Origin of the sequence: Streptomyces sp. NPDC021096 (assembly GCF_040641275.1) — a bacterium.
Taxonomy (GTDB): Bacteria; Actinomycetota; Actinomycetes; order Streptomycetales; family Streptomycetaceae; genus Streptomyces.
Genome location: NZ_JBFADG010000023.1, coordinates 1 through 57274, shown reverse-complemented (window position 1 = coordinate 57274; position 57274 = coordinate 1). Strand labels below are relative to the sequence as shown.

General features: G+C 73.5%; 48 protein-coding genes, 1 pseudogene and 2 riboswitches. Of the genes and pseudogenes, 28 read left to right on the top strand and 21 right to left on the bottom strand.

What is annotated here, in order from left to right; translation table 11 throughout:
* Positions 1–26 precede the first annotated feature (26 nt).
* On the top strand, positions 27–821 hold the full coding sequence (locus AB0G59_RS23950; protein ID WP_360915074.1) for a cobalt-precorrin-6A reductase: 795 nt from the start codon (positions 27–29) through the stop codon (positions 819–821).
* 198 nt (positions 822–1019) lie between these two features.
* Here AB0G59_RS23950 and AB0G59_RS23945 read toward each other — a convergent pair whose 3' ends face one another.
* From AB0G59_RS23945 to AB0G59_RS23935, 3 genes are read right to left on the bottom strand one after another with little or no spacing between them, the layout of a single operon-like run.
* Positions 1020–2531, bottom strand: a complete 1512-nt coding sequence (locus AB0G59_RS23945; RefSeq protein WP_360915071.1) for a precorrin-2 C(20)-methyltransferase — start codon at positions 2529–2531, stop codon at positions 1020–1022.
* Positions 2528–3181, bottom strand: coding sequence for a precorrin-8X methylmutase (locus AB0G59_RS23940; protein ID WP_360915068.1), 654 nt, complete (start codon positions 3179–3181; stop codon positions 2528–2530). Before AB0G59_RS23940 ends, AB0G59_RS23945 begins: the two co-directional genes overlap by 4 nt.
* Positions 3178–4650, bottom strand: a complete 1473-nt coding sequence (locus AB0G59_RS23935; protein WP_360915065.1) for a cobalamin biosynthesis protein CobG — start codon at positions 4648–4650, stop codon at positions 3178–3180. Before AB0G59_RS23935 ends, AB0G59_RS23940 begins: the two co-directional genes overlap by 4 nt.
* A 118-nt stretch (positions 4651–4768) precedes the next feature.
* A riboswitch (cobalamin riboswitch) is annotated at positions 4769–4842 on the top strand.
* Positions 4843–4954: 112 nt separating this feature from the next.
* On the opposite strand from AB0G59_RS23935, the gene cobN reads away from it, so the two are divergent.
* The 9 genes from cobN to AB0G59_RS23890 all read left to right on the top strand — a co-directional run bounded on the left by cobN (position 4955) and on the right by AB0G59_RS23890 (position 16193).
* Complete coding sequence (gene cobN / locus AB0G59_RS23930; protein WP_360915062.1) at positions 4955–8608, top strand: cobaltochelatase subunit CobN; 3654 nt, start codon at positions 4955–4957, stop codon at positions 8606–8608.
* 57 nt (positions 8609–8665) lie between these two features.
* Entirely contained in the window at positions 8666–9346 is a 681-nt protein-coding gene (locus AB0G59_RS23925) for a Crp/Fnr family transcriptional regulator (protein ID WP_360915059.1), read from the top strand.
* Between the two features lie 153 nt (positions 9347–9499).
* The gene (locus AB0G59_RS23920; RefSeq protein WP_360915056.1) at positions 9500–10360 is read left to right on the top strand and encodes a hypothetical protein; all 861 of its coding nucleotides are present in this window, start codon (positions 9500–9502) and stop codon (positions 10358–10360) included.
* The gene (locus AB0G59_RS23915) at positions 10357–12456 is read left to right on the top strand and encodes a hypothetical protein (RefSeq protein WP_360915053.1); all 2100 of its coding nucleotides are present in this window, start codon (positions 10357–10359) and stop codon (positions 12454–12456) included. The genes AB0G59_RS23920 and AB0G59_RS23915 overlap by 4 nt, the downstream gene beginning before the upstream one ends.
* Positions 12453–13292 carry a hypothetical protein gene (locus AB0G59_RS23910; RefSeq protein ID WP_360915050.1) on the top strand — a complete coding sequence of 280 codons (840 nt, stop codon included), beginning with the start codon at positions 12453–12455 and terminating at the stop codon, positions 13290–13292. Before AB0G59_RS23915 ends, AB0G59_RS23910 begins: the two co-directional genes overlap by 4 nt.
* A gap of 15 nt (positions 13293–13307) precedes the next feature.
* Positions 13308–13505, top strand: coding sequence for a hypothetical protein (locus AB0G59_RS23905; protein WP_360915047.1), 198 nt, complete (start codon positions 13308–13310; stop codon positions 13503–13505).
* A gap of 71 nt (positions 13506–13576) precedes the next feature.
* Positions 13577–14161: a restriction endonuclease gene (locus AB0G59_RS23900; RefSeq protein ID WP_360915044.1), complete on the top strand. Its 585-nt coding sequence runs from the start codon at positions 13577–13579 to the stop codon at positions 14159–14161.
* 47 nt (positions 14162–14208) lie between these two features.
* Positions 14209–15465, top strand: coding sequence for a VWA domain-containing protein (locus AB0G59_RS23895; protein WP_360915041.1), 1257 nt, complete (start codon positions 14209–14211; stop codon positions 15463–15465).
* Positions 15465–16193 (top strand): hypothetical protein, encoded by a 729-nt coding sequence (locus tag AB0G59_RS23890; RefSeq protein WP_360915038.1) that lies wholly within the window; start codon positions 15465–15467, stop codon positions 16191–16193. Before AB0G59_RS23895 ends, AB0G59_RS23890 begins: the two co-directional genes overlap by 1 nt.
* 53 nt (positions 16194–16246) lie before the next feature.
* Here AB0G59_RS23890 and AB0G59_RS23885 read toward each other — a convergent pair whose 3' ends face one another.
* Entirely contained in the window at positions 16247–17200 is a 954-nt protein-coding gene (locus AB0G59_RS23885; protein ID WP_360915035.1) for a trypsin-like serine protease, read from the bottom strand.
* Positions 17201–17397: 197 nt separating this feature from the next.
* On the opposite strand from AB0G59_RS23885, the gene AB0G59_RS23880 reads away from it, so the two are divergent.
* The 5 genes from AB0G59_RS23880 (at position 17398) to AB0G59_RS23860 (ending at position 21757) form a co-directional block, all read left to right on the top strand.
* On the top strand, positions 17398–17784 hold the full coding sequence (locus tag AB0G59_RS23880; RefSeq protein ID WP_360915032.1) for a hypothetical protein: 387 nt from the start codon (positions 17398–17400) through the stop codon (positions 17782–17784).
* Between the two features lie 279 nt (positions 17785–18063).
* Positions 18064–18546, top strand: coding sequence for a helix-turn-helix transcriptional regulator (locus tag AB0G59_RS23875; protein WP_360915029.1), 483 nt, complete (start codon positions 18064–18066; stop codon positions 18544–18546).
* Positions 18543–19208: a hypothetical protein gene (locus tag AB0G59_RS23870; RefSeq protein ID WP_360915026.1), complete on the top strand. Its 666-nt coding sequence runs from the start codon at positions 18543–18545 to the stop codon at positions 19206–19208. The genes AB0G59_RS23875 and AB0G59_RS23870 overlap by 4 nt, the downstream gene beginning before the upstream one ends.
* Positions 19201–20412: an MAB_1171c family putative transporter gene (locus AB0G59_RS23865; protein ID WP_360915023.1), complete on the top strand. Its 1212-nt coding sequence runs from the start codon at positions 19201–19203 to the stop codon at positions 20410–20412. The genes AB0G59_RS23870 and AB0G59_RS23865 overlap by 8 nt, the downstream gene beginning before the upstream one ends.
* Positions 20413–20578: 166 nt before the next feature.
* Positions 20579–21757, top strand: a complete 1179-nt coding sequence (locus AB0G59_RS23860) for a cytochrome P450 (RefSeq protein ID WP_360915020.1) — start codon at positions 20579–20581, stop codon at positions 21755–21757.
* Between the two features lie 120 nt (positions 21758–21877).
* On the opposite strand, the gene AB0G59_RS23855 is transcribed toward AB0G59_RS23860, so the two are convergent.
* Positions 21878–22468 carry a YIP1 family protein gene (locus tag AB0G59_RS23855; protein WP_071965774.1) on the bottom strand — a complete coding sequence of 197 codons (591 nt, stop codon included), beginning with the start codon at positions 22466–22468 and terminating at the stop codon, positions 21878–21880.
* Between the two features lie 73 nt (positions 22469–22541).
* Positions 22542–24101: an APC family permease gene (locus tag AB0G59_RS23850; RefSeq protein WP_360915016.1), complete on the bottom strand. Its 1560-nt coding sequence runs from the start codon at positions 24099–24101 to the stop codon at positions 22542–22544.
* A 166-nt stretch (positions 24102–24267) separates the two neighbouring features.
* Between AB0G59_RS23850 and AB0G59_RS23845 the strand changes: the two genes are divergently transcribed.
* Together AB0G59_RS23845 and AB0G59_RS23840 are read left to right on the top strand one after the other, a co-directional pair.
* On the top strand, positions 24268–25515 hold the full coding sequence (locus AB0G59_RS23845; protein WP_360915013.1) for an FAD-dependent monooxygenase: 1248 nt from the start codon (positions 24268–24270) through the stop codon (positions 25513–25515).
* A riboswitch (cobalamin riboswitch) is annotated at positions 25477–25693 on the top strand. It overlaps the preceding gene by 39 nt.
* 29 nt (positions 25694–25722) lie before the next feature.
* The gene (locus AB0G59_RS23840) at positions 25723–26874 is read left to right on the top strand and encodes a HoxN/HupN/NixA family nickel/cobalt transporter (RefSeq protein ID WP_360915010.1); all 1152 of its coding nucleotides are present in this window, start codon (positions 25723–25725) and stop codon (positions 26872–26874) included.
* A 27-nt stretch (positions 26875–26901) separates the two neighbouring features.
* Here the strand turns inward: AB0G59_RS23840 and AB0G59_RS23835 are convergent, their stop codons facing one another.
* The 3 genes from AB0G59_RS23835 to AB0G59_RS23825 all read right to left on the bottom strand — a co-directional run bounded on the left by AB0G59_RS23835 (position 26902) and on the right by AB0G59_RS23825 (position 29096).
* Entirely contained in the window at positions 26902–27102 is a 201-nt protein-coding gene (locus AB0G59_RS23835) for a hypothetical protein (RefSeq protein ID WP_360915007.1), read from the bottom strand.
* Between the two features lie 142 nt (positions 27103–27244).
* The gene (locus AB0G59_RS23830; RefSeq protein WP_360915004.1) at positions 27245–28366 is read right to left on the bottom strand and encodes a HAMP domain-containing sensor histidine kinase; all 1122 of its coding nucleotides are present in this window, start codon (positions 28364–28366) and stop codon (positions 27245–27247) included.
* A complete protein-coding gene (locus tag AB0G59_RS23825) occupies positions 28359–29096 on the bottom strand; it encodes a response regulator transcription factor (protein WP_360915001.1) in 738 nt (245 codons plus the stop codon). The genes AB0G59_RS23830 and AB0G59_RS23825 overlap by 8 nt, the downstream gene beginning before the upstream one ends.
* Before the next feature lie 180 nt (positions 29097–29276).
* Between AB0G59_RS23825 and AB0G59_RS23820 the strand changes: the two genes are divergently transcribed.
* From AB0G59_RS23820 to AB0G59_RS23810, 3 genes are all read left to right on the top strand, one after another.
* On the top strand, positions 29277–31676 hold the full coding sequence (locus AB0G59_RS23820) for an excinuclease ABC subunit UvrA (protein ID WP_360914998.1): 2400 nt from the start codon (positions 29277–29279) through the stop codon (positions 31674–31676).
* Positions 31677–31764: 88 nt separating this feature from the next.
* On the top strand, positions 31765–32952 hold the full coding sequence (locus AB0G59_RS23815) for an FAD-dependent monooxygenase (protein ID WP_360914995.1): 1188 nt from the start codon (positions 31765–31767) through the stop codon (positions 32950–32952).
* 35 nt (positions 32953–32987) lie between these two features.
* Positions 32988–33851, top strand: coding sequence for a DNA-formamidopyrimidine glycosylase family protein (locus AB0G59_RS23810; protein ID WP_360914992.1), 864 nt, complete (start codon positions 32988–32990; stop codon positions 33849–33851).
* Between the two features lie 7 nt (positions 33852–33858).
* On the opposite strand, the gene AB0G59_RS23805 is transcribed toward AB0G59_RS23810, so the two are convergent.
* The 4 genes from AB0G59_RS23805 to AB0G59_RS23790 all read right to left on the bottom strand — a co-directional run bounded on the left by AB0G59_RS23805 (position 33859) and on the right by AB0G59_RS23790 (position 39745).
* A complete protein-coding gene (locus AB0G59_RS23805) occupies positions 33859–35118 on the bottom strand; it encodes a hypothetical protein (RefSeq protein WP_360914989.1) in 1260 nt (419 codons plus the stop codon).
* Between the two features lie 40 nt (positions 35119–35158).
* Positions 35159–35536 (bottom strand): hypothetical protein, encoded by a 378-nt coding sequence (locus AB0G59_RS23800; protein ID WP_360914986.1) that lies wholly within the window; start codon positions 35534–35536, stop codon positions 35159–35161.
* A 314-nt stretch (positions 35537–35850) separates the two neighbouring features.
* Positions 35851–37293 (bottom strand): amino acid permease, encoded by a 1443-nt coding sequence (locus tag AB0G59_RS23795; protein ID WP_360914983.1) that lies wholly within the window; start codon positions 37291–37293, stop codon positions 35851–35853.
* A 97-nt stretch (positions 37294–37390) separates the two neighbouring features.
* Positions 37391–39745 carry a GH92 family glycosyl hydrolase gene (locus tag AB0G59_RS23790; RefSeq protein WP_360914980.1) on the bottom strand — a complete coding sequence of 785 codons (2355 nt, stop codon included), beginning with the start codon at positions 39743–39745 and terminating at the stop codon, positions 37391–37393.
* A 194-nt stretch (positions 39746–39939) separates the two neighbouring features.
* Between AB0G59_RS23790 and AB0G59_RS23785 the strand changes: the two genes are divergently transcribed.
* Together AB0G59_RS23785 and AB0G59_RS23780 are read left to right on the top strand one after the other, a co-directional pair.
* Positions 39940–41127: a serine hydrolase domain-containing protein gene (locus tag AB0G59_RS23785; RefSeq protein WP_360914977.1), complete on the top strand. Its 1188-nt coding sequence runs from the start codon at positions 39940–39942 to the stop codon at positions 41125–41127.
* Between the two features lie 86 nt (positions 41128–41213).
* Entirely contained in the window at positions 41214–41921 is a 708-nt protein-coding gene (locus tag AB0G59_RS23780; protein WP_360914974.1) for a (2Fe-2S)-binding protein, read from the top strand.
* Here the strand turns inward: AB0G59_RS23780 and AB0G59_RS23775 are convergent.
* Entirely contained in the window at positions 41900–42508 is a 609-nt protein-coding gene (locus tag AB0G59_RS23775) for a PAS domain-containing protein (protein ID WP_360915156.1), read from the bottom strand. The two genes, AB0G59_RS23780 and AB0G59_RS23775, sit on opposite strands and share 22 nt — an antisense overlap.
* 176 nt (positions 42509–42684) lie before the next feature.
* On the opposite strand from AB0G59_RS23775, the gene AB0G59_RS23770 reads away from it, so the two are divergent.
* The 5 genes from AB0G59_RS23770 (at position 42685) to AB0G59_RS23750 (ending at position 49995) form a co-directional block, all read left to right on the top strand.
* Entirely contained in the window at positions 42685–45882 is a 3198-nt protein-coding gene (locus AB0G59_RS23770) for a cytochrome P450 (RefSeq protein WP_360914971.1), read from the top strand.
* A 117-nt stretch (positions 45883–45999) separates the two neighbouring features.
* The gene (locus tag AB0G59_RS23765) at positions 46000–47016 is read left to right on the top strand and encodes a phosphatidylinositol-specific phospholipase C domain-containing protein (protein ID WP_360914968.1); all 1017 of its coding nucleotides are present in this window, start codon (positions 46000–46002) and stop codon (positions 47014–47016) included.
* A gap of 36 nt (positions 47017–47052) precedes the next feature.
* A complete protein-coding gene (locus AB0G59_RS23760; RefSeq protein ID WP_360914965.1) occupies positions 47053–47622 on the top strand; it encodes a hypothetical protein in 570 nt (189 codons plus the stop codon).
* On the top strand, positions 47615–48802 hold the full coding sequence (locus tag AB0G59_RS23755; protein ID WP_360914962.1) for an MAB_1171c family putative transporter: 1188 nt from the start codon (positions 47615–47617) through the stop codon (positions 48800–48802). Before AB0G59_RS23760 ends, AB0G59_RS23755 begins: the two co-directional genes overlap by 8 nt.
* Positions 48799–49995, top strand: coding sequence for a cytochrome P450 (locus AB0G59_RS23750; RefSeq protein WP_360914959.1), 1197 nt, complete (start codon positions 48799–48801; stop codon positions 49993–49995). The genes AB0G59_RS23755 and AB0G59_RS23750 overlap by 4 nt, the downstream gene beginning before the upstream one ends.
* Here AB0G59_RS23750 and AB0G59_RS23745 read toward each other — a convergent pair.
* The 5 genes from AB0G59_RS23745 to egtA are packed head-to-tail and all read right to left on the bottom strand — an operon-like array spanning position 49992 to position 54638.
* On the bottom strand, positions 49992–50204 hold the full coding sequence (locus AB0G59_RS23745; RefSeq protein WP_360914957.1) for a dodecin: 213 nt from the start codon (positions 50202–50204) through the stop codon (positions 49992–49994). The two genes, AB0G59_RS23750 and AB0G59_RS23745, sit on opposite strands and share 4 nt — an antisense overlap.
* 54 nt (positions 50205–50258) lie before the next feature.
* Entirely contained in the window at positions 50259–51227 is a 969-nt protein-coding gene (gene egtD, locus AB0G59_RS23740; RefSeq protein WP_360914954.1) for an L-histidine N(alpha)-methyltransferase, read from the bottom strand.
* Entirely contained in the window at positions 51224–52033 is an 810-nt protein-coding gene (egtC, locus tag AB0G59_RS23735) for an ergothioneine biosynthesis protein EgtC (RefSeq protein WP_360914951.1), read from the bottom strand. The genes egtD and egtC overlap by 4 nt, the downstream gene beginning before the upstream one ends.
* Positions 52033–53361, bottom strand: a complete 1329-nt coding sequence (egtB, locus tag AB0G59_RS23730) for an ergothioneine biosynthesis protein EgtB (RefSeq protein ID WP_360914948.1) — start codon at positions 53359–53361, stop codon at positions 52033–52035. Before egtB ends, egtC begins: the two co-directional genes overlap by 1 nt.
* Complete coding sequence (egtA, locus tag AB0G59_RS23725) at positions 53358–54638, bottom strand: ergothioneine biosynthesis glutamate--cysteine ligase EgtA (RefSeq protein ID WP_360914944.1); 1281 nt, start codon at positions 54636–54638, stop codon at positions 53358–53360. Before egtA ends, egtB begins: the two co-directional genes overlap by 4 nt.
* 312 nt (positions 54639–54950) lie before the next feature.
* Here egtA and AB0G59_RS23720 point away from each other — a divergent pair, with 312 nt between their 5' ends.
* Positions 54951–56249 carry a cytochrome P450 gene (locus AB0G59_RS23720; protein WP_360914941.1) on the top strand — a complete coding sequence of 433 codons (1299 nt, stop codon included), beginning with the start codon at positions 54951–54953 and terminating at the stop codon, positions 56247–56249.
* Here the strand turns inward: AB0G59_RS23720 and AB0G59_RS23715 are convergent.
* Both AB0G59_RS23715 and AB0G59_RS23710 read right to left on the bottom strand, forming a co-directional pair.
* Positions 56227–56982 carry a hypothetical protein gene (locus AB0G59_RS23715; RefSeq protein ID WP_360914938.1) on the bottom strand — a complete coding sequence of 252 codons (756 nt, stop codon included), beginning with the start codon at positions 56980–56982 and terminating at the stop codon, positions 56227–56229. The two genes, AB0G59_RS23720 and AB0G59_RS23715, sit on opposite strands and share 23 nt — an antisense overlap.
* Before the next feature lie 30 nt (positions 56983–57012).
* Positions 57013–57274: pseudogene (locus tag AB0G59_RS23710) on the bottom strand (hypothetical protein); the annotation flags it as partial.

Sequence of the window (57274 nt, the reverse complement as noted above, 5' to 3'; positions counted from 1 at the left end):
GCCCGCGGGTCCGGGCGGCACCGCACATGAAAGGGCATCCGGTGAGCTCCAGCTCCGTGCGCCACATCCTGATCCTCGGCGGCACGACCGAGGCCCGCCGCCTGGCGGAGACGCTGGCCGCCGATCCCGCGCTGCGCGTCACCAGCTCGCTCGCCGGGCGCGTCGCCGAGCCGCGGCTGCCCCGGGGGCAGGTGCGCATCGGAGGGTTCGGCGGGCCCGAGGGACTGGCCCGGTGGCTGCGCGAGCAGCAGGTGGACGCACTCATCGACGCCACCCATCCTTTCGCCGGCACGATCAGTTTCAACGCGGCACAGGCTGCCGCCGACGTCCATGTTCCCCTGCTCGCCGTCCGCCGCCCCGGCTGGGTCGCGGGCCCGGGCGACGACTGGCATGCGGTCGACTCGCTCGCCGAAGCCGCGGACGCCCTGCCCGCGCTGGGCGAGCGGGTGTTCCTGACCACGGGCCGGATGCACCTGGCCGCCTTCGCGCACCTTGAGGGTATGTGGTTTCTCATCCGCTCCGTGGACGCGCCCGAACCACCGATGCCGGCCCGCGCGGAGGTGCTGCTGGACCGGGGCCCCTTCACGGTCGAGGGCGAGCGGGAGCTGCTGCGACGGCACCGCATCGACGTCCTCGTCACCAAGGACAGCGGAGCGGCGGCCACCTCGGCGAAGCTGGTGGCCGCGCGCGAGGCGGGCGTGCCGGTGGTCGTCGTCCGGCGGCCGCCTGTGCCGGACGGTGTGCCGGTGGCGCCTGACCCGGCGGGGGCCGTGGAGTGGCTGAGCCAGTTGGGCACCGCCGGTCGCGCAGCCGGGGGCTGAGCGCCGTCGCGGCGGGGGAGAAGAGGCCCCGGTCCCGCCCTTTCACCGTTTCCGGGGCTCCGCCCCGGACCCCGCCCGTCGGGCTGGACAAATCCAGCCCGTCCGGCGTCTGAGGACACCGCGCGCGGCAGCGCGGTCGGGGGCTGGGGGCGAAGCCCCCAGGAAACGGCGAAAGGGCGGGACCGGGGCAACCCCCTATCAGCGCTCCGGGTACCGCCGCGGCGTCCAGACGATCTCCTCGCCGTCGCCCTCTCCGCGCCGTACCGCGCGGGTCTGGGTCGAGCCCACGATGAGGATGGTGCGCATGTCGACCTGGTCCGGGTCGAGTTCGCCGAGGCGGACGATGCGGACGCTCTCCTCCGGGCCGCCCACGTCGCGGCCAAGGACCACCGGGGTGTCCGGGGTGCGGTACTCCAGCAGGAGTTCGCGCGCCTTGCCGACCTGCCAGACGCGGCTGCGCGAGCCGGGGTTGTACAGCGCCAGGACCAGGTCCGCGGCGGCCGCGGAGCGCAGCCGTTCCGCGATGACCTCCCAGGGCTTGAGACGGTCGGAGAGGGAGACGACCGCGTAGTCGTGGCCCAGCGGGGCACCGGCGCGGGAGGCGGCGGCGTGTGCGGCCGTCATGCCGGGGACCACCCGGACCGGGATCCGGCGGTACGGGTCCTCGGAAGCGACCTCCAGCACGGCGGTGGCCATGGCGAAGACGCCGGGGTCGCCGGAGGAGACGACGGCGACCCGCCGGCCCTGGCGCGCGAGGTCCAGCGCGAACTCGGCGCGCTCGGACTCCACCTTGTTGTCGGAGGCGTGGCGGGCCTGGCCGGGCCGCGCGGGGACGCGGTCGACGTAGGTGCTGTAGCCCACGACGTCCTGGGCCGCCGCCAGCGCGCCGCGCGCCTCCGGCGTCAGCCACAGCGGGCCCGCCGGGCCGAGCCCGACCACCACGACCTCGCCCTCCGCCCCGGCGGGGGGCGCCGCGTCGACGCGGCTGGGCAGCACGGCCACCGAGAAGTACGGCACCGACTCCGGGTCCACGTCCGCCAGCCGGCCCGTGCGCTCGCCGCTCATCGTCGCGCGCTCGACGTACCGCGCCTCCGCCAGCCGGCCCGAACGCTCCAGCGCACCGCGCACCGCGGGGAAGGTCCGGCCCAGCTTCATCACCACGGCCGAGTCGGTCGAGGCCAGGCGGGCCGTCAGCTCCTCCTCCGGCAGGGTGCCCGGCAGGATCGTCAGCACCTCCTCGCCCTCCACCAGCGGCGTACCCAGCCGGGCGGCCGCCGCGCTGAACGAGGTGACCCCGGGGATCACCTCCGTCGGGTAACGGTCGGCCAGCCGCTTGTGCATGTGCATGTACGAGCTGTAGAAGAGCGGGTCGCCCTCGGCGAGCACCGCCACCGTGCGCCCGGCGTCCAGGTGCGCGGCCAGCCGGGCCGCGGCCTCCTCGTAGAACTCCTCCATCGCACCCCGGTAGCCGCCGGGGTGGTCCGTGGTCTCCGTGGTGACCGGGTAGACCAGCTGCTCCTCGATGTGGCCGGGGCGCAGATGGCGTTCGGCGATGGAGCGCGCGATGCTGCGGCCGTGCCGGGCGCTGTGATAGGCGACGACGTCGGCCGAGGTGATGACCTCGACGGCCCGTACGGTCATCAGCGACGGGTCGCCGGGGCCGAGCCCCACTCCGTACAGCCGGCCCGTCGTCAAAGGCTGCTCGCTCACTCTTCCTCGCTCGCTATCGCGTTGATCGCGGCCGCGGCCATCGCACTGCCGCCCCGCCGGCCCCGCACCACCAGATACTCCAGCCCCAGCGGGCTGTCGGCCAGCGCGTCCTTCGACTCGGCCGCGCCGATGAAGCCGACCGGGATGCCGATGACGGCGGCCGGGCGCGGTGCGCCCTCCGCCACCATCTCCAGCAGGCGGAACAGCGCGGTCGGCGCGTTGCCGACCGCCACCACGGCGCCGTCCAGCTTCTCGCGCCACAGCTCCAGCGCCGCCGCGCTGCGCGTCGTGCCCATGCGCGCCGCCAGCTCCGGGACCGCCGGGTCGGCGAGGGTGCACAGCACCTCGTTGTCGGCGGGCAGCCGCTTGCGGGTGACGCCGCTGGCGACCATGTTCGCGTCGCACAGGATCGGCGCCCCGGCGCGCAGCGCCTCGCGGGCCCGGGCCACGACCTGCGGGGAGTACGCCAGGTCCCGTACGAGATCGGTCATCCCGCAGGCGTGGATCATGCGCACCGCGACCTGGCTGACGTCCGGCGGCAGTCCGCCGAGGTCGGCCTCGGCGCGGATGGTCGCGAAGGACTGGCGGTAGATGGACGCGCCGTCCTTGTCGTAGTCGAACACTGTGCCCTCGTCGCCTTCGTCGTTCATGGTGTACGGGTGGTGCGTATGGTGCCGGTGGTCCGTGCCGTGGCCACCGCTTCGGCCAGCTCTTCCGCTGCCGCCGCTCGTGTCGTGCCGTCCCGCTCCCCGTCCCGCACGGTGACGCGGTAGCCGTCGGCCGTCGCCAGCACGTCGACCCACCGGCCGTCGGCCGGGTGGCCGCAGCGCCGTTCGCACCCGGACCAGTACACCGGCAGCGTCCCGGCCCCGCCAGGGCGCGCGCCGGTGAGAGCGGCGGTCGCGTCGGCCCGCACGTCCGCCAGCGACTTCGCGCACCCGGGACGGCCCGCGCAGGCGCCCGCGCCGTGCCAGGGGGAGTCGGCGGAGGTGATGAGTCCGGCGTCGGCGAGGACCGCGGCCGCCGCCGCGGCCGCCCGGGCCGACAGGCCCGGGACGACGATGCCGCGCCAGGGTGTCACACGCAGCTCGCCGTCGCCGTCCCGGTCGGCGGTACGGGCCACGAGCCGCCACTGGCCGGCGGTCATGCGCCCCAGCGGCGCGGCCACCGACAGCGCCCACCGCCCGTCGGGGCCGTGGACCGCGCCCGGCGCGGTCGGGGCCCCCAGCGGCAGGACGACGTGGGGAACGAGCACACAGTCGATGCCGGCCGCGGTCAGCCGGCGCGCCAAACCCTCCGGGCGCGGGCGCAGTTCGGGGGCGAGGTCGCGCACGCGCCAGGCCCTGTGGCCGCTCTCGCGCAGCGCCGCGAGGAATTCCCGTGCCGCCAGGACGGCCGCGCGCGGGGCGTCGTCGGCGGCGACGCGCAGGCCGGGGCCGTCGGTGGCGAAGCACAGCAGGGCCGTGCGCGCGTCCTCTGCGATCAATGTCACATCGGGGGCGAGCGCCACGATGTCGCCGCGCCCGTCGTCCAGGCCGAAGAGGAAACGTCCCGACAAAGCCGACAAGTCGCCTGAGGTGTCTGTGGCGTCGGTGGTGCTGGTGGCGTCGGTGGTGCTTGTTTCGTTCGTGGCGCCTGTTCCGTCTGCGCCCTCTGCGCCGCCGCCGGCGCACAACAGCGCGTCCAGGGCCCGTGCCCAGGCCTGGACGTCCGTCCGCGCGCCCCCGGGGCTCCGCCCGTCCAGCCCGCACAGCGGTGACGCGACCACGTTGCGCACCCGGTCGTGCAGGTCCGAGGGCAGCAGCCCCGCCCCGCGCAGCCGCCCGCCCAGCTCGCCGCCGGCCCCCGGGGCCAGGCCGCGCAACTGGACGTTGCCCCGCGAGGTGATGTCGAGACGGCCGTCCCCGAGCTCCTGCGCCGCCAGCGCCAGCGCCTCCGCCTGACGGGCCGTCAATAGACCCGCCGGTACGCGGATGCGGGCCAGCCCACCGTCGTCCGCGGCGTGCAGCCGCAGCGCACCGGGACACGCGTCGCCGCGATCGCGCACGGTCGCGCCGGTTCGGCACGTCTCGTCCCGGTCCGCGGGAGATGTGGGGGGCACAGGCATGGCGGCGAGCATACCGACGCCCCCACCCGGTGCACCGTCCCCGTACCCGATCACCAGCGCTTACTATGCTCACCAGGTGGGCAGTCTCCTTGGGATTCCGGCCCGCCATACGCCAGCGACGGCGCCAGGGGAGGAAGCCGGTGAGACTCCGGCACGGTCCCGCCACTGTGAGCGCGGCAGCGATGCCGCGCGAGTCAGGAACTCCCGCCGTCCTCCAACCGCCCGGGGCGCGGACCCCGAGGAAGGCCTGCCGCCGCATGCGCACATTCCGGCCCCGCGCACCCCGGGCGACCCTCGAAGCACTCGGGAGCGCCGCGTGATCCTTCTCCTGTCGACGTCCGACACCGACCTGCTCAGCGCCCGCGCGGCAGCCGCCGGCCCGGTCCCGTACCGGCTCGCCAACCCCGCCCGGCTCGCACTCGACGACCTCCCCTCGCTCCTGGAGGGCACCGAACTGGTCGTCGTACGGCTCCTCGGCGGCATCCGCGCCTGGCAGGAGGGGCTCGACCTGCTGCTCGCCCAGGACCGCCCCGTGGTCGTCCTCACCGGCGAACAGGCTCCCGACGCCCAGCTGATGGAGGCCTCCACCGTCCCCATCGGCATCGCCGCCGAGGCCCACGCCTACCTCGCCCACGGCGGCCCCGCCAACCTCGAACAGCTGGCCCGGTTCCTCTCCGACACCGTGCTCCTCACCGGCCACGGCTTCGAGCCGCCGGCCGCCGCCCCCGCCTGGGGCGAGCTGGAGCGCACCCCGCGCGCCGCGAACGCCGACGGCCCGTGCATCGCGGTGCTCTACTACCGCGCCCACCACATGAGCGGCAACACCGCCTTCGTCGACGCCCTCTGCGGCGCGATCGAGGACGCCGGCGGCCGCCCCCTGCCGCTGTACGTCGCCTCGCTGCGCTCCCCGGAGCCCGAGCTGATCGAGGCCCTCGGCGCGGCCGACACCGTCGTCACCACCGTCCTCGCCGCCGGCGGCACCCGCCCGGCCGAGGCCTCGGCGGGCGGCGACGACGAGTCCTGGGACGCCGGCGCCCTCGCCGGCCTCGACGTGCCGATCCTGCAGGCCCTGTGCCTGACCGGCCCGCGCAGCGCGTGGGAGGAGAACGACGAGGGGCTCTCCCCGCTCGACGCCGCCACCCAGGTCGCCGTGCCCGAGTTCGACGGCCGCATCATCACCGTCCCGTTCTCCTTCAAGGAGGTCGACGAGGACGGCCTGCCCGCCTACGTCGCCGACCCCGAGCGCGCCGCCCGCGTCGCCGGCATCGCCGTGCGCCACGCCCGGCTGCGCCACATCCCCGCCGCCGACAAGCGGATCGCGCTGGTCCTGTCCGCGTACCCCACCAAGCACTCCCGCATCGGCAACGCGGTCGGCCTGGACACCCCGGCCTCCGCCGTCGAACTCCTGCGCCGCCTGCGGACGGAGGGCTACGACTTCGGCGACGAGCCCGTCCCCGGCCTTGCGTCCGGCGACGGCGACGAGCTGATCTACGCCCTCATCGAGGCCGGCGGCCACGACCAGGACTGGCTCACCGAGGAGCAGCTCGCCCGCAACCCCGTCCGCATCCCCGCCGCCGACTACAAGCGCTGGTACGCGCAGCTGCCCGCCGAGCTGCGCGAGGCCGTCGAGCAGCACTGGGGCCCGGCGCCCGGCGAGATGTTCCTCGACCGCAGCCGCAACCCCGAGGGCGACATCGTCCTCGCGGCCCTGCGCCGCGGCAACCTCCTCATCCTCATCCAGCCGCCGCGCGGCTTCGGCGAGAACCCCATCGCCATCTACCACGACCCCGACCTGCCGCCCTCCCACCACTACCTGGCCGCCTACCGCTGGATCGCGGCCGCGCGCGAGGACGGCGGCTTCGGCGCCGACGCGATGGTCCACCTCGGCAAGCACGGCAACCTCGAGTGGCTGCCCGGCAAGAACGCCGGCCTGTCCGCCGCCTGCGGCCCCGACGCCGCCCTCGGCGACCTGCCGCTGGTCTACCCCTTCCTCGTCAACGACCCCGGCGAGGGCACCCAGGCCAAGCGCCGCGCCCACGCCACGCTCGTCGACCACCTCGTGCCGCCCATGGCCCGCGCCGAGTCCTACGGCGACATCACGCGCCTGGAGCAGCACCTCGACGAGTACGCGCAGATCTCCGCGATGGACCCGGCCAAGCTCCCGGCGATCCGCGCCCAGATCTGGACCCTCATCCAGGCCGCCAAGCTCGACCACGACCTCGGTCTGGAGGAGCGCCCGGACGACGACGGCTTCGACGACTTCCTCCTGCACGTCGACGGCTGGCTGTGCGAGGTCAAGGACGCCCAGATCCGCGACGGCCTGCACGTGCTGGGCGGCGCGCCCACCGGCGAGGCGCGCGTGAACCTCGTCCTGTCGATCCTGCGCGCCCGCCAGATCTGGGGCGGCAAGTCCGCCCTGCCGGGCCTGCGCGAGGCCCTCGGCCTCGACGAGTCGGCGGCGACGCGCAAGACGGCGGACGAGGCGGAGGCCGAGGCAAGGGCTTTGGTCCAGGCCATGGAGGATGCGAACTGGGACCCGGCGGCGGTGCCCACGGTTGTGGGCAATCGTCCCGCAGGGCGGGACGGGTGGGCACAACCCACGACGCCGGGCACCGACCCCGTGGCCGCGATCCTGACGTTCGCCGCGACGGAGGTGGTCCCCCGCCTGGCCGCGACCACGGACGAGCTCGACCACGCGGTAAAGGCGTTGGCGGGCGGCTTCGTCCCGGCAGGCCCCTCCGGCTCCCCCCTCCGCGGCCTGGTCAACGTCCTGCCGACGGGCCGCAACTTCTACTCCGTCGACCCCAAGGCCGTCCCCAGCCGCCTCGCCTGGGAGACCGGCCAGGCCCTGGCCGACTCCCTCCTGGAGCGCTACCGCACCGACAACGGCGACTGGCCGGAGTCGGTGGGCCTGTCCCTGTGGGGCACGAGCGCGATGCGCACGGCGGGCGACGACGTGGCGGAGGCGCTGGCCCTGCTGGGCGTCCGCCCGGTCTGGGACGAGGCGTCGCGCCGGGTGACGGGCCTCGAGCCCATCTCCCTCGACGAGCTCGGCCGCCCCCGCATCGACGTCACCCTCCGCATCAGCGGCTTCTTCCGCGACGCGTTCCCGCACGTGATCGGCCTGCTGGACGACGCGGTGCGGCTGGCGGCGTCGTTGGACGAGCCGGCCGACCGCAACCACGTCCGCGCCCACGCCCAGGCCGACCTCGCCGCCCACGGCGACGAACGCCGCGCCACCACCCGTATCTTCGGCTCCCGCCCGGGTACGTACGGCGCCGGCCTGCTCCAGCTCATCGACAGCCGCGACTGGCGCACCGACGCCGACCTCGCGGAGGTCTACACCGTCTGGGGCGGCTACGCCTACGGCCGGGGCCTGGAGGGCCGCCCGGCCCGCGCGGAGATGGAGACGGCGTACAAGCGCATCGCGGTCGCGGCGAAGAACACCGACACCCGCGAGCACGACATCGCTGACTCCGACGACTACTTCCAGTACCACGGAGGCATGGTCGCCACGGTCAAGGCCCTGCGCGGCAAGGCCCCCGAGGCGTACATCGGCGACTCCACCCGCCCCGAGACGATCCGCACCCGCACCCTGGTCGAGGAGACCTCCCGCGTCTTCCGCGCCCGCGTGATCAACCCCCGCTGGATCGAGGCCATGCGCCGCCACGGCTACAAGGGCGCCTTCGAGCTCGCGGCCACCGTGGACTACCTCTTCGGCTACGACGCCACCACCGGCGTCGTCCCCGACTGGATGTACGACAAGCTCGCCCAGACCTACGTCCTCGACCCGGAGAACCGCGCCTTCCTCCAGGACGCCAACCCCTGGGCCCTGCACGGCATCTCCGAGCGCCTCCTGGAGGCCGAGAGCCGCGGCATGTGGGCCAAGCCGGACGCGGAGACGCTGGACGCGCTGCGCCAGGTCTTCCTGGAGACGGAGGGCGAGCTGGAGGGCGGGGACGACGCCTGACGGGCGAACTGCGGTTCGCGCCCTGAGCGACCGCGTCCCGGCCTAGAGTGCAGTCCCATGAACGGGGGATTACACGGGCCGGGGCGCACCCTCGGGGTGACGCTTGAACAGATGATCGGCGAGTCGCTGTGGAACGCCCTGGTGGCCAAGGGACGTCCGCGCGAACACCGGTCGGGGGACGTGCTGCTGTGGCAGGGAGACCGCGGTACGCACGTCCTCGTGCTCTGCGGCGGAGTCGTCAAGGTCTCCCGCGTCGAACGGGACGGCCGGGTGCGGGTGCTGGCCTTCCGCGGCGGCGGAGACGTGGTCGGCGAGGCGGCGGTCATCGAGGAGGACGAGACCCGGCTGGCGTCGGTCGAAGCGATCTCCCACTGCAGGGTCTCGGTGGTGTCCAAGCGGGAGTTCCTGGACTTCCGCGACCTGCACGAGCTGACCGAGACGCTGCACCGGCACACCGCGATGCGCTGGCGAGAGGCCACGAGGGTCGGCGACGGCGACTCCCGCACCCGGCTGGCCGTGGCACTCCTCGCCCTGGCGTCGGCCGCCTGCCCCGAGGGCCCGCCGACCGCGGTGGAAGTGGCCGTCACGAGGCTGGACCTCGCCCAGTACCTGGGCGTCTCCCGCAACACCGTGAGCACCACGCTCCAGTCGCTCGGCGAACGGACCGTGACGGCCGAGCGCAAGAGCATCGTCATCCGCGACATCGCGGCCCTCCGCTCGATCGCAGACGCCGGCTGACGGCAGGATCATGCCGCCCGTGTGACGCTCGTCACGGGCGATGTGCACCGCGGGTGCACAAGCGACCGGGCGCCCTCGCGAGGATCGACGGCATCAGGCCCGGCACGGCGAGCGCGCCGGGGCCGACCCGTCTTCTCCGCAGGGGAGTTCCGCATGCCTTCAGCCGACATGCCGTCCGCCGGACCCGCGCCCTGGAGCGTGAGCCGCGATCTGCCGCCCTACCGGGGCATCCTCGCCGTGGACGCGAAGGACTTCACCGGCAGGCCCGCCGTCGATCACGTCGAACTGACCTCGATCATCCCGCAGTTGCTGGAACACGCGCTCGACCGTGCCGGTCTGCGGCAGCTCTGGGAGGAGCAGAGGTTCGCCAACAACACGGGCGACGGTTTCGTCTTCGGCTTCGACCCGGTGGCCCTGCCCCGGGTCATCCACCCCTTCCTGGGCGAACTCCAGGAAGTACTGACCGACTACAACATCCACGCCACCGGCACGCGCCGGCTCCGCCTGCGGGCCAGCCTCCACGTGGGCCCCCTGCCCGACGGCGGCTCGCCCGGCGACGGCAACGGCACCCCGCGGAACGATACCCACCGGCTGCTGGACTCCCGCCCCGTGCGGGCCATCCTCGCGGCGTCCAGCGAGAGCATCACCCAGGTCGCCGCGATCCTCTCCCAGCGGGTCTTCGAGGACGCGGTGCTCTCGGGCTACACCCGCCGCCATCCCGACCACTTCATCGAGGTGGCGGCGAGCGTCGAGGGCAAGTCCTTCCAGCAGCTCGCTTGGCTGTACGTCCCCGCCCCCTCGGGCAACCTGTACGACCGCCGGATCCTCGGCGACCACGATCCCGCGGCGGCGGAGCCTGCCGCCGTACCCGAGCCGGCCCCCGCCCCTGCTGCCGAACCACCCCGTGCCGCTGCTCCCGCCGCGACCACCAACTACGGCTTCCTCTCCCACGCGAACACGGTGCGCGGTGGCCAGCACCAGCACGTCCACGGCCAGGACGGCACCGGGCGATGAACGCGGAGCCGAGCGGCCCGGCGCAGCCCACGCTCCCCCCGGACTTCCGCCAGGCTTTCGAGGAAATGGGCGGGCCGCCCGTCATCTGGAATTACGGCCTCGTCAGCATCGCGGGTACGGTCGACGGCGGCCAGCACATGGGTGGCTCAGCGGCCGCCCGCGGTGAGACCGTCGAGAGCCGCGAAGGCGACATCGCCGCCGAGCAGACCCTCGCGGCCATGAGCGGCTTCGCCGAACCGAGCTGGTTCACCGAAGCCCTTCAAAAGACCCACAGCCGCGTGGCCTTCCTCGTAGGCGCGCCAGGCAGTGGGCGCCGGACCGCCGCGCTCAACCTGCTGCATCGGCACACCGGAAGCTTCGCGCTGCGCGCCGTCGACTCCGACGTCGACCTGGCGGCCTGGACGGCGACCAGTGCCACGGCCCGCGGCTACCTGGTCGACGGCCTGCTGGAGAGCCGGGTGCTCGCCCTGGACATGCTGGGCCTGGACAGTCTGCGTACCCGCCTCCATGACGCGGATGCCTGCATGGTCGTCGTCGTCAAGGAAACCCCGCGCGTCGTCGCCCATCTTCGGGACCTGCTCCACCGAGCTCCCGTACTGGTGTCACCGCCGTCACCGCGCGCGGTCCTGGACGCCAAGCTCGCCACCGTCTTCCCCGACGCGCGACGGCGCTGCTCCCTCCTCGCCACCCTGCCGCCGGGCTTCCTCGACGACACCCTGCAGCGGGCCCTGACCCCGGCCCAGGTCGTGGAGATCGCCGGCGAGGTCGTCCGGGTTGCGCACGGCGAAGTGGAGCCGGATGCCATCGGCGAGCACCTGAGCCTGCACGCGACCGGCCGGGCGCCCCAACTGCTCGAACGGGTACAGGGGAACGCGGAGGACCTCGCTCTCCTCCTGGCCACCTGCATCTTCGAACACTTCGACCACACCGTCGTCGAGGAGGAGGCACGACGCCTGCTGGCGGTCGCGGACGGACGCCTCGACGCGACCGCGTCCCGGCCGGAGGAGGGTGACGTTCCGGCCGGCAACCCCGGCTTCGTCTTCCACCGCTCCCGCCACGAGCGGATGACCGCCATCGAGGCCTACGTCGCGGGCCGGGAGGTGCACACCACCTCCACGCACAGCTATTTCAGCGAACCGGTGGCCTTCACCCGGCACCTCCAGGGCCGGGCCGTGCTCGACCACGTCTGGCGAGAACACCGCGACGCCGGTGAACTGCTCGTGGAATGGCTCCGGCAGACGCCCGACGCCCAGCGCCGCGCGGACCGCGCCGGATTCATCCTCGGCCAGTTCGCCCAGTGGAGCTCCGGTCAGCGCGCGCTCGCCCCCATCGAGGAGCTGGCCGCGTCGGACCGCCCGGGTGACTGGCGGATGGCGGCACGCGCCTTCGGCGCCGCTTCCGCCGATCCCGTACTCGCCACCGCCGTCAAGAACCGGCTTCGGGGCTGGGCCCGGGCGGCCACCGTCTCCTACCGTTGCATCGCGGCGCTGACTTGCGCCACCGAGTTCGGCCTGGCCCGCCCCGAGGCGGCGCTGAGCCTCCTGCACACCACCGTGGTGTCGCGGGACGACGGCTCCACCGCGGTCGAGTCCGCCGTCCGCAGGGCCCTGCTCTCCCTGTTCGCGGAAGGCACGGTCCGGCCCCGCGTCATCGACACCCTCGTCCAGTGGACGTCCGAGGGCGGGGCGGCGAGGCGTACGGCGTGTGCCGCGGTCGCCCAGTTGCTGAGGGGCGCGGCCTCCGCCGGAGAAGCGGGGGAGTGGTGGAGCGGCCACCTGCTCGCGAGGCCCGGCGCATCCGGAAGCTCCCCTACGGAGCCACCCGGCCTGGTGCTGATCCGCCACGCCCTCATGGAGCAGACGACCTACGACGCGACCCGCGCCGCCCTCCTGGAGTGGCAGCGCCGCTCGGCCGGAGACCCCCGCCGGGCGCAGGCCCTCGAACACCTCGTCGACCGACTGGCATCGCACCTGCACGGCGGCGTCTTCCGCCTGTTCACCGACCTGGAACGCACCGCAACCGCACCCGGCGCCGAACGTGCGGCGCGTGCCCTGGCCGAGTGGCGCAAGGACATTCCGCAGAAAGGCCGAGCATGACCACGACCACCTACTACGCCCCGCCCCCACTCCCCGGCAGCGGTCTGTGGGTCACCTGCCAGGGCGGGCCCTTCCGGCAACTCCTGCGGTTCCGTACCTCTCCCCGGCCCGACACCGCCCTGGTACTGATCGACCGCGAACACAACGCCCTGTGCGAGCCCGGCACGCGAGCGTCGCTGATGCGAGCCGCCCTGGGCGGCTACGCCGAGGCCCACCTCGTCGACACGGCCCGCCGCAGCGGAGTGTGGCACGTGCCCCTCGGCCCCCGGCCCACCGCTCTCGAGGTCACCTGGTGGGCCGAGGACCCGAGGCTCGTCGTCCTCAACCGGCACCGGCTGGCCGACCCCTGGGCGTCGGTCAGCGCACACCTGGACGGGCTGCTCGACGCGGCTACGGCCCGCTACCGCGCCGCCGGGCGGGAACTGACCGCGCAGGAATTCATCCCGCACCTTTCCCAGCCGCAGCACCTGCCGCACCTCGGCCTGTCCTGCCGTCTCGAGACCGCCCCGCCCGAGGCCGAAGACTTCGGCCCGGCCATCGGTTCCCCGCCCCGACTGTGGTCGCCGCAACGCCGCGAGGAGTACGAGTTCTACCTCCAGGCCGTCCGCACCGGCCCGGACGCGCTCGCCGCACTGTGGCTGCTCCACCACCCCGACGAGGTGCGCCAGGTCCTGGAGTGGGTGACGGACCATCCGCGCGAGGTCATGGGGCATGCGGACGAGGGGGACGTCACCCGCACCCTCTTCGAGAGCCTTCCCCACGAGATGAAGGAGCAGCTGGCGAAGGCCAACGCCGAATTCATCCACGCCACTGTGCAACCCGATGCCGAGTTCTGAACCGGAGAGGACGTCATGCGCGAGGAGTGGTACTACCGTCGCGGTCACTGGGTCCGGAAGCCCAACCGCAGCCGGAGCGACGGCAACAGCCCGTGGATCGCCCTGGCCGTCGTCGCGGTGCTCGTCTGGGGAATGCTGAACAGCTGCCTGAACGACGACGCCTCCGACGAGCCCGCCCCGAAGCCCCCCGCATCCTCCACGGCACTCCGGTGACCCGCCGCGCACCACGGAGGCGGCTTCGGCCACGTACCTCCGGCGAGACCACGGCAGCCCTGATCGCGCTCGTGGCCGTCGTGCTCGTCCTCCGGAGCCTGCTGCGCCTTCTCGCCGGACTCGGACCGTACCTCTGGCCGGCCCTCCTGGCCGTGGCCGGCTGCGGGTCGGCCGCGGGCGTGGCCCGCGCGGCCCGGCGTCGCGCCGAGCGCAGGGAGGGGGCGCGACGTCTACAGCAGCTGCGGTTGCCGCTGCACGAAGTGGACGCCCTGTCACCGGACCGGTTCGAGCTGGCCATACGGGATTTGATGATCCGTGACGGCATCAGGGCACGGCACGTCGGCCGCCGGGGCGACCAGGCGGCCGACGTGATCGGGCGGGCCCCGGACGGGAAGGTGATCGTCGCCCAGTGCAAGCACACCATGTTCGGAGGCAGGGTCGGATCGCACGTGATGTACGAGGTCAACGGCACTGCCACGCCCGTGCACGGCGCGGATGTCGCCGTCGTCGTGACCAACGGCGGCTTCACGCGCGACGCCCGCCTCTGGGGCGACCGCAACGGCGTGCACTGGGTCGACCGGGACCGCCTGCGTGCCTGGGCGGAGGAGGGGAGGACCTTGCACCAGGTGCTGGGGCTGGGACGTACCGGACCCTGACGTACCGTTTTTTGGGCCGGGCCTCGGTCCGTCACTAGGATCCTCGGATGATCATCACAAAACGGCTGGCGGCGGGCGCGTGCGCCCTGCTCGCCGCCCTGGCCGGGGGCATCGTGCCGGCGAGCGCCGCCGACGGGCCTCCGAAGAATTCGCCCAAGGTCGAGCTGGTGCTGGACGTCAGCGGCTCGATGCGGGCCCGGGACGTGGACGGCGAGTCGCGGATGGCGGCCGCGCAGCAGGCGTTCAACGAGGTCATCGACGCGGTGCCGGACGGGGTGCGGCTCGGTATCCGGACGCTCGGGGCCGACTACGCGGGGGACGACAAGGAGACCGGCTGCCGCGACAGCAAGCAGCTCTACCGCGTCGGCAAGGTGGACCGGACCGAGGCCAAGGCCGCCGTGGCGACGCTGCGGCCGACCGGGTGGACGCCGATCGGGTACGCGCTGCGGGGCGCGGACCAGGATCTGGGGACGGACGGCGGGACGCGCCGCATCGTTCTGATCACCGACGGCGAGGACTCCTGCGGCCTGCCCGATCCCTGTGACGTGGCGCGCGAACTCGCCGCCAAGGGCACGCACTTGACCGTCGACACCCTGGGCCTGACTCAGGACGACAAGACGCGCGAGCAGCTCAGCTGCATCGCCGAGGCCACCGGCGGCACGTACACCACCGTGCGGCACCGCAAGGAGCTCTCGGGCCGCATCAAGCAGCTCGTGCGCCGGGCCGAGACGCCCGTCGAGACGCCCAGGCCCACCCAGGGCGCGAGCGAGTGCGCGAAGGCGCCCGAGATCGGTGCCGGCGTCTGGACCGACCGGGAGACGTTCGCCGAGCACCGTTGGTACCGCGTCAAGGTCAAGCCGGGGCAGGAGCTGCGCGCCTCGGTGAGCGTGGGCGCCGACCGTGCCGTCGACCGTGACTACGGGGTGCTGGTGCGCGCCGTGGGCGGGGGCGGACAGGAACTCGTCCGCGGGTCGGACGCCTCCAGCGGGCGTACGGACGTGATGGCGTCGGGGCTTCGCCTTCCGGTGTGGAAGGCGAAGAAGGACGACAAGGAGCCCAGGGACGTATGCCTGGAGGTCTCCAACTCCTTCTCCGCGCCCCCTTCCGTCAAGCGGGATCCGGGCCTGCCCGTCGAGCTCGCCGTCGATCTGGTGGACGCCCCCGACAACCCCTCCGACCTCGCCGCCTTCGGCCTCGGCCGGGGCTGGGTGCTGCTGGTCGTACTGGGCGTGACCGGGTTGCTCGCGGGGCTCCTGTGGGGCTGGCTGGCCCGCTGGCGCGTCGCGGTGTGGAGGGAGAACTGATGCGTGCACAGCGAATGCGCCGGACCGTGACGGCCGGACTGCTCGCCGGGGCGGCCCTGTTCGTCCCGGCCTCCGCCGCCACCGCCGACGACGGTGACGCGCCCACCGAGGCCGGCACCGCCTTCCGCACCGCCGTGGCGATCGAGCAGGGCCGCAAGGCCACCGCCGACGCGTCCACCGGCGACTACCTCTACTGGCAGTTCCCGGCCGGTGCCGGGCAGAAGGCCACGGCCAAGGCCACGGTGACCCTGCCCGAGACGTCCGCGCGGCACGGCTCCGCCACCTGGCAGCTCGACGTCTTCGACGGGCTGCGCCGGCGCCAGGCCTGTACGTCCGGCGAGCAGACCAAGCGGGCCTCGCAGCAGGACGCATCGGTGACCCTGACCTGCACCCTGCGGACCGTACGCCCGTGGTCGGAGCGGTGGGCCAACGACCCGCTGCCCGGCGCGTACTACATCCGGCTGACCGTCGTCGACGCCCCCGAGAAGGACCTGGGGCTGCCGGTGAAGGCCGAGGTCGAGGCGACCGCCGAGGACATGGGCGGGGAGCGCGCCGAAGGCGGCGAGCTGGGCGCGCCGCTGCACGCGGCGGCCGTCGCCGAGCCGGAGGGCGGCTGGAACGGCAGCTGGTTCACGTCCCGCTGGGCGTGGACCGTGGGCGGTGCCGTCCTCGGCGCGCTCGCGGCGATCGGCGGCTACACCCTCACCCGCCACCCCCGCCGCCGCTAGCCGGCGGGAGCACGGCGGCACCCCCGGGCCCCGGGGGTGCCGCCGTCGTGCGTTCAGGGGGCCGCGGGCGGATCGCCTTCGACGGCCCGCAGGTACAGCTCCAGCAGGTCCTCGTTGAAGTACGAGCTGTAGGAGATGTCCGGGGTGTCGCCGCCGGTGTGGTAGCCGCCGATGACGCCGATCAGTGCGTACCCGCCGGGCCCGCGCACCAGGAACGGGCCGCCCGAGGTGCCGCCGATGTAGCCCGCGCAGGCGATCTCCAGGAAGTCGCCCGGCGCGGCCGGATCCGTACTGGTGTAGCGGTGCGTGGAGGAGCTGCAGTCGAGCGGCTTGGGGTGGGTGGCGTCGCTGCCGCCCGGATAGCCGATCAGCCGTACGTCCTCGTGCCTGTAGCCCGGGCGGATCGCCAGGTCGAAGCCGCCGACGGCGCGCTGGACCTTCGTGCCGTCCGCGCGCGGCCCGAGCCGGACGACCGTGTAGTCCCAGCGTGCGCCGCCGTCCGTGCCCAGGTCGTAGTACCGCTGGTCGATGTAGATGAGCTCGACCGGGAAGACGCCGTGCGGCTTGAGGCCGTCGTGGTACTGCGGGACGAACGACAGCCGCTTCTTCGGGTCGGGCGAGCGCAGGCAGTGGGCGGCGCCGACGACGAGATCGCGGTGCGGGCTGCGGATCACGGTGCCGCCGCAGAAGCGGCCCTGGTTCTGGCCGTCGGTCCAGAAGAACGTGCCCACTTGGGGGAGGCCGTCGAAGGGGTGGCTCGGCGGTACGGGCTCGTCGGCGGCCGCCGGCGCGGCGGTCCGCCGGGCGTCGGCGGCGGGGCGCGCGGCCCGCATGCGCTCGGGGGTCCAGTAGGCATCGCTGGAGACGGCGGCCGAGGCGGCCGGGCCGGCCGAGGGGGTCGAGGCGGCCATGGCGGCGGGCGTCGGCAAGGCGGCGGCCGCCACCGTCAGCAAGGTGACGAGGACGGCGGTGGGGCCCCGGCGTATGGCGAAGGGTCTGCGACGCATGAACGATTCCTCCCGGTGCGGAACGGCACGTACGAGGTGAGCGTGTCATCGTCCTACGAGCGGCCGGGGTACGGCGAGTGGCCGACGCGACAGGATTCACCACAACGCCGGACAGTGCTGTCAGAGGCGGCCGGTAGCCTGTGCGCAACAGTGAGTTGGGTTGTCCGGGCTGTCCGGCCCGCAGGGTGGGGAGTGGGATGATGGTCGATCCGGTTTCTCTCGACGCGATCACGACCGCGGTGACGGCGGCCGCCGGCTCCGTCGGCACGGAAGCGGGACGTCAGGTCTGGGGTTCGCTCGTCGACTTCACGCGGCGCGCCTTCGGACGAAGCCGGGAGGACGACGCCGCGGCCGCGCCGCTGCCGCTCGACCCCGGCAATGAGCAGGAGGTCCAGGCGCTGGCCGCCCTGCTGTTCGGCCGCATATTCCAGGACGAGACGCTGACGGCGGAGTACCGCCGGTGGGAGGAGCTGGCGAGGACGACGAACGTGTCCGTCACCCACACCACCGTCACCAACACGGTGTCCGGCAACGCCAGCGTCGGCACGCTCTACCAGGGTCACACCATCTCCGTGAAGCCCTGACGAGCGGAAGCTTCTCCCGCAACGACCACGGCGGCCCCGGCACCACAGAAGCCGGGGCCGCCGTATCAAGTGCGCCCCGTCGTACCCACCGTGGACGAGCGGTCTGCGGTCCGGACCTTCTCAACTCCCGGTTAAGTCCTTCACCGGCTCGTAACCACGGGCGGACTAGTGCTCGGCATTCATCCCGTGACAGGATGCCTCTCGCGGCTGGAAAGCACTTAACTGGCCGTGAAAGACCTAGAAGCCGTGTCGCGAAGAAGGCTCGAAGGAACGGGGCAGATGGCAGCCGGGGGGGACAGGACGGCCGGTGACGCGGGCAGCCCGCTCGCGCAGCGGCTCAACTACCTGTTCGCGAACATGCACCCGCCCGGCGCCCCCTACACCAACGGGCATGTGGCCGAGGAGATCAGCCAGGGGGAGGAGTACGGCGACGTCAGCCTCACCGAGCAGTATCTGTCGATGCTGCGCAACGGCAAGCGCGCCAACCCCAGCCCCGACGTCCTGCGGGCACTGGCGAAGTTCTTCGCCGTGCCGGTGGGCTATCTGATGGGCGACCTGTCCGCCTCACAGGCGGAACGGGTGGAGGAGGAGGTCCGCTTCCTCGTCGCCATGAGGGATCAGCGCGTCCGGGCGATCGCCCTGCGTTCGGTGGGTCTGCCGCCGGAGGTGCAGGACAGCCTGACCACGATCATCTCGCAGTTCCGGCAGCAGATGAACCTTCCGTCCGACCCGCCCGACGCGGGTGGTGAGGAGCGCCCGTGACCGTCATCGCGGAGGACCGGCTCTTCACTTACTGGCGGCGTAGCGAGGACGAGGACGGTGCAAGCATGCGGGTGGGGCGCATACGCCGGCGCTGCAAGCAGCTCATCGCTGAGCTCGCGCTGCCCGCGACCACCGATCTGCAGGGCCTGTGCGACGCCGTCGCCCGGCGCGTCGGCCGGCCCATCCACCTGGTGCCGATGAGCCTGGACGGCGTCGTCTCGGGCATGACGGCCACCACCGACGACGCGTACTGGGTCGTCTACGAACAGAAGACCTCGCCCTGGCACCAGGTCCACATCGTGCTGCACGAGATCGGCCACCTGCTGCTGGGGCACGACCAGGACCCCGCCGTCACCGAGGACGCCCTCAAGGTGTGGACGCCGTCGGTCGACGTGGCCACCGCCATGCGGCGCATGGGCCTGACCATGGGCCTGGCGCGCCACCACTGCTACGACAACCTCACCGAGCGCGAGACGGAGATCCTGGGCACCCTCCTCATGGCGAAGGTGGTGCCCCCTCCGCCGGGCCAGGAACTGCCCCTGGAGGGCCACGCCGCCGAGCTCGCCGCATCGCTCGGCCCGGCCCTGCAGCACGTACGCCGCGGGCTGCGCCGCGAAGAAGGCGCGGCCGACGGGACGGCGGGGGGCGAGGCCGGTGTTTGACGTCCTCTACCTGGCGTTCAGCGCCGTCGCCTGGGCCATCGTCGGCTACAAGGCCCGTGCCTGGTTCCGCGACCGCGGCAACACGGACCTGGGGCTGACCGCCCTGATGACCTCCGGCGTCCCGATCGTCTTCCTGTTCTCCGCGCCCAGCGTCTACCGCGCCTTCGACCGCCTGACCGGCGTGGCGAACCTGGCGATGGTCTTCCTGTACTCGGCCGTCGTGCTGTTCGCGTCGGGCGCGAGCGTGCTGCTGCTGCGCTGGACCAGCAGGGGCGACGAGGCGGCCCACGCCCGCGCGGCCGCCCGGTCCCGGTGGGCCGTGGGCGTGCTCGCGGTCACCTGGGCCACGGCGATCGTCTGCTTCGCCGTCGGACGGCCCGACGACGTGGAGCACCCCCGCGACTTCAGCACCGCCTACGCCGACGCCCCCGGCGTGGTGGCCTTCCTGGTGCTGTACCTGGCCATCTTCGGCACCAGCCTGGCCGGCCTGGGCACCCTGTGCCCGCGCTACGCCGCCCAGCTGGGCCGCTCCTGGCTCGCCAAGGGGCTGCGGACGCTGGCCGCCGGCTGCTGGCTGGGCCTGGTGTACTGCGCCTGCAAGCTGGCCGGCTTCGTCCTGACCTGGGCCGGCCATGACGTGTACTGGCTCTCCAACGGGGTGGCGCCGATGAGCGCTTCGGTGGCCGCGCTGCTGGTCCTGCTGGGGTTCTCGCTGCCCGCCGTCGGTCCCCGGGCGGCCGCCTGGCGCCGGCTGCGCCGGCTCGGCCCGCTGTGGCGCGAGGTCACCGCACACGCCCCGGAGGTCACCATCGGGGAGTCCCGCTGGACGAACCGCTGGCCCTTCGCGGACCTGGAGTGGCGGGCCAACCGGCAGATGGCGGAGATCCGCGACATCCAGCGCGGCGTCCGGCGCCATGTCGAGCCCGCCGCCCTGGAGATCGCCCGGCGCAAGGCCGAGGAGGCCTCCCTCGACGAGCACCGGCTCGCCGCCGTGGTGGAGGCCGCGGCCCTGCGCCGGGGCCTGGCCAACCAGCAGACCGGACACGTGCCGACGCCCCACGCCGACAGCGTGGTGATGACCGTCAGCGCCGATCCGGCCGAGGAACACGAGCACTTGGCGCGCGTCGCCGACGTCTACCACGATCCGATGGTGGACGCCGTGCTCGCCGAGTTGAGAGAGGCGAGCGCGGCACGCCGTCCCTGACGGCGCGCGACCCATGGACGAGGCGGCCCTGGACGGGGGTCAAGGCCGCCTGCGACACAGGCCGGCGCCGGATCCGTACGGATCGACGATCCGTACGGATCCGGCGCCGCCAGTGCCGACGATCCGCCCGGAACCGGACCTCAGGTCCCCTCTAGAGTCGGGTGACATGCAGCCCATCGATGTCAACGCGCTGATCGACGACCCGTACGGCACGTACGACAAGCTCCGCGAGGCCGGGCCCGTGCACCGCGTCACCGGCCCGGACGGCAAGCCGGCCTGGCTGGTGACCCGTTACGAGGACGTCCGCAAGGGCCTCGCCGACCCGCGGCTCTCCCTCGACAAGCGCAACGCCCTTCCCGGCAACTACAGCGGCTTCTCGCTGCCCCCGGCGCTGGACGCCAATCTGCTGAACATGGACCCGCCCGACCACACCCGGGTGCGCCGCCTGGTGGTGAAGGCGTTCACGCCCGGCCGGGTGGACAGGCTCCGCGCGCCGGTGCGCCGGGTCGCCGACGAACTCCTGGACGCCGTCGAGGCCGACGGGCGGACGGATCTGCTCGCCACCTATGCGGGGCCGCTGCCGATCATCGTCATCTGCGATCTGCTCGGCATCCCGCAGCGCGACCGGCGCGACTTCCGGGTCTGGACCGACGCCCTGATCACCCCGGACCGTGAGCGGCCGCACCTGATGAAGGAAGCCGTCGCCAGCATGATGCGCTTCTTCACCGGGCTCATCGAGAGCAAGCGGGCCGAGCCCGCCGACGATCTGCTCTCGGACCTGATCGCCGTGGAGGACGGCGGGGACACGCTGTCCCGGGACGAGCTGACCTCGCTGGCCTTCCTCATCCTCTTCGCCGGCTACGAGAACACCGTCCACCTCATCGCCAACGCCGTCCTCGCCCTGCTGGACCACCCCGCGCACCTGCGCGAGCTGCGAAAGAATCCGGACGGTCTCGAGGCGGCCGTGGAGGAGCTCAGCCGGTGGGACGGGCCGGCTCCGCTGGCGATCCGCCGCTTCCCGCTGGAGGACATGGAGATCGGCGGAGTGACGGTACCGGCCGGCGAGACCGTGCTGCTGTCCGTGGCCTCCGCCAACCGCGACCCGCGTCACTTCCCCCATGCGGACCGCCTGGACCTGCGGCGGGAGCGGTCGGGCCAGCTGGCGCTGGGCCATGGCATCCACTACTGCCTGGGCGCGCCGCTGGCCCGGCTGGAGATGGAGACGGCGCTCGCCGCGCTGCTGGAGCGCTTCGAAAACCTGGAACTCGATGTTCCGAGAGAGTCGCTGAGGTGGCGTCCCACCATCAGGGCGCGTGGCCTGATTTCGCTCCCGGTCCGCTGGTAATCGACAAGCCGAACAGGTTTTTGATGCATAACCCATCCTTGATGAGGTAGAACTGTCCTCGAGCCCGCCCGGTGTGCATCCCCCGTCGCACCGGGCGGGCCTTCGGCGTTCCGGCCCACCTCACCCGCTGCCGGGCGGGAACTTCAGCAGGACCACCGCCGCCAGCATCTGGACGCTCACGGACGCCGCGGCCCGATGGGTCGGCAGATGGTGCTGTCCGCGGATCAGCAGGGTGGCCAGGGCGCAGCCGAACGCCGCGGTCACCGAGGCGGCGGCGCGCACCGGCATCGAGCTCGCCGGCAGCCAGGTGTCGAGCGCCAGCCGGGGCAGGTCGCTGGCCCAGAAGATGACGACGAACAGGCTCGCGGTGGGCGCGAACCTGCCGTTGCCGCCCAGACGGCGGGCGATGGCGTGGGTGGCGGCGCCCAGCAGCAGGCTGGCCAGCATCATCACCGCGGAGCCGATGGCCATCGCCTCCAGCGCCAGCACGGGACTGACCCCCCACTGCCCCCAGAAGGAGTCCTTGGCCAGCGTCCCGAGCGCCCCGCACAGCAGGGAGACGAACGCGGCCGCCCCCCACACGCTCCGGTCCCGCGCCTCGTCGAGGACTTCGACGGGCCGGTACCAGAGCCCGAATATCAGGCGGTGCCACAGCAGCTTGCGCGGCTTGGCGGTGGGAACGGGCGGGGGCGGGGCAGTGGTCACGGGCATGGGTGCCGTTTTATCACCGTTCGGCCGGACCACCGGAGTCCGGTCCAGGGGTCCGGGGACGGCGGACGCCCCGTCAGGCCGGGGTGGGCTCCTTGGTGTCGGGGTCGGCATCGGGATCGCCTCCGGGGCCCGTGCCGGGTACCGCGGCGTCGTGGTGGGCATCGGGGTCGGGGGCGTTCAGGAATTCCTCGCTGATCTCCCGCGGCCCGAACGGCCAGACCTTCTCGTACCTCGCCCAGAGCACGAAAGCCACACAGCCCGCCGCGACCCAGGCCAGCGACCACTCGATCGGGTGCCGTCCGGGGGAGTTCTCGTCCGCGTAGCCGTAGATGACCAGCCAGCCCGTCAGGGCCACCAGGCTCGGCAGCGGATACAGCCACACCCGGTACGGCCTGCGCAGCCCCGGCTGGCGCCGCCGCAGCACGGTCAGCGCCAGCACCTGGGCCAGGGCCTGCACGATCACCATCACGGCGGTCAGCAGGGAGATGAGCGTCGCCAGATCCGTATGACGACCGATCAGGAAGCCGACGGCGGTCAGCAGGCCCATCGTCGCCAGCCCCAGCACCGGGAAGCCATGACGCGGATGGAGCTTGGCGTACGGGCGGAAGAAGACCTTCTCGCAGGCGGCGTCGTACGGCGCCCGCGAGCCGCCCAGCAGGCCGGTGAAGACCGAGGCGACGGCCGTGACGAGGATCAGCACCGTGACGGTGTTCGCGGCGCCCTTGCCCCAGGCCTCCTCCAGCACGGCGGAGGCGACGGACGAGTGGGCCGTCGAGGCGGGGTCGAGCATCTGCCGCCAGTCGATCACGCCCAGCGTGCCGATCTGCAGCAGGAGGTAGATGCCCATGATGCCGAGGATCGAGTAGACGATCGCGCGCGGCATCGTGCGCCCCGGGTTCTTGATCTCCGCGCCCAGGTAGGCGACGGTGTTGTAGCCCATGTAGTCGTAGATGCCGATGGTCAGGCCCGCGGCGAAGCCGATCCAGAACTGATGGCTGCTCAGCTCGAAGGCGTCGCCCGGGTAGGTGAAGGCCCGGTCGGGGCTGAAGTGGGTGAAGGCGGCCACGATGACGAGCGCGACCGAGGCGAGCATGACGCACCACAGCACGGCCGTGATCCGTGCGATGTGGTCGACGCGCCGCCACAGCATCGTGATGATGAGGGCGATGACGGCCAACCCCGTGAGGTCGCCCGCCGTCTGCCCCATGCCCGGCCACAGATAGCCCAGGTACTGCACGAAGCCGATGATCCCCGTGGACATGCCGATGGGGATGAAGAGCATCGCCGTCCAGACGAACAGGAACGGCACCAGCTTGCCCGTCCGGTACTGGAACGCCTGCCGCAGATACACGTAGCTGCCGCCGGCTCTGGGCATCGCGGCCCCCAGCTCCGCCCAGATCAGGCCGTCCGCCAGGGCCAGGACCGCGCCGGCGACGAAGCCGATGACGGCCTGCGGCCCGCCGAAGGAGGCCACCATCAGCGGGATCGTCACGAAGGGCCCGATGCCGCACATCTGGCTCATGTTGATGGTCGTGGCCTGGAACAGTCCGATACGGCGCACGAAACCGTCCCGCTGCCCCGGCACCGCCGCCTTTTCGGGCCCGCGTTCCGCGCCTGTTGCCGAATCCGTCATGGCGTCAGCCCCTTCGCCCCGTGATTAGGTCCACTGCACTCGTACACCGGCCCGCCGGACGCGTCCATCACCTGCGGAGTGTCGGCGACTCTGGTGCCGCGGACGACGGACAGTCAAGATCTGTGCACGAAGCGCATCAACGCATCACCCGAGAAGAGACGTGAGGATGACAGTGCACGGAGGAAGAGTGGCCGTGGTGGGCGGCAGCATCGCGGGCTGCGCCGCCGCGCTCGCGGCGGCCCGCGCCGGCGCCGACGAGGTCGTGGTCTACGAGCGGACGCCCGGCGGGCTCCAGGACCGGGGCGTGGGCCTCGCCGTCCGCGACGAGCGCTACCGCGAACTGGAGGCGGCCGGCTACGTCGACGCCGCCATGCCCTGGGTGCGGCTGACCACCCGCACCTGGCTCACCCGGGACGGCGGCGACCGCGCCGGCCGCCGGCTGGGGGAGCTGCCGTTCCCGTTCCGCTCGTACAACTGGGGCTCGCTGTGGCGGGAGTTACGGGCCCGCGTCCCCGCGTCCGTCGACTACCGGCAGGGCGCCACCGTCGAGCAGGTCGTCCCCGAGCCCGACGGGGTCGGGCTGCGCCTGGCCGACGGGCGCGAGGAGCGCTTCGACCTGGTCGTCGGCGCGGACGGCTACCGCTCGGCCGTACGGGCGGCCACCCGAGCCGCCACCGTGCCCGTCTACGCCGGCTATCTGGCCTGGCGCGGCACCGTGCCCGCCGATGCGCTGCCCGGCCCGCGCACCGCATGGGCCGAGGACGAGGCGGCGACCGTCACCTTCCCCGGCGGCCACATGATCGCCTACCGCATTCCCGGCGCCCACGGCGTCGGCACCTTCGCCAACTGGGTCTTCTACACCGCCCCGCCGCCCTCCGCCGCCCCCGCGCTGCGGGAGGCGACGAGCCTGCCGCCCGGCACGGTGACCGACGAGCTGATGGCACACCACGCGGCGGTGGTCGAGCGGCACTTCCCGCCGTACTGGCAGGAGTTCGTCCGCCTCACGCCCAGGGAGCGGACCTTCGTCCAGCCCCTCTACGACCTCGCCGTGCCGCACTACGGCGAGGGCCGGCTCGTCCTCGCCGGCGACGCGGCCGCCGTCACCCGCCCCCACACCGGCAGCGGCGCGGTCAAGGCCCTCCAGGACGCCACGGTGCTGGAACGCGCTCTGCGCTCGGCCACGAGCTGGGACGAGGCGGTACGGGCCTACGACGCCGAGCGCTCGGCCGCGGGCCTGGCCGTCGTCGAGCTCGCCCGCCGGCTGGGCCGGGCACAGGTGGAGGCCACGCCCGACTGGGCGGCCATGGACCAGGGCGCGCTCGAACAGTGGTGGCGCGAGGCGGCCGACGGGGAGCGGGTCTTCGGAGGCCAGGAGTTAAAGTGGCCCGGCCGTGGTGTTCGGGAAGACCGGTGACGGACCCTCGTGGTCCCATTCCGGAGCGGCCCTCGCCACTGTGATCGGGGAGTGACCGTCCCATTCCGCGCGCCCACGGGCGCGCGGAGCCACTGGCCGCAGCCGGCTGCCGGGAAGGCGGGGGCGGGCGCGAACGGACCCGTAAGCCAGGAGACCGGCCACGGCATCTCGAAATGATCCACGAGGTGCTGGAGCGTTCACCCCACGATGACTGCGTTTCCCGAGTTCCCCGACTCCCCCGATTCCCCCGCCGGCCCCGCGCCCGCCTTCCGCTGGCGCCGCCAGGACACCCTGCGCACCGCGGGCCTGCTGGCCGTCATAGCCGCCCTGCACGTCGTCGCCTTCGGCGTGCTCTTCCTGATGGTCGTGCCGAACCACTACACCGTCGACTCCAAGGTCTTCGGCGTCGGCCTCGGCGTCACCGCCTACACCCTCGGCATGCGGCACGCCTTCGACGCCGACCACATAGCCGCCATCGACAACACCACCCGCAAGCTGATGGCCGACGGCAAACGCCCGGTCTCCGTCGGCTTCTGGTTCGCCCTCGGCCACTCCAGCGTCGTCGTCCTGATGGCCCTGCTGGTGGCCGGCGGCACCCAGCTGGCCGGGACGCTGATGAACGAGGAGTCCACCACCCACCAGACGCTCGGCGTCATCGGCACGACCGTCTCCGGCGGCTTCCTCTACCTGATCGCCGCCCTCAACCTCGTCGCCCTCGCCGGCATCCTGCGCATCTTCCGCGCCATGCGCGAGGGCCGTTACGACGAGACCGAGCTGGAGAAGCACCTCGACTCGCGCGGCTTCATGAACCGCGTCCTCGGCCGCTTCACCCGCTCCATCACCCGCCCCGGGCAGATGTACCCGCTGGGCTTCCTCTTCGGCCTCGGCTTCGACACGGCCACCGAGGTCACGCTGATGGTCATGGCCGGCAGCGGCGCCGCCGCCGGGCTGCCCTGGTACGCGATCCTGTGCCTGCCGCTGCTGTTCGCCGCCGGCATGAGCCTGTTCGACACGCTCGACGGCACCTTCATGAACTTCGCCTACCAGTGGGCGTTCTCCAACCCCGTCCGCAAGGTCTACTACAACCTCACCATCACCGGGCTGTCCATCGCGGTCGCCTTCCTCATCGGCACCATCGAACTGGTCGGCGTCCTGCACGAGAAGCTCGGCCTCGACGACGCGGTGACCGGCTGGATCGCCGGACTCGACCTGGACAACGTCGGGTTCGTCATCGTCGGGCTGTTCGTGGTGGTGTGGGCCGTCGCGCTCGCCTACTGGCGCCTGGCCAAGGTCGAACAGCGCTGGGCGGCCCGTACGGTCACGGCCCCGGCCACGCCCGCCGCCGTCACCGACCCGTGAGCCGGGCGCGCCCGGACGGCCTGCGGGTCAGGGGCGCGCACACCCCTTGCCCGCGCACTCCTTGCGCGCGCTGATGACGGGCCGGCCGTTGCCCGCGGACTCCTCCCGCACCACCACCCGGGTCGGCCCGCCGCACGTCAGACATGTCCGTGAGGAGGGGTCCCGCTCCCGGTCGATCGCCGCGGCGATCCTGTGCAAAGGGCCCGCGGCGGTATCGGTGTCGGACATGGGCCATCCCGTTCGCTTCACGGTCGTCGCACTGCCAGAGGGCTGCATCGTGACGCACACCCCCTGATCACGTCAGCGCCTTGGGCTCCGATCACCCTCCACGGGGTGCGGCGGCGCCCGCGCTGACGCCGTCGGCCCGCCCCTACGGGCGGGCCGACGGCAGCGTCACCTCGAAGCGGCAGCCGCCCGGGACGTTGCGGACCGTCGCCCGGCCCGCATGCGCCTCGACGATGCCGCGGACGATCGCCAGCCCCAGGCCCGCGCCGCCGTGCCCGTGGGCCTCGGGGGTACGCGCCGCCGAACCGCGCCAGCCCGTGTCGAAGACACGCGGCAGGTCCTCCTCCGGGATGCCCCCGCACTCGTCGGTCACCGACACCACGACCGTGCCGGCCGCCCGCCGCGCGGCGACCGCCACCGTGCCGTCGGCGGGGGTGCGGCGGATGGCGTTGACCAGCAGGTTCCCCAGGACCCGGGTCATCTCCTTGCCGTCGACCTCGACCGGGACGGCGTCGACCTCCCCGCCCACCAGACGCACGCCGTGCTCGCGCGCCAGCGGCCCGGCGCCGGCCAGCGCGTCGCCGACCAGGTCGTACACCGACATGCGGCTCGGCTGCAGCGGCAGCGCCCCCGCGTGGATGCGCGAGAGCTCGAAGAGGTCGCCGACCAGGGCGTTGAGCCGGTCCACCTCGGTGCGGATCTGACGGAAGTAGCGCCCGGGGTCCTCGGCCACGCCGTCCTCCAGCGCCTCCGACATCGCGCGCAGCCCCGCCAGCGGGGTCCGCAGGTCGTGCGAGATCCAGGCGACCAGCTCGCGCCGGGACGCGTCGAGGGCGCGTTCGCGCTCCCGCGACGCCGCGAGCCTGGCACTGGTCGCCGCCAGCTCCCGGCCCAGCTCGGCCAGTTCCGCCGTGGCCCCGCCGTCCGGGGCGGCGAAGCCGCCCTCGTCGAAGGAACGGGCCGCCCGGGTCAGGGCGGCGCTGCGCGCCACCACCCAGCGGCCCAGGAGCAGCGCCGTGGCGAGGGAGACCACGGCGGCCATCGCGCACACCGTCGTCACGACGGTCAGGTCGTGCGAGGACAGGAACATCGCCCACGCGACGGCCAGCGTCCCGGCCAGCATCGCGGTCACCGGGACCGCGGCCACCACGGTCAGGGACACCGCGACCGACCGGTGGCGCAGGGCCCGCAGCGCGAGGGCCCCCAACAGCCCGGCGGCGACCGCGCCGAGCAGGGCGTAGAGGGCGATGAGCGCGACGTCACGCACGGCCGGGCCCCCCGTCCGGCCCCGGGGCGGCGAAGCGGTAACCGACGCCCCAGACCGTCTGGATCAGCCTCGGCCGCGCCGGGTCGTCCTCGACCTTGCCGCGCAGCCGCCGCACATGGACGGTCACGGTGGACAGGTCGCCGAACTCCCAGCCCCACACTTCCCGCATCAGCTCCTCACGGGCGCAGGCCCGGCCGGGGTGGCGCAGCAGGAACGCCAGGAGGTCGAACTCGCGGACCGTGAGGGCGATTTCGGCGCCCTCCTTGGTGACGCGCCGGTCCACGGGGTCCAGCGTCAGGCCCCCCGCGCGCAGCGGCGGCGTACCCGCCGGGCCGGGCGCACCCGCGGCGTGGGCGCGGCGCAGGACCGACCGCACCCGCAGGACGAGCTCGCGGGGGCTGAAGGGCTTGGTGACGTAGTCGTCCGCACCGACCTCGAGGCCGAGGATGCGGTCCTCCTCCTCGCCACGGGCCGTCAGCATGATCACGGGGAGGGCGCCGTGGTCGCGGCGCAGCGCGTGGCACACCGCGAAGCCGTCCATGCCGCCGGGGAGCATGAGGTCGAGGACGACGAGATCGGGGCGGACGACGGCGGCCGCCGCCAGGGCGGCGGGGCCGTCCGCCGCGCGGGCGGTGGTGAAGCCGGCGCGGGTGAGGTAGCCCGCCACGATCTCGGCGACGGTGGGGTCGTCGTCCACGACGAGGACGTGGGCGGGTGGCGTGTCGTGCATGCCCCCAGGGTGGCACCCCGGAGGGCCTTTCCCCGATCCCGCCCTTTCACCGTTTCTTGTCCTCAATCGCCGGACGGGCTCGATTTTCCGCCGGTTCCGGGCAACAAATTCAGCCCGTCCGGCGATTGAGGACCGGGGTCTGGGCCGGAGCCCCAGTTACGGGAAGGGGCGGGGTGGGGAATGATCAACCCCATGCACGACCCCTACGTCCGCGTGCGCGGCGCCCGCGAGCACAACCTCAAGGCCGTCGACGTCGACATCCCCCGCGACGCCCTCGTCGTCTTCACCGGAGTCTCCGGCTCCGGCAAGTCCTCCCTCGCCTTCGGCACCGTCTACGCCGAGGCCCAGCGCCGCTACTTCGAGTCCGTCGCCCCCTACGCGCGCCGCCTCATCCACCAGGTCGGCGCCCCCAAGGTGGACGAGGTCAGCGGGCTGCCGCCCGCCGTGGCGCTGGAGCAGCGGCGGTCCGCGCCGACCTCGCGCTCCTCCGTCGGCACCGTCACCACACTCTCCAACTCGCTGCGCATGCTCTACTCCCGCGCCGGCACCTACCCCGAAGGGGCCGCACGGCTGGACTCCGACGCCTTCTCGCCCAACACCGCCACCGGGGCCTGCCCGGAGTGCCACGGCCAGGGGCGCGTCCACCGGGTCACCGAGGACTCGCTGGTCCCCGACCCGTCGCTGTCCATCCGCGAGGGAGCCGTCGCCGCCTGGCCGGGCGCGTGGCAGGGCAAGAACCTGCGGGACATCCTCGACACGCTCGGGTACGACATCGACCGGCCCTGGCGGGAGCTGCCGCGGGCGGACCGCGAGTGGATCCTCTTCACCGACGAGCAGCCCGTCGTCACCGTGCACCCCGTACGGGACGCCGAGCGCATCCAACGCCCCTACAAGGGCACGTACATGAGCGCCCGCCGCTACGTGCTGCACACCTACGCGGACTCCAAGAGCGCCGCCCTGCGGGCCCGTGCCGAGCGGCACCTGGTCAGCGGGGCGTGCCCGGTGTGCGACGGGCGGCGGCTGCGGCCCGAGGCGCTGGCCGTCACGTTCGCCGGGCGGGACATCGCCGCGCTCGCCGCGCTGCCGCTGGACGCCCTGGCGCGGACGCTGCGCCCCGTGCGGGACGGCGAGGGGGTCGCCGCGGCGCTCGCCCGGGACCTGGTCGCCCGCATCGAGGTGCTCACCGAGCTCGGCCTGGGCTACCTCAGCATCGACCGCCCCACCCCGACCCTGTCGGCCGGCGAGCTGCAGCGGCTGCGGCTCGCCACCCAGCTGCGGTCCGGCCTCTTCGGCGTCGTCTACGTCCTGGACGAGCCTTCAGCCGGTCTCCATCCGGCCGACAGCGCCGCCCTGCTGACGGTCCTGGACCGGCTCAAGGCGGCCGGGAACTCGCTGTTCGTCGTCGAGCACCACATGGACGTCGTCCGCCGCGCCGACTGGATCGTGGATGTGGGGCCCGCGGCGGGCGAGCACGGCGGGCGGGTGCTCTACAGCGGGCCGGTGGACGGGCTGGCCGAGGTGGCCGCCTCCGCGACGCGCCGGTTCGTCTTCCCCGACGGGGCCGGGCCCCGGGCCCGTACGCCCCGCGAGCCCTCGGGCGTCCTGGCGCTGCGTGGTGTCACCCGGCACAACCTCCGCGACCTCGACGTGGACGTCCCGCTCGGGGTCTTCACCGCCGTCACCGGGGTCTCCGGCTCGGGCAAGTCGACGCTGGTGGGGGAGGCGCTGGCGGAGACCGTCGCCGCGCACCTGGAGGGACGGCAGCCGGAGGTGAAGGCCGAGGGGCTCGCGGCCGTCGACCGGCTCGTGCGCGTCGACCAGAAGCCGATCGGCCGTACGCCGCGCTCCAACCTGGCCACCTACACCGGCCTGTTCGACGCCGTGCGCAAGGTCTTCGCCGCGACCGACGAGGCCCGCGCCCGGGGCTACGGTGCCGGCCGCTTCTCCTTCAACGTGGTCGCCGGGCGCTGCGAGGTCTGCCAGGGCGAGGGGTTCGTCGCCGTCGAGCTGTTGTTCCTGCCCGGTACGTACGCCCCTTGCACCGCCTGCGGGGGAGCGCGCTACAACCCCGAGACGCTGGAGATCGCCTACCGGGGTGCGAGCATCGCCGACGTCCTCGACATGACCGTCGACGCGGCCGCCGCCTTCCTCGCCGACGTGCCCGCCGCACGGCGCGGCCTGCGCACACTGCAAGACGTGGGCCTGGGCTACCTGCGGCTGGGGCAGCCCGCCACCGAGCTGTCCGGCGGGGAGGCGCAGCGCATCAAGCTCGCCACCGAGCTGCAGCGCACCCACCGCGGACACACCCTGTACGTGCTGGACGAGCCCACGACCGGGCTGCACCCGGCCGACACCGAGGTGCTGCTGCGCCAGCTGCACGGTCTGGTCGAGGCGGGCAACACCGTGGTGGTCGTCGAGCACGACATGGCCGTCGTGGCGGGCGCGGACCGGGTCCTGGACCTGGGGCCGGGCGGCGGCGCGGAGGGCGGCCGGGTGGTCGCCGCGGGCACGCCGCAGGAGGTGGCGCGGTCAAAGGCGAGCGTGACGGCGCCCTATCTGGCCGAGGCCCTGCGGGCGTAGCCACGCGCTCTGGACGGAGTGCACCCCTTCTGGTTACGTCATGGTCACGTGTTCGACCGGGATCGACGTGTGGGGGCGGAGCAAGACCATGGCCCATGTCCTGATCATCGGCGGCGGCATCGCCGGACCCGTGACCGCGATGGCCCTGCACAGGGCCGGCATCGACGCGACCGTCTACGAGGCGTTCCCGGCCGGCGCGGACGACGCCGGCGCCTTCCTCACCCTCTTCGCCAACGGGCTCGCCGCCCTGCGGGCCATCGACGCCGACGGGCCCGTGCGCGAGGCCTCCCGCGGCGCGGAGACGGTGGAGTTCATCAGCGACACCGGCCGGCTGCTGGGCCGGCGGCCCCTGGCGGGCTCCTGGGACCCGGGGCTCGGCCCGCGCACCCTCCGGCGCTCCGTGCTCTGCCGCACCCTGCGCACCGAGGCCGCCCGCCGGGGCGTGCGCGTCGAGCACGGCAAGCGCCTCGTCGACCTCACCGTCCGCCCCGGCGGCACGGTCGTGGCCCGCTTCGCGGACGGCACCCGCGCCGAGGGCACCGCGGTCGTCGGCGCCGACGGCCTGCGCTCGCGCACCCGCGCCCTCCTCGATCCGGCCGCGCCCCCGCCCCGGCACACGGGCCAGCTCACCGTCTGCGGCCGCACCCGCGCCGCGCACGCCCCCGTCCCGGACCGCACGTACCGCATGTACTACGGGCAGCGGGCCTTCTTCGGCTGCACGAGGGCACCGGACGGGACCACCTACTGGTTCGCCAACATGCCCGGCGCCGAGCTCCCGCGGGCCGTCCTCGCCGCCACCACCCCCGCCCAGTGGCGCCGCCGCGTCGCCGAGGCCTTCGCCGACGACCGCACGCCCGCCGCCGCGATCGCCGCCGCCACCGGCGACGACATCGTCGGCATCAACGCCTACGACATCCCCACCACACCCGTATGGCACGACGCCCACACCGTCCTCGTCGGCGACGCCGCCCACGCCACCGCCCCCAACGCCGCCCAGGGCGCGTCCCTGGCCATCGAGGACGGCGTCGTCCTCGCCCGCTGCCTGCGCGACCTGCCCGGCAACGAGCCGGCGTTCGAGGCGTACGAGGGGCTGCGGCGCGAGCGCGTCGAGCGGGTCGTGGCCCTGAGCGGTGCCATGGCCGGGCGCGCCCCCGGTACGGAGCAGGAGCGGCGGGCCCGCGACGCGGAGGTCGAGCGCCGCATGGCCGAGGACCCCCGCGCGCGCATGGACTGGCTCACCGGCTACCGCATCGACTGGGCCGCCCCCGTCCACTGAGTTGCCGCTCCCGCCCGCTCCGGCAGACTTGGACCATGCCGGAACTGCCGGAGGTCGAGGCCCTCACCGAGTTCCTGGCCGAACGCCTCGTCGGCCGCAGGATCGAGCGCGTGCTGCCCGCCGCGGTGAGCGTCCTCAAGACCTACGACCCGCCGCTGAGCGACCTGGAGGGGCGCGCGGTCACGGCCGTGCGACGGCACGGCAAGTTCCTCGACGTGGTCACCGACGACGGCCCCCACCTGGTCTTCCACCTCGCCCGCGCGGGCTGGACGCGCTGGCACGACAGCCTTCCCGAAACACCCCCGCGCCCGGGCAAGAGCCCTCTCGCGCTTCGGGTGAGGCTGGCCGGCGGCGACGGCTTCGACCTCACCGAGGCCGGCACCCAGAAGCGGCTCGCGGTGTACTGCGCCCGTGACCCCTCCGACGTGCCGGGCATCGCCCGCCTGGGCCCCGACCCCCTCGCACCGGAGTTCACCCTCGAGGCGTTCGCCGCCCTGCTGCGCGGCGAGCGCCGGCAGCTCAAGGGCGTCCTGCGCGACCAGAGCGTCATCGCCGGCATCGGCAACGCCTACTCCGACGAGATCCTGCACGCCGCGCGCATGTCGCCGTTCAAGCTCGCGGCGAGCCTGACGGACGAGGAGACCGCCGCCCTCCACCAGGCCCTGGGCACCACCTTGCGGGAGGCCGTCGAGCGCTCGCGCGGGCACGCCGCCGCCGAGCTGAAGGCCGAGAAGAAGAGCGGCATGCGGGTCCACGGCCGTACCGGGCAGCCCTGCCCGGTCTGCGGCGACACCATCCGCGAGGTCTCCTTCAGCGACTCCTCCCTGCAGTACTGCCCCACCTGCCAGACGGGCGGCAAGCCGCTGGCCGACCGGCGGTTGTCGCGGCTGCTGAAGTAGGCCGCTCTCACACCAGGGCCAGGGCCGTCAGCGCGGCCGACACCAGCGCGGTGACCGCGGCGGACCGGCCGAGGCCGACGCGGCGCGCGGAGCGGGCCGCTTCGGCCAGCAACTGGGCCACGATCGCGAAGGCCGTGGCCGCGGCGAGCCCGAATCCGCGCATGCCGGCCGCCTCGGCCCGGTCCACCTGCCGGTGCTGCTCGGCCAGCATCGTGCGCCACTGGCGCGGTTCCGTCCGCAGCGCCGCCGACGTGGCTCCGTCGACGCGGTCGGCCGGTTCCGCGGGCCGGCCCATGTAGTGCGCCGTACGGGCCATGAGGCCGGCGGCCTTCGTCTCGGCCACGGCCACGGCCTGCTCGTGCGCGGCGTCCTGGGAGCCCCCGGCCTTAAGGGCGGCCGACAGGCGTGCGGATGCCTGGAGGTCCGCCGCGAGCGCGGTCTGCAGGCTCGCGGTGAGGAACGCCGTCCGCTGGCCGCTCACCTCGACGGCCGTGGAGATCCCGGCGGCCCGGCGCGCCGCCTCGGCCTGGGCGCGCTGCTCGTCGCAGGCCGCCACCATCTGGCCGAAGGGCAGCGCCAGGAGGAGCGCGGCCAGGAACAGCCGGAAGCGTGCGACGCGCCGGTCGTCGCCGGGCGGGGCGGTGGCCGGCTGCGGGAGGAGTTCGGGCCTGCGCAGCACCCGGGGGGCCGGTGGCGGCGCGGGCGGGCGACGCCAACGCACGGGCCGCAGGACGTTCGCGGCCGCCGCGGCCAGGAGGAGGACCGTGACCGCCACCCACACCGAGATCCGCCCCCACAGGGCCCACCGGTCCCCCTCGCGCAGCGTGGCGTCCGGGTCGATGGCGTACAGCGCGGGCGAGCGCTTCTGCAGGTCGGCCAGCCGGCGCGGGACGTCGTAGCCGAGCTCGCGGTGGACGTAGGCGTCGTCGCCGAGGGACCCGGCGGTGGCGCGGGAGGCGAGCGCGCTCTGGGCGGCGAGGGCGTACTCGGACGCGGCCAGCCGCCCCCGGTCCTCCAGGGGCCGCAGGGCGTCGGCCCGTATTCGCGCGGCCGCCGCCCGGAACGCGCCCGGCGCCTCGTCGCCGTAGACGTGGCGGACGTCCTCCCGCACCGCCGCCTGGCGCTTGAGCTCCTCCCGCACCGCGTCCTGATAGGCACCGCCGGCCCCGCTGAACTGCCAGGTGGCCGACAGCGTGGCCAGGGCCACCACGACCAGCACCGCGATCTGCAGCCGGATCCGTACGCTGAACCGGCTCCCGCCGGTCACGAGCGAGCCGACGTCGCATGACGGGCCGTCACGGGGCCTGTCACGGGGCTCCGCCGACCTGCCGCACGTAGCTCGACCCGTCGAGGATCAGGTTCTCGAAGCTGTAGCCGTAGAGATCGTCCAGCCGCTCGATCCGATACGTCACCTGCCGCCAGGGCCCGCCCGGGATGGAGAAGGTCATGAGGGAGCCCTGGACGACGACGGGGCCGCGCATCACGAGGCCGCTGCTGTACTGCAGGGTGCAGTTCCCCTCGGCGGAGAAGGTGATCCTCTTGATCCGGCCGGGCTTGGTGTCACCGACCCATTCCCCCACGAGCCGGGCCGGGACCGAACCCACGACCGTCACGGGCGGGGCGGAGGGGGTGGGAACGACCCGGGTGGACGGCAGCGGCGCGGAGGTGGAGGGGATGACGCTCAATGAGGCCGAGGAAAGAGAGGGAACGGGTGTGGGGTCATCGGATTCCGTCGAACCGTTGTCGCCGCCGCACGCTGTCAGAACGGCCAGGGAAAACGCCACCGCCGCCCACTTGGGTATCACCGACCGCATCATGCGCCCCCGTCGGTTGCCTGCCGCCGCCCTCACGGCGGGGCGGCGAGCCTGTTTCCCCGAAGGTAGCGCGGCAACGGAACGAAAAGAACGGGCCATGACCGGAAAGTCATATCTTTTCAGATAGGTGGACAGGTCGGCCAAAAAAGGTAAGCCCTCTGTCAATTCCGGCGGTGGGAAAGCCGCTAATCCCGGGGAATTCCGCGCTCGTCCGCCTTCGCCAGCTCCGAGTGGCGGTAGGAGTAGGCGAAGTACACCACCAGCCCCAGCGCGAACCACACGGCGAACCGCACCCACGTCTGCCACGCCAGATAGGTGATCAGCCAGATCGACGCCGCGACCCCGATCGCCGGCACCACCGGCACCCCCGGGCAGCGGAAGCTGCGCGGCAGGTCCGGCCGCCGGTAGCGCAGCACGATGACGGCGGTGCACACCACCGCGAAGGCCAGCAGGATGCCGATGTTGGTCAGCTCCGCCGCCTCGCCGATCGGGACGAACCCCGCGATCAGCGCCGAGGCGACGCCCACGATCCACGTCACCCGCGTCGGCACGTGCCGCGTCGGGTGCGTGTGGGCGAACCACTTCGGCAGCAGCCCGTCCCGGCTCATGGCGAACCACACCCGGGTCACACCGAGCATGAACGTGAACATCACGGTGAGGATCCCGATGATCGCGCCGACGGCGATGACGTCCGCGATCCCGCTCAGCCCCACCGCCTTGAAGGCCGTCGAGAAGCCGCTCTCCTTGTCGATCTCGTGGTAGGGCTGCATGCCGGTCAGAACCAGGCAGGCCAGTACGTAGAGCACCATCGAGATGGCCAGCGAGTACATGATCGCCTTCGGCATGTGACGCTGCGCGTCCTTCGACTCCTCCGCCGCCGTGGACATCGCGTCGTAGCCGAACACCGCGAAGAAGACCGTGGCCGCTCCCGTGAACGCCCCGCTGACGCCGAAGGGGAAGAAGGGGGTGTAGTTGGAGCTCTCGATGTGGAAGAACCCCACGATGATCACCAGCAGCACGACCAGGACCTTCAGGCCCACCACGATCGTCTCGAACCGGGCGGCGTTCTTGATGCCCATGGTCAGCAGATAGGCGATCAGCAGGCACAGCACCGCCGCGAACAGATCCACCCGGTGCCCGTCGCCGGTGCCCGGCGCGCCCAGCATCCAGTCGGGCAGCTGGGTGTTCGTCTCCGCGAGCAGGAAGTTGATGTAGCCGGAGATGCCGATGGCCACGACCGCGACGATGGCCGTGTACTCCAGCAGCAGGTCCCAGCCGATGAACCAGCCGCCGATCTCGCCGAGCACCGCGTAGCCGTACGTATAGGCGGATCCGGCGCGCGGGATCAGGCCCGCGAACTCGGCGTACGAGAACGCCGCCGCCGCGCTCGCCACGCCCGCGATCAGGAACGAGACCAGGACGGCCGGGCCCGCCACGCCGTTGGCGATCGTGCCCGCGAGGCTGAAGATGCCGGCGCCGATGATGCCGCCGACGCCGATCGCGGTGAGCTGCCACAGCCCCAGGGTGCGGGTCAGATGCTCCCCGTGGGCCTCGGTCTCCTCCGCCTCCTCGATCGTCTCGATCGGTTTGCGGCGCAGTACGCCCTGACCAACCCGGAGCCCGGCCATGCGTTGTCCTCTCGTCGATCCTTCAGGGCGGGATCGCGGTCATCATGGCCGAGCCGGGGCGGCGACGGAAGGCGCCGCCCCGCAGGGGCGGCGGGGATCAGCCGATGGCGGGCGGCACGGCCCGGGCGGTCGTCCCCCAGCCGGAGGGCTTCGTCCCGACGGTGAAGTCCAGCCGCTCGCCCCGGCGGATCGCGTCCGTCGTCAGATACGTGCGGTCGTACGCGGCACCGTCCAGCCGCACCGTGCGCACGTACCGGTTCTCCCGCGAGGTGCCCGGGGCGCTGACGGTGAAGCGGCCCCGGGGGTACCAGCGCCGGTCCAGGCGCAGGTCGACCCGGTCGAAGACCGGTGTGCTCAGCCCCCACACGTCCGCGCCCGGCTGCACCGGGTACACCCCGATGGCCGACAGCACCATCCACGCCGACATCGTGCCCAGGTCGTCGTTGCCGGTCATCCCGTCCGGACTGTCGGTGAACAGGGTCAGCGCGGCGTGCACCACGTCCGTCGTCTTCCACGGGCGGCCGGTGGACAGATAGGTGTACGGGGCGATGAGGTCCGGCTCGTTCTGCGGGTTGTACTTGTCGGCGTTGTAGTAGTCGTACGGGCCGTTGACCCACACCTGGCGGGCGGTGCGCGCCGGGTCGGTGAGCAGGCGGTCGTAGGCGAAGAAGGAGTCGAGCCGCTTGTCGGCCGCGTCCTTGCCGCCGATCAGCCGCACCAGTCCGGGCAGGTCCTGCGGCACCAGCCACTGGTACTGCCAGGCCGTGCCCTCGTGGAAGCCGGGGCTCTTCGCCGGGTCGGCGGACCCGGTGAAGGCGCCGGAGGCGTCACGGGGCCGGAAGAAGCCGGTGGCCGGGTCGTAGAGCTTGCGGTAGTTCAGCGACCGCTTCGCATAGCGGTCGGCGTCCGCGCGGTGGCCCAGCTCGCGGGCCATCCGGGCGAGCACCCCGTCGGCGAGCGCGTACTCCAAGGTGGCCGAGGCGCCCTCGTGCAGGTCGGAGTCGCCGGGCTTGCTCTTGGGGCGGTCGGGCAGATGGGGCACGTAACCGTCGCGCAGATAGCGGTCGTTGCCCTCCCGGCCCACGGCCGGGGAGGCGGCGGGCGGCATTCCGTCCGCGTTCTTCCTCAGGACCCGGTAGGCCTCCTCCTCGTGCCCGGCGAGCAGCCCGTGCTGGAAGGCGTTGGTCAGGTAGGGGGTGACCGGGTCACCGGTCATGATGTTGGTCTCGACCGGGCCGTAGCCCCACTTGGGCAGCCAGCCGCCCTCCGCGTCGATCCGCAGCACGGACAGCGCCATGTCCCTGGACTCGCGCGGCGCGAGCAGGGCCAGCAGCTGGGCCTGGGTGCGATAGGTGTCCCACAACGACCAGTTCTGGTAGTACGTGAAGCCCCTGGCCTGATGGGCCTTGTGGTCCCAGCCGGTGTAGCGGCCGTCGACGTCGCTGCCGATGTTGGGCGCGAGGAAGGCGCGGTAGAGCGAGGAGTAGAAGGTCCGGCGCAGCGTCGCGCCGCCGCCCTGGACCCGTACGTCGCGCAGCCGCCGTTCCCAGGCGTCGTGCGCCGCGAGGGCCGTGCGGTCGAAGCCGTCCTCCTCGGCGCGCAGATTGCGCTGCGCACCCGCCGCGTCGACGTAGCTGATGGCCGTGGTGGCCTCGACGTCCCGGTCGTCGGTGGCGTCGAAGCGGACCCAGGCCCCGTTGCGGCTGCGCGAGGTGGAGGCCCGCGAGCCGTCGGCCAGCGCGTCGCCGTTCCACGTTCCGTAGCCGGTGAAGGGGCGGTCGAAGCGGGTGAGGGTGTGCACGGTGTACGGGCGGGTGTCCTGGCAGAAGCCGCGCCCGGTGATGGTGGTGCGGACCGTGCGGCTGTCGACGATCTCGACGCTGGTGGAGACCGTCTTGTGCAGCGACTGGCCCGTGTTGAACAGGACGTTGGCCTTCTGCGTGGCCGGGAAGGTGTAGCGCTGGCGGCCCGTGTGCGCGGTCGCGGTGAGCTCCGCCGTGATGCCGCCGTAGGAGCCCAGCCTGACGCGGTAGTAGCCGGGGCGGGCCCGCTCGTCGCGGTGGCTGAACTCGGCGGCGTACCGGGCGTTGTCCGTCTGCTGCACGTCGCCCGTCGTGGGCAGCACCGGCAGGTCGCCGCCGATGCGGCAGCCGACGCCGGACAGGTGCACGGTGCTGAAGCCGCGGATGTGGTGGTCCTGGTAGTCGTAGCCCGTGCTGTGGCCGGTGTCGGGGGAGAGCTGCACCATGCCGAAGGGCACGGCGGCCCCGGGGAAGGTGTTGCCCTCGTTCCGGGTGCCGATGAAGGGGTTGACGAGGCCGGTGAGCTCCTCGTCCGGGGCCGTCGCCGCGGCCGGCCCCGGGGGGACGAGGGCGGTGGAGCCCAGCAACGCCACGAGGGCGAGAGCCATCACGCCGGTGCGGCGCAGCAGTGGGTGTACGGCCCGGGTCATCCGACCACGCCCCTCGAGCGACATCGATGTCAGCTGAGGCTCGCCCGGCAGGTGACGGTGAGTCAAGGACCCACCGGGCGCCGGGCGCGCCATCACCTACTCGGGTGAGCGGCCGGCCGGATCCGTTTCGCGTCCGCCGGAGAAGGGCAGGCCCGGGCAGGCGGGGTGCATCGGGTCGTCAGGGGGCGGGGACCATGGCAGACGCCGGGGCCGGGCGTGCGCGCGGGCGGGGACGCGCCGACGGCCGGCGTACGCTGCGGGCCGCCCTGGCGGCGCTCGTCACCGCCCTCACGGTGGCCGTGGCCGCACCCTCCGCGACCCCCGCCGGGGAAGGCACGGGACACGAGCGCACCCGGGCCGCCATGGAGGCCGCCGTCCGTGACGGCATCCCCGGAGTGCTGGCGCGGGCCCATGACGGGCAGGGCCCGTGGGAGGGCTCGGCCGGGGTCTCAGACCTCACCACACGCCGCCCGTACCTGCCCGGGGACCACTTCCGGACCGCCAGCATCGCCAAGACGTTCGTCGCGACCGTCCTGCTCCAGCTGGAGGCGGAGGGCCGGATCGCGATGACCGACACGGTCGACGCGCGACTGCCCGGCGTGGTGCGCGGGCACGGCCACGACGGCCGGAGGATCACCATCGCCCAGTTGCTCAACCACACCAGCGGAGTCTTCAACTACCTCGACGACGCCACCGTCCGCGAGAAGGCCTACGGCAAGGCCTTCCTCGAGCACCGCCACGACACCTGGAGCGGCGAACAGCTGGTCCGGCTCGCCATGAAGCACGCCCCCACCTTCGAGCCGGGCGCCGGCTGGTCCTACTCCAACACCGAGTACACCCTCGCCGCGATGATCGTCGAACGGGTCACGGGCCGTCCGTACGCGACCGAGCTGCGCCGGCGCATCACCGAACCGCTCGGCCTGCACTCCACCACCCTGCCCGGCGCCGACGGCAGGCTCCCCAGGCCGAGCGGGCGGGCCTACACCCGCTTCCACGACGACCCGGGCACCACGCACGACGTCACCGAGTTCAACGCCTCCCTGCTGTGGGCCGTCGGCGACATGATCTCCACCACCGCCGACCTCGACCGCTTCCTGGGCGCGCTGCTCGGCGGCCGGCTGCTCCCGCCGGCGCAGCTGACGCGGATGACGACCACGGTCCCCATGGGCAACGAACCGGACATCGCCACCGGACTGGGGCTGTTCCGGTACAGGCTGCCGTGCGGGGTGGAGGTGTGGGGCCACGACGGCCTCTTCTACGGCACGCAGAGCATCGCCTACGCCACCCGGGACGCGGGGCACCGGCTGGTCCTCGACTTCAACGGCGACTGGCTCGCCGGGACCAGGGCCGCGGGGGACGTGCTGCGGGCGGAGTTCTGCTGACGGACACCGCCCGGGCATACTGGTCGCTTTCGACCCCCTGCCCCGCCCTGCGGGGCGGACGACCGACCGAAGGAACCGACCGGCCCATGCGCCTTCGCGAACTCGCCGACGTCGGACCGTTCTTCGCCCTGCGCACCGGCGACGACCCCGAAGGCCCCGGCTATCTGCCCCTGGGCGAAGAGGCCGTGCGGCTGCGCGTGGAGACCGTCGCCGAGCGGCTGGGGACGGCGGACCGCCGCGTGGCCGCCTCCATCGCCTTCCAGGGCATCGCGGGCCGGCTGACGTCCATCGCGCTCGGCTCGGCCGTGCTGACCGGGCGGGTCCCCGACCTGGCCGGCGGCGGTCTGCGGTGGCACCCCGCCCGCAGCGCCCCCGACGACCTCCTGCTCCCCGCACCGGCCGCCCTCGCGCCGGCCGCGGACCCGGCCGGGCAGGCCGAACGGATCTCGGCCGCCGTGCTGCACGGCCTGCTGGTTCCCCTGCACCACGCCACCCGTGCCACGACGCCCGTCTCGGCCCGGCTGCTGTGGGGCAACGCCGCGTCCTCCCTGGCCGGTTCCCTGCGCGTCCTGCACATCTGGTGCCTGGAGCACAACCGCCCGCAGGACGCCGAGCACGCGCTCGTCCTCACCCGGGCCCTGTTCCAGGACCCGCTGCTGTGCGACACCGGCACCCTGCGCCGCACCCGCGGCGGCCCGGTCTTCGAGCGGCGCACCTGCTGCCTGTACTACCGGGTGCCCGGCGGCGGCATGTGCGGGGACTGCGTGCTGCGTCACCCGCCCCGCGGGCGCTGAGCGGCGGGAGGCGCCGGCGGCCACTGCCCGGGGGCCAGCACGCCCAGCACGTACGCCTTGGCCACCAGGGCCGTGCGGTTGGGCACGTGCCAGCGCCGGGTGAGCCGGCCCAGGTGGTAGTTGACGCCGTCCACCGTCAGCCCGACCGCCTTGCCGATGGCGGCCGTCGTGGCCCCGGCGGCGGCCAGCGCGAGGATCAGCCCCTCCACCTCGCTGACCTCGGCCACCGGCTCCCGTGCCACGGGCTCGTCCCGTACCCGCAGCACCGCCAGCAGCGTGGGGAACTCCGGGGAGGGATCGCCGACCGGGTCCACCAGCAGCTCGCCCTCCCGCTCGGGCTCCCGCGCGCCCTGCCGCCAGCGCACGTCGATGGTGTAGCGGGACCGGTGGCCCAGCCGCAGCGCCTCGGCGAGCCTGCCGAGCTGGCCGGCGGCGCTGCTGCTGGGCCGGAAGAGGTCCAGCAGTCTGCGGCCCCGCATCTGGCCGGGGGACAGGCCCCACTGGGCGGCCATGGCCGGGTTGGCGACGGTCACCACGCCCTCGCACGTACAGATGGCGATCGGCACCGGGACGCGGTCGAGCAGCATGAGGAAGTAATTGCGCCACGCGAAGAACTGCTCGCTGTTCACGGACCCGGTCTCCTCGCTCGCCCACCTCGGTGCCCGGCCCCGGCACGTGCGCAAGCGCGACGCGCCGGGAGCCACTGCACAATCATGTAGTCCGCGGGCCGGGCGGCTCGAGGCGGGGCGGCGAGGCTGAACGCATGACGTATGTGACCCAGGCCCCCGCGGCCGCCATTCCCCTCGTGGACGTCTCCGCCGTCGGGGCCACCGGCACCCCCCTGCAGCAGGCGATGCGCCTGGCCCGCCGGCACGGCCCGATCTTCCGGCGCCGCCTGCACGACAGCGACCGGCTCTTCGTCACCTCGCTCGACCTGGTCGCCGAGCTCGCCGACGAGGAACGCTTCACCAAGCACGTCGGCCCGGCCCTGGAGAACGTCCGCGAGTTCACCGCCGACGGCCTGTTCACCGCCTACAACCACGAACCCAACTGGGCCAAGGCGCACGACATCCTGATGCCCGCCTTCGCCCTGGGCTCGATGCGCGCCTACCACCCGGCCATGGTCAAGGTCGCCCGCCGGCTCATCGACTCCTGGGACGCCCACCTCGCCGCCGGCACCCCCGTCGACGTCCCCGAGGACATGACGCGGATGACCCTCGACACCATCGGACTGGCCGGGTTCGGCTACGACTTCGAGTCCTTCGCACGCGGCGGCGAACCGCACCCCTTCGTCGGCGCCATGGTGCGCTGCCTGGAGTGGAGCATGAACCAGCTGGGCCGGGACCCCGGCGGGGACTACGCGGCCGAGGACGCGGCCTTCCGGGCCGACGCCGCCTTCCTGACCACCGTCGTCGACGACGTCGTCAGCGCCCGCACGGCCTCCGGCGACACCCGCACCGACGACCTCCTCGGCCTCATGCTCGGCGCCCCGCACCCCGCCGACGGCACCACCCTCGACGCGGCCAACATCCGCAACCAGGTCATCACCTTCCTCATCGCCGGCCACGAAACCACCTCCGGGGCACTGTCCTTCGCCCTCCACCACCTCCTGAAGGACCCCGTCTCGCTGCGCCTGGTCCAGCGCGAGGCCGACGAGCTGTGGGGCGACACCGAGGACCCGGACCCGACCTTCGAGGACATAGGCCGGCTGCGCTGGACCCGCCAGGTCCTGAGCGAGGCCCTGCGGCTGTGGCCCACTGCGGCCGCCTTCGTCCGCGAGCCCCGCGAGGACACCCTGCTCGGCGGCCGCTACCCGCTGCGCGCGGGGGAAGGCGTCACCGTCCTCACCCCGATGCTGCACCGCGACCCCGTCTGGGGCGACAACCCCGAGCTGTTCGACCCCACACGCTTCGCACCCGAGGCGGAGGCGGCCCGCTCACCGCACGCCTACAAGCCCTTCGGCACCGGCGAACGCGCCTGCATCGGCCGCCAGTTCGCCCTGCACGAGGCCACCATGCTGCTGGCCCTCCTGGTCCACCGCTACCGCCTCATCGACAGCGCCGGCTACCGGCTGCGTGTCAAGGAGACCCTTACCCTCAAGCCCGACGGCTTCACCCTCACCCTCGCGCGCCGCACCTCCGCCGACCGCGCCCTCGGCCGCGGCGCCTTCCCTGGCGGCACCTCCACCACCGTGCGCACCGACCGGAGCGACGACCCCGAACTGCCCACCCGCGCCCGCCAGGGCACCGGCCTGCTGGTCCTGCACGGCTCCAACTACGGCACCTGCCGCGACCTGGCCCGGGGCATCGCCGACGAGGCCGGCCGCCTCGGCTTCGACGCCGCCCTCGCCCCGCTCGACGACCACACCGGCGCCCTGCCCGCCGGCACCCCCGTGGTCGTCGTCGCCGCCTCGTACAACGGCCGCCCCACGGACGACGCCGCCCGCTTCACGCAGTGGGCCGAGCGCGAGGCCGCACCGGGCGCGGCCGCCGGGGTCCCCTACGCCGTCCTCGGCATCGGCGACCGCAACTGGGCCGCCACCTACCAGCGCGTGCCCACCCTCCTCGACGAGCGCCTCGAAGCCCTCGGCGGCACGCGCCTGCTGCCCCGCGCCGAGGCCGACGCCTCCGGCGACCTGAACGGCGCCGTGGAGGAGTTCACCCGGGCCCTGACCCGGACGCTCCTGGAGCACTACGGCGACCCCGCGAGCGCCGGCGCGGCCCGGCCGGCGTCGCCCGACGGCCCCGCCCACAGCGTCACCGAGATCACCGGCGACCCGCTCTCGGCGCTGGCGGCCCGGCACGACATGGTGCCCATGACGGTCACCGAGGCCCATGAACTCACCGACCCCGCCCACCCGCGCACCAAGCGCTTCCTGCGCCTGGCCCTCCCCGACGGCGTCACCTACCGCACCGCCGACCACCTCACCGTCCTGCCCGTCAACGACCCCCGCCTCGTCGACCGCGCCGCCGCCCTCTTCGGCGTCGACCCCGCCACCGTCCTGTCCGTCCACCCGCACCGCCCCGGACGCGACAGCCTTCCCGTCGACAGGCCGCTGACCGCCGGCGAACTCCTCTCCCACCACCTGGAACTGCAACAGCGCCCGACGCCCCGTCAGCTTCAGGCGCTGGCCGACCGCAACCCCTGCCCGCCCGAGCAGGCAGCCCTGCGCGCCGTCGCCGCCGACGACCCGCGCACCGTCCTGGACCTCATCGAGGACCACCCCGCCCTGCGCGGCACCCTCGGCCCGGCCGCCCTGCTGGAGCTGCTGCCCCCGATGCGCCCGCGGCACTACTCCATCTCCTCCTCCCCGGCCGCCGACGCCCGCCACGTCGACCTCATGGTCTCCCTCCTGCGGGCCCCCGCCCGCTCCGGCCGGGGCGAGTTCCACGGCACCGGCTCCGCGCACCTCGCAGGACTGAGGCCCGGTGACACCGTCCTGGCCCGAGTCCAGCCGTGCCGCGAGGCGTTCCGCGTCACCGACCACGAGCGGACCCCGGTCGTGATGATCGCCGCCGGCACGGGCCTGGCCCCCTTTAGGGGCGTGGTCGCCGACCGCGCCGCCCTCGCCGCGGCCGGCACCCGGCCGGCGCCCGCCCTGCTGTACTTCGGCTGCGACGACCCCGACGCCGACTTCCTGCACCGCGCCGAGCTCCACGCGGCGCAGGAGGCGGGCGCGGTCTCCGTGCGCCCCGCCTTCAGCGCCCGGCCGGAGGCCGGCGGCGGCCCGTTCGTCCAACACCGCCTGGCCGCCGAGGGCGACGAGATCTGGTCCCTGCTGGAGTCCGGGGCGCGGGTGTACGTCTGCGGCGACGGCGCCCGCATGGCACCGGGCGTACGCGCCGCCCTGCGCGACCTCCACGCCCGCCGGACCGGCTCCGACGCCCGCGCCGCCGACGCGTGGCTGCGCGAACTGACCGACGCCGGACGCTACGTCGAGGACGTCTACGCCGCCGGCTGAGACCTGGGGTCCCTACCACTTGGTCAACTCCCGTAACCTGCTCATCGATCACATCAGCGATCACCGAGCACGGAGACGAAAGTGGTGGGGACCTTGCGGACGGCCATACGAACCGGAGTGACCGCGGTCGCGGTGGCGGCCGCACTGGCCGCCCCGACGGCCCCCGCCGGGGCGGCGCCCGCCCGGCCCCTCTCCTACGCCGCCACCACGTCGGTGGGGGTGCACAACGCCTACGAACAGGCCAAGTACCCCTACTTCGCCGACGCCCTGGACTCCGGCGCCTCCCTCCTGGAGCTCGACGTGTGGTCCAACGGCTTCGGCGGCAGCTCCTTCCGCGTCTCCCACGCCAACCCGCTGCGCAACGCCAACAACTGCGAGGGCGCCGGCTCACCGGCCGAACTGCGCACCAAGTCCCGCAACCAGCCCCTCGCCGGCTGCCTCGCCGACATCCGCGCCTGGCACGACGCCCACCCCGACCACCGGCCGGTGCTGCTCAAGGTCGAGATGAAGGACGGCTTCAACGCCGACAGCGGCCGCGGCCCCGCCGAGCTCGACGCCCTGCTCACCAGCCGGCTCGGCGACGCCCTCTACCGCCCCGCCGACCTGCTGGGCAAGCACGCCACGCTCGACGAGGCCGCACGGGCCGGGCGCTGGGCGGACCGCTCCGCCCTGGCCGGCAAGTTCCTCGTGGAACTCATCCCCGGCACCCTCGAGGAGCGCAACCCCGCCGACCGCCTGTGGACCGACCGCGAGTACGCCACCCACCTGCGCGACCTCGCCGCATCCGGCCGCATCCGCGAGGCCGGTGCCTTCCCCGCCGTCCACGGCGCGGTCCCCGGCGACCCGCGCACCCGCTACGCCGACGCCGGCATCCGCCCCTGGTTCGTGCTCTTCGACGGCGACGCCGCCACTTACCTCAAGGGCGGCATCGACACCGCCTGGTACGACAGCCGGCACTACCTCCTCGTCATGACCGACGCCCACAACGTGCCGCCCGCCATCGACATCACCCGCCCCACCGAAGCCCAGGCCCGCGAGCGCGTCTCCCTCCTGGCCAGAGCCCACGCCAGCTTCGCCACCGCCGACTGGTACCCGCTGCCGCAGGTGCTCGCGACGGTGGCGCCACGCGGCTGACGCCGCCGGGCCGGGGCGGGTGAGGAGACGGTGATCGTGGTGCGATGGCGGTTCGGGCCGGGCGGCAAGCGCCCGGGAGGCATCAGGGAGCAGTGCGAGGAACGGGTACGGGCCCTCGGCCTGCCCACCCGGGGCACCTTGACGATCGACGAGGTCTGCGCACACATCAGCAGCCTGCACGGCCGCCCCATCCACCTCATCCCCCTGGAGCTGCCCCTCGGCAGCCCCGACGGGCTGTGGGTCTCCGCCGAGGCCCAGGACTACGTCGTCTTCGAACAACGCCTCGCCCCCGTCCACCAGCACCAGGTGATCCTCCACGAGATCGGCCACGTCGTCTGCGACCACGACGCGGCCCCCGTGATGACCGCCGACTCCTCCCGGCTCCTGCTGCCCTCCCTCGACCCCGAGATGGTGCGCAGAGTGCTGGGCCGCGAACACGAGCACTCCGAGGTCGAACTCGAAGCGGAGCTCGTCGGCTCCCTCATCGGCCGCCAGATCGGCACCTGGACGGCGCAACGCACCTGGACCGTGCCGCCCGAAGCCCGGGAACTGGCCGCCCGGCTCGCCGCCCTGGAGTCCCCGACCCTCCGAGGGAGAGATGAATAGCGTCCTGTATCCCGTCTGCGCCGGCGTGGCGTGGCTGGCCCTGCTGTACAAAACCCGTGTCCTGCGCACCGACCGCTCCGCCGCACAACTGGCGCTGACGGGCAACTTCCTCCTCCTGGGGATCACCTACACCGTCTCCACCCCCGTCGTATGGGTGGCCACCAGCCGGGCCGCGGGCATCGTCAACTTCTCCGGACTGCTCACCCAGAGCTGCGTGGTGCTGATGTCCGCCTGCCAGCAGCTGGTGCTGCTGCACCTCACCCACGAACGGGCCACCGCCTGGCGCAAGGCGGTGCCCCGCCTCATCGCCCTCGCCCTGGTCCTCGTCACGATGGTGACGCTCTTCTCGGCGGCCACCATCCAGCGGGAGGCGCCGAACGACTTCGCCCTGTCCAAGGCCCAGTACTACCCCGCGTACATCACCGTCTACCTCGTGGCCTACACGGCGAACCAGATCGACGTCGGCATCCTGGGCTGGCGCTACGCCAAGGTCGCCGCCACCCCGTGGCTGCGCCGCGGCCTGCTCCTGATCGCCCTCACCCTGCCGTTCGCCCTGGTCTACAGCGGCTGCCGGGCAGCGGACGTCATCGCCGGGCAGTTCGGCACCGACGGACGCGCCTGGGAACCCGTCGCCCAGCTCGCCGTCACCATCGCCACCATCACCAAGATCATCGGCTGGACGATCCCCGACTGGGGACGCCACCTGAGCACCCTGGCGGACGGCGTCAGGGACCGCCTCACCTACCGCGAGCTGGTCCCCTTCCACCGCGAGGTCACCGCCCTGGTGCCCGAACCCGTCATACCGCTGGACCCCCGGGCGGACCTGCGCACCCGGCTGTACCGCACGGTGGTGGAGATCCGCGACGCCCAGTGGTCCCTGCGGACCTGGATGGACCCCGCCGTGGCCGACGCCGCCCGCCGCCGGGCCGAGGCCGCGCGGCTGCGGGACGACGACGTGGCCGCCGTCGTCGAAGCGGCCCAGCTCCGCGCCGCGATCCAGGCGAAGGCCGCACAGCGGCAGCCGGCCGTACACACCCACGCCCCGCGCGTCGCCGAACCGGGCGACCTCGCCGCCGAACTGGCCTTCCAGCGCAGGCTGGCCCGCGCGTTCGCCGGCTCGCCCCTCGTCACCGCCGCCCTGGCGGACACCACGAGCCCCCGGACCGAGGAAACAGCATGACCCTGCCCATGCCGTTCGACGCGGCGTTCTTCGACGACCCCTACCCGGTGTACGCCCGGCTGCGCGCCGAAGGCCCGGTGCACCACGTCACCACCCCGGACGGCTCCCCGATCTGGCTGGTGCTGCGCGAACGGGACGTCCGTGCCGGGCTGGGCGACGGCAGGCTCTCGGTCGACAAGGCCCACTCCCGCAGCGGCTACAAGGGCTTCACCCTGCCGCCGGCCCTGGACGCCAACCTGCTCAACATCGGCCCCGCCGACCACCTGCGCCTGCGCCGCCTGGTGTCCAAGGCGTTCACCCCCCGCCGCGTCGAGGACCTGCGCGGGCGGGTGCGGGCCGCGGCCGACCGCCTCGCCGACGGGCTCGCCGCCCACGACGGCGCGGCCGACCTGGTCGAGCACTACGCCAATCCGCTGCCGCTGATCGTCATCGGGGACCTGCTCGGCGTGCCCGAGGACAGCCGGCGCCCCTTCTCCGCCTGGGCGGGCGCGATGTTCGACCCCGCGTACCCCGGACAGATCGCGGAGAGCGTCGGCCACATCCACCGCTTCCTGCTGGACCTGGTCGCCGCCCGGCGCGCCGCCCCCGGGGAGGACCTGCTGTCGGCGATGATCGCCGCCCGCGACGAGGGGGACCGGCTCAGCGAGGACGAACTGGTCTCCCTCGCCTTCCTCATCCTGCTCGCCGGCAGCGAGAACACCCAGCACCTCATCACCAACGGCCTGCTGACCCTGCTCGGCCACCCCGGGCAGCTGGACGCGGTGCGCTCCGACCCCGGCCTGCTGCCGGGCGCGGTCGAGGAGATCCTGCGCCACGCCCACCCCAACCAGTGGGCCATCCGCCGGTTCCCCACGCAGGACGTCGACATCGACGGCGTCCGCATTCCGGCCGGGGACACCGTGATGCTCGGCATCGCCTCCGCCAACCGCGACCCCGAACGCCACCGGGACCCGGACGCGTTCGACATCCACCGCGAGGACAAGCAGCACCTCTCGCTGGGCCAGGGCCTGCACTACTGCCTCGGGGCACCGCTCGCCCGCATGGAGACCGCGATCGCGCTGGGCACCCTGCTGGAGCGCTTCCCGCGCATCGGCCTCGCGGCCGCGCCGCGGACGCTGCGCCGGCGTGCCTCGTTCCGGTCCCACGCCCTCAAGGCGCTGCCGGTCACCGTCGGTTCCGGCGGCCGCCCCTAGGCGTCCTCCAGCCGGAACCCGACCTTGAGGCCCACTTGGTAGTGCGCGATCGCACCGTTCTCGAGGTGGCCGCGGATCTGGGTCACCTCGAACCAGTCCAGCTCCCGCAGCGTCTGCGCGGCGCGGTCGATCCCGTTGCGGATCGCCTCGTCCACGCTGTTCTGCGAGGAGCCGACGATCTCTGTCACCCGATAGGTGTGGTTGGACATGGTCCCACCGTGCCCCACCTCCCGCGCCGGCGCGAGGCGGGGGAGGCAGGGGGGCTACGGCACCACCGGCACCGACAGGGACAGGGCGAACCGGTCCTCCTCGTCCGTCCACCAGTGGGTGAGCTCCAGCCCGGCCGCCGCCAGCTCCTCGCGGACGCCCTCCTGGCGGAACTTCGCGGAGACCTCGGTCCGCAGCTCCTCGCCCGGCTCGAAGTGCACGGCCAGGTCCAGCGCGGGGATCTTGGCCACCACCGGCTTCCGGGCCCGCAGCCGCATCTCGATCCACTCGCGCCGCGCGTCCCACAGGGCGACGTGGTCGAAGTCGCCGGGGTCGAAGTCCGCGCCGAGCTCGCGGTTGATGACGGTCAGGACGTTCTTGTTGAAGGCGGCGGTGACCCCCTGGGCGTCGTCGTAGGCCGGTACGAGCACCCGCTCGTCCTTGACCAGGTCGGTGCCGAGCAGCAGCGCGTCGCCGGGGGCGAGGCCGGAGCGGATGCCGGCGAGGAACGTCGCGCGCTCGGCCGGCAGCAGATTGCCGATGGTGCCGCCGAGGAAGGCGACGATGCGCGGGCCGGGCACGTCGGGCAGGGCCAGCCCGTACTGGAAGTCGGCGACGAGGGCGTGCACGGTCAGCGCCGGGTGCTCGGCCAGCAGCGTCCGCGCGGCACCGGAGAGCGCGCTCTCGCTGACGTCGACGGGGACGTAGGTCTCCAGCTCCGCCAGGGCCCGGATCAGGTGGCGGGTCTTGTCCGAGGAGCCCGATCCCAGCTCGACGAGCGTACGGGCGCCGGTGGCCGCGGCGATGTCGCCGGCCCGGGCGATGAGGATCTCGCGCTCGGCGCGCGTCGGGTAGTACTCGGGCAGCAGCGTGATCTCGTCGAAGAGCTCGCTGCCGCGGGCGTCGTAGAACCACTTGGGGGGCAGTTCCTTGGGTGAGCGGGTCAGGCCTTCGGCCACGTCCGCCCGCAGGGCGGCGGCCGTCGCGTCGAGGGGGAGGGTGCGGGTGAGGACGAACGGACTCACGAAACGGGCTCCTTGAGCGGGAAACGCGAAGGACGCGAGGAAGCGGCAGGCGGGGACTGAGGGTCGAGTGGGGACAGCGTGACGCCGGTGCGGTCGGCGGTCAGGAGCGTGCGGTCGCAGACCTCTCTCCAGCGGGGATCGTCGTCGTACGGCTCGGAGGCCACGACCGTCCGGCGCGCGCCGGGGTCGGCCAGGTACCAGAGCGAGTCGCCCCAGGCGGTGGCCGCGACGGCCGCCCCGTCCGTCAGGAGCAGGTTCAGCCGCGAGCCCGGCGCCGCCTGTACCAGCGTCGTCACCGCCCCCGCCAGCGCCCGCCCCATCGGCTCGCCGGCCAGCAGCCGGTGCTCCACCAGCGCCCAGACGAACGCCGAGTCCGACTGCGCCGCGAGCCGCAGCAGCGCTCCCGGCGGCAGCAGCGGGGCGAGCGGGGCGGCCGAGTCCGGCCACCCGGTCAGCGCACCGTTGTGGCTGAACAGCCAGGGGCCGCCCGCGAAGGGTGCCGCGGCCGCCTCCGCGTCCGCTCCCGCGAACGTCGCGTCCCGCACCGCCGCCAGCAGCGCCGGGGCCCGCACGACGCGGGCGAGATCGGCGAACGACTCGTCCCCCCAGATCGGCCCGGCCCGCCGGTAGCGCGCCGGCAGCGGATCGCCCGGCGCGTACCAGCCGACGCCGAAGCCGTCCGCGCTGACCGTGCCGTTGCGCATGTACCGCGGCGCCCACGACTGGCGCACCAGCGCGTACGGGGGCACGACGAGGCTCTCACCGAGCGGGGCGTCCGGGCCCAGCACGGCGATATGACGGCACATCAGGAGGGTTCCGCGTCGCGAGCGGTACGGAAACCGGAGAAGATCTGCCGGCGGACCGGCAGATCCCAGTTGCGGAACGTCCCCCGGCAGGCCACCGGGTCGACCGCGAAGCACCCGCCCCGCAGCACCTTGTGGCGGTCGCCGAAGAACACCTCGGAGTACTCCCGGTAGGGAAAGGCCCTAAAGCCCGGATACGGCAGGAAGTCGCTCGCCGTCCACTCCCACACGTCCCCGATCAGCTGCCGCACCCCCAGCGACGACGCGCCCCTCGCATAGGCGCCGACGGGCGCCGGGCGCAGATGTCGCTGGCCGAGGTTGGCGTGCTCGGGCGTGGGGTCCTCCTCGCCCCACGGATAGCGCCTCGAGCGGCCGGAGACCGGGTCGTGCCGGGCGGCCTTCTCCCACTCGGCCTCCGTGGGCAGCCGACGCCCCGCCCACGCCGCGTAGGCCTCGGCCTCGTACCAGCTCACGTGCAGCACCGGCTCGGCCGGCGGCACGGGCTCCACGACCCCGAACCGCCGCCGCACCCACGCACTGCCCTCGCGCCGCCAGAACAGCGGGGCACCCAGCCCGTGGCGGCGCACCTGCTCCCAGCCCCGCGGATGCCACCAGCGCGGATCGTCGTAGCCGCCGTCCTCGATGAACCGCAGATACGCGCCGTTGCTCACCGGCAGGGTGTCGATGAAGAACGACGGTACGAAGCGCGGATGCGCGGGCCGTTCGTTGTCCAGTGCCCAGGGCTCGGTCGAGGTGCCCATGGTGAACGGGCCCCCCTCGACCAGCACTTCCGCCGGCAGCAGGGCGGCGTCCGGCGCGGCCGGCGGCGGCTCGGGGGCGGTGAGTGCCGGCGGGCCGCCGCGCAGCTGGTGCGTGATGAGCATGGTCTCGTCGTGCTGCTGCTCATGCTGGGCGATCATGCCGAAGGCGAAGCTGTCCTCCACCAGCGGCCCGCCGCCCAGCACCGGGGTGCGCTCCAGGACGTCCAGCACCCTGCCGCGCACCTCCGCGACGTACCCCCGCGCCTCCCCCGGCGTCAGCAGGGGCAGCGACGGCCGCTCGGCGCGCGGATGCTCGAAGGCGTCGTACACGGAGTCGATCTCGGGGCGCAGCGCCTCGTGCCCGGCCACGGCACGCAGCAGCCACAGCTCCTCCTGATTGCCGATGTGCGCCAGGTCCCACACCAGCGGCGACATCAGCGGCGAGTGCTGCGCGGTCAGCTCCCGCTCGTCGACGCAGCCGGTCAGGGCGCGAGTGCGCTCGCGGGCGGTGAGCAGGGCGCCCGCGGCGCGCTCGCGCAGGGTGACGGGGTCCTGCTCCGGGGCGCTCACCGGCGGACCCCCTTGCCGGCGACCTCGTCCAGCAGATCGTCGGCCGGGCACCGGCCGCGGTCGACGTAACGGGCCGTGAACGCGTCCACGGCGTCGAGGACAGCGGCCTGCGCGCCGAGCCGGGGCAGCGCCTCCCGGGCGGCGGCGAAGCAGGCCACGGCGGCGGCGTGCAGCTCGGGGTCGGCCAGGCCGTGCCGGGCCGCCCTGCGCCAGAGCGCGTTGCGCGGCGCCGGCTGCCGGCTGGGCGCGTCCGCCAGCGCCTTCACCGCGCGGAAGGCGGCCTCCGCCGCCGACGGATCGTCGAACAACGCGGCGGTCACCGCCAGCGGCACGATCCAGCCGTCGTCACCCGGCTGCGCGTCCATCATGCGCAGCTCCAGATGGCCGCGCGGCCTTATGGGCGGGAACAGCGTGGTCAGGTGGTAGGCGACATCGCCGACCGTGGGCAGCCGCGGACGGCCCGTCCGGGCCCACTGGCGCAGGGCCAGCCCCTGCTGCACCGCCCAGGGCTCGTCGTCGGACCGCACGAACATCACGTTGGCGTTCAGCGCGTACGCCGCCCAGGCCGCCCGCGGATCGCGATGGCCCACCGGGGCGAGGGTGCGGCCCGGGTCCATCCGTGCGTAGCAGGCCTGCCGGGTGGAGCGCCATCCGCTGGGTCGCCCCAGGTGGAGGGGGGAATTGGCGAACGCGGCGGACAGCACCGCGCCCAGCAGATGCGCCAGTCGCCAGCGCTGCAGATACCCCAGCGGCCCCGGCTCCTCGTACCCGGCGTCCACGCAGACCTGCACCGACGCCGTCCGGCACATCACGTTGCGCCCGGCACCGTTGATCCGGTCGTAGTAGACCTCCATCGCGTTGTAGCGGGCCTCGTCCCGGACGCGAGGGGGTTCGTACCACGGCTCCTTGCCGTACCCCGCCAGGGTCAGGCCCAGCGATTGGAGCTCGGCGCGGGCCAGGGCGAGGTCGGCGCTGAGGTCCTCCACACAGGCGGTGAGGGACCCGGCGGGCTGTGAGCTGAATTCCAGCTGGCCACCGGGTTCGACAGTGAACAACGACCGCAGCGGCAGCGCTCCCACACGGTCGGCGGCGGCCGCCAGACGGTGGGGGGCGACGGGGCGGGTGCGGTCGTGCAGATCGTGGACGAGCCATTCCAGTTCGACACCGAGAAGGCGGGGCGGTCCGGTCTTGAAACAGATGCCGCGCACGAACGCATCGGCTTCCGATTCGCCGACCGGCCTGGTGAGGCCTTCCTTGTCAGCAAAGCAATCGGTCACGCTTGCTACCTCCCGTCCGTTGGTCCGTACCCCCAAAACACCGGCGACAGTCGGGCGTGGCGGGGGACGGACCGTGAACCGGTCAATCTGCGGACCCCCGGGCGGCCCCGGCCGGGGAGCGCGCAGGGCGTGCCGGACGCGCTGCCGGGCCGTCCACGCCGTCTTCCGCGAGCGTGGCGCCGGCGGACGGCGCGTGACCGGAAATCGCGCCTCCCAAGGAGGATCTCGCCGTCCGCTTCCGGACTCGTGGTCACCCGGACATTGTTGCGAGCCCTTGACGAGCCCGCCAGAGGAGGACGTACGGTCCCGCAGGTGAGCGCATGCCGGACCAGTGCCGTCTTCGACCCCGCCACCTACGCCCGCGGCGTCCCCTACGAGCTGTTCCGGGAGCTACGGGAGCGCGCCCCCGTCTGCCGGGTGCCGGAGACCGCGGTCGGCCCCTGGCCGGCCGGACCCGGCTACTGGGCGGTCTTCCGGCACGCCGACGTCAAGCACGTGCTGCGCACCCCCGGGCTGTTCTCCTCGCACCTGGGCGCCACCCAGATCCGCGACCCGGACACCGCGGACGACCTGGAGTTCGTGCGGGCCATGATGCTCAACCAGGACCCGCCCGCCCACGCCCGGCTGCGCCGCATCGTCGCCGCGGCCTTCACCCCGCGTGCCGTGCGGGATCTGGCGGTCGTCATCGAGGAGCGGGCCCGCGCCCTCGTCGACGCCGTCGCCGGCCGGGGCGCGGCCGACTTCGTCGAGGTCGCCGCCGATCTGCCGGTGTGGACCCTCGCCCACGTCATGGGCGTGCCGGAGGAGGACCGGCGGCTGCTCTTCGACTGGTCCAATCGGGTCATCGGCTACCAGGACGCCGATCACCGCGCGTCGAGCACCGCCGACCCCACCGCGCTCAGCCCGATCGGCCGCGCCGCCCTCGCCCACCGGCCCGCCGCGCCGCCGGAGCGCGGCGGCAAGCCGCTGAACCCGCGGTCGCGCGAGGCCCTCGCCGACATGTTCGCCTACGCCCACGCGCTGGCCGACGGGCCCCGCCCCGGCAGCGTGATGGCACGGATGCGGCAGGCGGGACTGACCCGCGAGGAGTTCGAGAACATGTTCTTCCTCTTCGCCGTCGCCGGGAACGAGACCCTGCGCAACGGCATCCCCGGCGGCCTGCTGACCCTCCTGGACCACCCGGAGAGCTGCGAAGCGCTGCGCCGGCGGCCGGACCTGACCGATGCGGCGGTGGAGGAGGTGCTGCGCTACTGGCCGCCCGTGATGGACTTCCGGCGCACCGCCACCCAGGACACCGAACTCGGCGGGCAGCTCATCCGGCGCGGCGAGAAGGTCGTCGTCTACCACGCCTCCGCCAACCGCGACGAGCGTGTCTTCGCCGACCCGGACCGCTTCGACATCACCCGCAGCCCCAACGACCACGTCAGCTTCGGCTTCGGCCCGCACTTCTGCCTGGGCGCCCACCTCGCGCGCCTGCAGCTGCGGGCCATGCTGCGGGCGGCGCTGGACCGGCTGCCCGGCCTCGAGCGGGCGGGCGAGCCGGTCCGGCTGACCTCCAACTTCCAGAACGGCCTCAAGCACCTGCCCGTCAGATGGAGAACATCTCGCTGAACGCTCCCGTGGCATCGCCCACGCTGTGCCCGAAGGGCGAGTTGAAGTCCCAGATGAGGAAGAGGAGGAAGGCGATCAGCGCGCTGTAGAGCCCGGCCAGCATGAGCTCGCGCGCCGAGCGCCTGATCTGCAGCGTGAAGATCAGCCCCACCGCCACCAGCGCCCCCGCCAGCAGCCCGAACCACACCACGCCCGGCAGTGTCGGCCCGGCGGACTGGGAGCGCGCGTGGCGCGCCGCGTCCGCCGCGCCGACCTGGTCCAGCAACGGCTGGTAGGACTGGCCCTCGTGGTCGTTGCGCGGCTCGTACGCGGTGAGGTCGGCGCGCACCTTGTTCAGCAGTTCCGTGCCCTTGTCGGTGAGTTCGCCCTCCTCGAGCATGATGGGCCACTCCTTGCGGACCACGTGCGTCACATAGGCGTTCACCTGCTCGCGCGTACGGTCCCGGGCGGCCGGCGCGTACGCCTGCACCCGCTCGCTGACCTCGTGCAGGGCCTGGGCCTCCGCCCGGACGGTGTCCTGCGCGGAGTTGCGCGCCTCCCAGACGCCGGCGATGGCCAGGCCCAGGACGATGGCGTAGACCACGCCGACCATCATCGTCATGTACTCGATGACGTCGGGGGTCTCGGACGGATCGTCGTCGTCGCTGATCCGGCGCTGCCTCAGCACGGTGATGGACAGGACGACCGCGCACGCGGCGAGCATGGCGAGGGCCAGAACCAGCCACTCGGACAAGGGAAACCTCCAGAGGCGATGGTGCGGGGGTCAGCGGCTGCGGCCGCCGCCGGAGCGCGGGCGCAGCAGCGCGGCGGCGAGGACGGCCGGGGCGGTGAGGACCAGGGTGAGCGTGACCAGCGAGGTGCCGCCCGCGGCCGGCTTGGTGACGCTCTGGTGGTACGCGCGGGGCGCGATGTGGGACTCGGGCGGCGGGGCGGCCGCCACGGCGGGGGCCGCCGGCGGTGGCGGCGCGGGCGCTGGTGGTGGCTGCGGCGCGCGGTGCAGCACGGGCCGCGGGGTGGGCGGCGCG

Bases quoted from the DNA above. Each gene is read 5' to 3' on its own strand.
- AB0G59_RS23825 (WP_360915001.1), bottom strand. From the start codon at position 29,096: ATGCACGACACGCCACCCGCCCACGTCCTCGTCGTGGACGACGACCCC.
- AB0G59_RS23895 (WP_360915041.1), top strand. From the start codon at position 14,209: ATGATCATCACAAAACGGCTGGCGGCGGGCGCGTGCGCCCTGCTCGCC.
- AB0G59_RS23885 (WP_360915035.1), bottom strand. From the start codon at position 17,200: ATGCGTCGCAGACCCTTCGCCATACGCCGGGGCCCCACCGCCGTCCTC.
- AB0G59_RS23935 (WP_360915065.1), bottom strand. From the start codon at position 4,650: ATGCTCGCCGCCATGCCTGTGCCCCCCACATCTCCCGCGGACCGGGAC.
- AB0G59_RS23780 (WP_360914974.1), top strand. From the start codon at position 41,214: ATGCGCCTTCGCGAACTCGCCGACGTCGGACCGTTCTTCGCCCTGCGC.
- AB0G59_RS23795 (WP_360914983.1), bottom strand. From the start codon at position 37,293: ATGGCCGGGCTCCGGGTTGGTCAGGGCGTACTGCGCCGCAAACCGATC.
- AB0G59_RS23875 (WP_360915029.1), top strand. From the start codon at position 18,064: ATGGCAGCCGGGGGGGACAGGACGGCCGGTGACGCGGGCAGCCCGCTC.
- AB0G59_RS23835 (WP_360915007.1), bottom strand. From the start codon at position 27,102: ATGTCCGACACCGATACCGCCGCGGGCCCTTTGCACAGGATCGCCGCG.
- AB0G59_RS23775 (WP_360915156.1), bottom strand. From the start codon at position 42,508: ATGCTGCTCGACCGCGTCCCGGTGCCGATCGCCATCTGTACGTGCGAG.
- AB0G59_RS23890 (WP_360915038.1), top strand. From the start codon at position 15,465: ATGCGTGCACAGCGAATGCGCCGGACCGTGACGGCCGGACTGCTCGCC.
- AB0G59_RS23940 (WP_360915068.1), bottom strand. From the start codon at position 3,181: ATGAACGACGAAGGCGACGAGGGCACAGTGTTCGACTACGACAAGGAC.
- AB0G59_RS23790 (WP_360914980.1), bottom strand. From the start codon at position 39,745: ATGACCCGGGCCGTACACCCACTGCTGCGCCGCACCGGCGTGATGGCT.
- AB0G59_RS23850 (WP_360915016.1), bottom strand. From the start codon at position 24,101: ATGACGGATTCGGCAACAGGCGCGGAACGCGGGCCCGAAAAGGCGGCG.
- AB0G59_RS23880 (WP_360915032.1), top strand. From the start codon at position 17,398: ATGATGGTCGATCCGGTTTCTCTCGACGCGATCACGACCGCGGTGACG.
- AB0G59_RS23750 (WP_360914959.1), top strand. From the start codon at position 48,799: ATGACCCTGCCCATGCCGTTCGACGCGGCGTTCTTCGACGACCCCTAC.
- AB0G59_RS23950 (WP_360915074.1), top strand. From the start codon at position 27: ATGAAAGGGCATCCGGTGAGCTCCAGCTCCGTGCGCCACATCCTGATC.
- AB0G59_RS23820 (WP_360914998.1), top strand. From the start codon at position 29,277: ATGATCAACCCCATGCACGACCCCTACGTCCGCGTGCGCGGCGCCCGC.
- AB0G59_RS23905 (WP_360915047.1), top strand. From the start codon at position 13,308: ATGCGCGAGGAGTGGTACTACCGTCGCGGTCACTGGGTCCGGAAGCCC.
- AB0G59_RS23755 (WP_360914962.1), top strand. From the start codon at position 47,615: ATGAATAGCGTCCTGTATCCCGTCTGCGCCGGCGTGGCGTGGCTGGCC.
- AB0G59_RS23785 (WP_360914977.1), top strand. From the start codon at position 39,940: ATGGCAGACGCCGGGGCCGGGCGTGCGCGCGGGCGGGGACGCGCCGAC.
- AB0G59_RS23815 (WP_360914995.1), top strand. From the start codon at position 31,765: ATGGCCCATGTCCTGATCATCGGCGGCGGCATCGCCGGACCCGTGACC.
- egtC (WP_360914951.1), bottom strand. From the start codon at position 52,033: ATGTGCCGTCATATCGCCGTGCTGGGCCCGGACGCCCCGCTCGGTGAG.
- AB0G59_RS23770 (WP_360914971.1), top strand. From the start codon at position 42,685: ATGACGTATGTGACCCAGGCCCCCGCGGCCGCCATTCCCCTCGTGGAC.
- AB0G59_RS23915 (WP_360915053.1), top strand. From the start codon at position 10,357: ATGAACGCGGAGCCGAGCGGCCCGGCGCAGCCCACGCTCCCCCCGGAC.
- AB0G59_RS23855 (WP_071965774.1), bottom strand. From the start codon at position 22,468: ATGCCCGTGACCACTGCCCCGCCCCCGCCCGTTCCCACCGCCAAGCCG.
- AB0G59_RS23920 (WP_360915056.1), top strand. From the start codon at position 9,500: ATGCCTTCAGCCGACATGCCGTCCGCCGGACCCGCGCCCTGGAGCGTG.
- AB0G59_RS23840 (WP_360915010.1), top strand. From the start codon at position 25,723: ATGACTGCGTTTCCCGAGTTCCCCGACTCCCCCGATTCCCCCGCCGGC.
- AB0G59_RS23845 (WP_360915013.1), top strand. From the start codon at position 24,268: ATGACAGTGCACGGAGGAAGAGTGGCCGTGGTGGGCGGCAGCATCGCG.
- AB0G59_RS23860 (WP_360915020.1), top strand. From the start codon at position 20,579: ATGCAGCCCATCGATGTCAACGCGCTGATCGACGACCCGTACGGCACG.
- AB0G59_RS23810 (WP_360914992.1), top strand. From the start codon at position 32,988: ATGCCGGAACTGCCGGAGGTCGAGGCCCTCACCGAGTTCCTGGCCGAA.
- AB0G59_RS23925 (WP_360915059.1), top strand. From the start codon at position 8,666: ATGAACGGGGGATTACACGGGCCGGGGCGCACCCTCGGGGTGACGCTT.
- AB0G59_RS23745 (WP_360914957.1), bottom strand. From the start codon at position 50,204: ATGTCCAACCACACCTATCGGGTGACAGAGATCGTCGGCTCCTCGCAG.
- AB0G59_RS23910 (WP_360915050.1), top strand. From the start codon at position 12,453: ATGACCACGACCACCTACTACGCCCCGCCCCCACTCCCCGGCAGCGGT.